The organism is Spirosoma arboris (assembly GCF_009754945.1).
Lineage (GTDB): Bacteria > Bacteroidota > Bacteroidia > Cytophagales > Spirosomataceae > Spirosoma > Spirosoma arboris.
This window is the reverse complement of record NZ_WPIN01000010.1, coordinates 173,015-230,685: the sequence shown is the minus strand read 5'-3', so window position 1 is coordinate 230,685 and position 57,671 is coordinate 173,015. Positions and strand designations below refer to the sequence as shown.

At 44.5% G+C, this 57,671-nt stretch carries 54 protein-coding genes (2 of these 54 running past the window's edge); 20 read left to right on the top strand and 34 right to left on the bottom strand.

The window, feature by feature from the left end:
• From GO755_RS25080 to GO755_RS25070, 3 genes are all read left to right on the top strand, one after another.
• Positions 1-162, top strand: the 3' portion of a protein-coding gene (locus GO755_RS25080; protein WP_157588050.1) for a fructosamine kinase family protein. 735 nt of this gene lie to the left of the window's left edge; the window shows 162 of its 897 coding nt (coding positions 736-897); the start codon falls outside the window, past its left edge; it ends in the stop codon at positions 160-162.
• Between the two features lie 52 nt (positions 163-214).
• A complete protein-coding gene (locus GO755_RS25075; RefSeq protein WP_157588049.1) occupies positions 215-1,618 on the top strand; it encodes a DEAD/DEAH box helicase in 1,404 nt (467 codons plus the stop codon).
• 74 nt (positions 1,619-1,692) lie between these two features.
• On the top strand, positions 1,693-2,496 hold the full coding sequence (locus tag GO755_RS25070) for a tetratricopeptide repeat protein (RefSeq protein WP_157588048.1): 804 nt from the start codon (positions 1,693-1,695) through the stop codon (positions 2,494-2,496).
• Between the two features lie 63 nt (positions 2,497-2,559).
• Here GO755_RS25070 and GO755_RS25065 read toward each other — a convergent pair whose 3' ends face one another.
• Positions 2,560-3,582 carry a toxin-antitoxin system YwqK family antitoxin gene (locus tag GO755_RS25065; protein WP_227687076.1) on the bottom strand — a complete coding sequence of 341 codons (1,023 nt, stop codon included), beginning with the start codon at positions 3,580-3,582 and terminating at the stop codon, positions 2,560-2,562.
• Between the two features lie 117 nt (positions 3,583-3,699).
• On the opposite strand from GO755_RS25065, the gene fcl reads away from it, so the two are divergent.
• Entirely contained in the window at positions 3,700-4,641 is a 942-nt protein-coding gene (fcl, locus tag GO755_RS25060; RefSeq protein WP_317165959.1) for a GDP-L-fucose synthase, read from the top strand.
• 99 nt (positions 4,642-4,740) lie between these two features.
• Here fcl and GO755_RS25055 read toward each other — a convergent pair whose 3' ends face one another.
• Positions 4,741-5,373 (bottom strand): acetyltransferase, encoded by a 633-nt coding sequence (locus tag GO755_RS25055; RefSeq protein ID WP_157588047.1) that lies wholly within the window; start codon positions 5,371-5,373, stop codon positions 4,741-4,743.
• A gap of 112 nt (positions 5,374-5,485) precedes the next feature.
• Here GO755_RS25055 and GO755_RS25050 point away from each other — a divergent pair, with 112 nt between their 5' ends.
• Both GO755_RS25050 and GO755_RS25045 read left to right on the top strand, forming a co-directional pair.
• On the top strand, positions 5,486-6,322 hold the full coding sequence (locus tag GO755_RS25050; protein WP_157588046.1) for a UDP-2,3-diacylglucosamine diphosphatase: 837 nt from the start codon (positions 5,486-5,488) through the stop codon (positions 6,320-6,322).
• A gap of 14 nt (positions 6,323-6,336) precedes the next feature.
• Complete coding sequence (locus tag GO755_RS25045; protein ID WP_157588045.1) at positions 6,337-7,485, top strand: glycosyltransferase family protein; 1,149 nt, start codon at positions 6,337-6,339, stop codon at positions 7,483-7,485.
• On the opposite strand, the gene GO755_RS25040 is transcribed toward GO755_RS25045, so the two are convergent.
• The 21 genes from GO755_RS25040 to GO755_RS24940 all read right to left on the bottom strand — a co-directional run bounded on the left by GO755_RS25040 (position 7,480) and on the right by GO755_RS24940 (position 28,130).
• Entirely contained in the window at positions 7,480-8,304 is an 825-nt protein-coding gene (locus GO755_RS25040) for a Rossmann-fold NAD(P)-binding domain-containing protein (RefSeq protein ID WP_157588044.1), read from the bottom strand. The genes GO755_RS25045 and GO755_RS25040 overlap by 6 nt on opposite strands.
• Positions 8,305-8,307: 3 nt before the next feature.
• Positions 8,308-9,288, bottom strand: a complete 981-nt coding sequence (locus tag GO755_RS25035; protein ID WP_227687075.1) for an outer membrane beta-barrel protein — start codon at positions 9,286-9,288, stop codon at positions 8,308-8,310.
• Positions 9,289-9,329: 41 nt separating this feature from the next.
• Positions 9,330-10,286, bottom strand: a complete 957-nt coding sequence (locus GO755_RS40995; RefSeq protein ID WP_198174921.1) for a hypothetical protein — start codon at positions 10,284-10,286, stop codon at positions 9,330-9,332.
• A complete protein-coding gene (locus GO755_RS25020) occupies positions 10,255-10,875 on the bottom strand; it encodes an RNA polymerase sigma factor (RefSeq protein WP_157588040.1) in 621 nt (206 codons plus the stop codon). The genes GO755_RS40995 and GO755_RS25020 overlap by 32 nt, the downstream gene beginning before the upstream one ends.
• An 89-nt stretch (positions 10,876-10,964) precedes the next feature.
• Positions 10,965-11,342: a DUF983 domain-containing protein gene (locus GO755_RS25015; protein ID WP_157588039.1), complete on the bottom strand. Its 378-nt coding sequence runs from the start codon at positions 11,340-11,342 to the stop codon at positions 10,965-10,967.
• Complete coding sequence (locus GO755_RS41535; protein WP_227687074.1) at positions 11,287-11,568, bottom strand: hypothetical protein; 282 nt, start codon at positions 11,566-11,568, stop codon at positions 11,287-11,289. The genes GO755_RS25015 and GO755_RS41535 overlap by 56 nt, the downstream gene beginning before the upstream one ends.
• A 13-nt stretch (positions 11,569-11,581) precedes the next feature.
• Positions 11,582-12,124, bottom strand: a complete 543-nt coding sequence (locus tag GO755_RS25010; RefSeq protein WP_157588038.1) for a DUF420 domain-containing protein — start codon at positions 12,122-12,124, stop codon at positions 11,582-11,584.
• 11 nt (positions 12,125-12,135) lie between these two features.
• Complete coding sequence (locus GO755_RS25005; protein WP_157588037.1) at positions 12,136-12,846, bottom strand: SCO family protein; 711 nt, start codon at positions 12,844-12,846, stop codon at positions 12,136-12,138.
• Between the two features lie 3 nt (positions 12,847-12,849).
• Positions 12,850-13,185 (bottom strand): cytochrome C oxidase subunit IV family protein, encoded by a 336-nt coding sequence (locus tag GO755_RS25000; RefSeq protein WP_157588036.1) that lies wholly within the window; start codon positions 13,183-13,185, stop codon positions 12,850-12,852.
• Between the two features lie 12 nt (positions 13,186-13,197).
• Entirely contained in the window at positions 13,198-13,995 is a 798-nt protein-coding gene (locus tag GO755_RS24995) for a cytochrome c oxidase subunit 3 (RefSeq protein ID WP_157588035.1), read from the bottom strand.
• Between the two features lie 15 nt (positions 13,996-14,010).
• Entirely contained in the window at positions 14,011-14,601 is a 591-nt protein-coding gene (locus tag GO755_RS24990; RefSeq protein WP_157588034.1) for a cytochrome c oxidase subunit 3, read from the bottom strand.
• Between the two features lie 9 nt (positions 14,602-14,610).
• Positions 14,611-15,489 carry a heme o synthase gene (gene cyoE, locus GO755_RS24985; RefSeq protein ID WP_157588033.1) on the bottom strand — a complete coding sequence of 293 codons (879 nt, stop codon included), beginning with the start codon at positions 15,487-15,489 and terminating at the stop codon, positions 14,611-14,613.
• A 1-nt stretch (position 15,490) separates the two neighbouring features.
• Positions 15,491-16,504, bottom strand: a complete 1,014-nt coding sequence (locus tag GO755_RS24980) for a COX15/CtaA family protein (protein ID WP_157588032.1) — start codon at positions 16,502-16,504, stop codon at positions 15,491-15,493.
• Positions 16,479-18,362, bottom strand: coding sequence for a cytochrome c oxidase subunit I (locus tag GO755_RS24975; RefSeq protein ID WP_157588031.1), 1,884 nt, complete (start codon positions 18,360-18,362; stop codon positions 16,479-16,481). The genes GO755_RS24980 and GO755_RS24975 overlap by 26 nt, the downstream gene beginning before the upstream one ends.
• Positions 18,363-18,390: 28 nt before the next feature.
• Complete coding sequence (locus tag GO755_RS24970) at positions 18,391-19,506, bottom strand: cytochrome c oxidase subunit II (RefSeq protein WP_157588030.1); 1,116 nt, start codon at positions 19,504-19,506, stop codon at positions 18,391-18,393.
• Positions 19,507-19,525: 19 nt separating this feature from the next.
• Positions 19,526-20,836: a quinol:cytochrome C oxidoreductase gene (locus GO755_RS24965; RefSeq protein ID WP_157588029.1), complete on the bottom strand. Its 1,311-nt coding sequence runs from the start codon at positions 20,834-20,836 to the stop codon at positions 19,526-19,528.
• Positions 20,837-20,929: 93 nt separating this feature from the next.
• A complete protein-coding gene (locus GO755_RS24960; RefSeq protein WP_198174920.1) occupies positions 20,930-21,535 on the bottom strand; it encodes a c-type cytochrome in 606 nt (201 codons plus the stop codon).
• A gap of 14 nt (positions 21,536-21,549) precedes the next feature.
• Positions 21,550-22,083, bottom strand: a complete 534-nt coding sequence (locus tag GO755_RS24955; RefSeq protein ID WP_157588027.1) for a DUF3341 domain-containing protein — start codon at positions 22,081-22,083, stop codon at positions 21,550-21,552.
• A gap of 67 nt (positions 22,084-22,150) precedes the next feature.
• Entirely contained in the window at positions 22,151-23,581 is a 1,431-nt protein-coding gene (gene nrfD, locus GO755_RS24950; RefSeq protein ID WP_157588026.1) for an NrfD/PsrC family molybdoenzyme membrane anchor subunit, read from the bottom strand.
• A 97-nt stretch (positions 23,582-23,678) separates the two neighbouring features.
• Positions 23,679-26,786 (bottom strand): TAT-variant-translocated molybdopterin oxidoreductase, encoded by a 3,108-nt coding sequence (locus GO755_RS24945; RefSeq protein WP_157588025.1) that lies wholly within the window; start codon positions 26,784-26,786, stop codon positions 23,679-23,681.
• A 57-nt stretch (positions 26,787-26,843) separates the two neighbouring features.
• Positions 26,844-28,130 (bottom strand): c-type cytochrome, encoded by a 1,287-nt coding sequence (locus GO755_RS24940; RefSeq protein ID WP_157588024.1) that lies wholly within the window; start codon positions 28,128-28,130, stop codon positions 26,844-26,846.
• Positions 28,131-29,462: 1,332 nt separating this feature from the next.
• Here GO755_RS24940 and GO755_RS24935 point away from each other — a divergent pair.
• Positions 29,463-30,065 carry a dihydrofolate reductase family protein gene (locus GO755_RS24935; protein ID WP_157588023.1) on the top strand — a complete coding sequence of 201 codons (603 nt, stop codon included), beginning with the start codon at positions 29,463-29,465 and terminating at the stop codon, positions 30,063-30,065.
• Between the two features lie 216 nt (positions 30,066-30,281).
• Here the strand turns inward: GO755_RS24935 and GO755_RS24930 are convergent, their stop codons facing one another.
• The 4 genes from GO755_RS24930 to GO755_RS24915 all read right to left on the bottom strand — a co-directional run bounded on the left by GO755_RS24930 (position 30,282) and on the right by GO755_RS24915 (position 34,321).
• Complete coding sequence (locus GO755_RS24930) at positions 30,282-31,199, bottom strand: helix-turn-helix domain-containing protein (RefSeq protein WP_157588022.1); 918 nt, start codon at positions 31,197-31,199, stop codon at positions 30,282-30,284.
• Positions 31,200-31,204: 5 nt separating this feature from the next.
• Positions 31,205-32,173 carry an NADP-dependent oxidoreductase gene (locus tag GO755_RS24925; RefSeq protein ID WP_157588021.1) on the bottom strand — a complete coding sequence of 323 codons (969 nt, stop codon included), beginning with the start codon at positions 32,171-32,173 and terminating at the stop codon, positions 31,205-31,207.
• A gap of 380 nt (positions 32,174-32,553) precedes the next feature.
• On the bottom strand, positions 32,554-33,291 hold the full coding sequence (locus tag GO755_RS24920) for a LytR/AlgR family response regulator transcription factor (RefSeq protein ID WP_157588020.1): 738 nt from the start codon (positions 33,289-33,291) through the stop codon (positions 32,554-32,556).
• Positions 33,269-34,321: a sensor histidine kinase gene (locus GO755_RS24915; protein WP_157588019.1), complete on the bottom strand. Its 1,053-nt coding sequence runs from the start codon at positions 34,319-34,321 to the stop codon at positions 33,269-33,271. Before GO755_RS24915 ends, GO755_RS24920 begins: the two co-directional genes overlap by 23 nt.
• A gap of 192 nt (positions 34,322-34,513) precedes the next feature.
• Between GO755_RS24915 and GO755_RS24910 the strand changes: the two genes are divergently transcribed.
• The 4 genes from GO755_RS24910 to GO755_RS24895 all read left to right on the top strand — a co-directional run bounded on the left by GO755_RS24910 (position 34,514) and on the right by GO755_RS24895 (position 37,386).
• The gene (locus GO755_RS24910) at positions 34,514-35,320 is read left to right on the top strand and encodes a DoxX family protein (protein ID WP_157588018.1); all 807 of its coding nucleotides are present in this window, start codon (positions 34,514-34,516) and stop codon (positions 35,318-35,320) included.
• 34 nt (positions 35,321-35,354) lie between these two features.
• On the top strand, positions 35,355-36,512 hold the full coding sequence (locus GO755_RS24905) for a DUF1624 domain-containing protein (RefSeq protein WP_157588017.1): 1,158 nt from the start codon (positions 35,355-35,357) through the stop codon (positions 36,510-36,512).
• A gap of 68 nt (positions 36,513-36,580) precedes the next feature.
• On the top strand, positions 36,581-37,009 hold the full coding sequence (locus tag GO755_RS24900; protein WP_157588016.1) for a VOC family protein: 429 nt from the start codon (positions 36,581-36,583) through the stop codon (positions 37,007-37,009).
• Positions 37,006-37,386 (top strand): nuclear transport factor 2 family protein, encoded by a 381-nt coding sequence (locus GO755_RS24895; RefSeq protein WP_157588015.1) that lies wholly within the window; start codon positions 37,006-37,008, stop codon positions 37,384-37,386. Before GO755_RS24900 ends, GO755_RS24895 begins: the two co-directional genes overlap by 4 nt.
• 266 nt (positions 37,387-37,652) lie before the next feature.
• Here the strand turns inward: GO755_RS24895 and GO755_RS24890 are convergent, their stop codons facing one another.
• Both GO755_RS24890 and GO755_RS24885 read right to left on the bottom strand, forming a co-directional pair.
• On the bottom strand, positions 37,653-38,198 hold the full coding sequence (locus GO755_RS24890) for an alpha/beta hydrolase (protein WP_157588014.1): 546 nt from the start codon (positions 38,196-38,198) through the stop codon (positions 37,653-37,655).
• Positions 38,199-38,263: 65 nt separating this feature from the next.
• Positions 38,264-38,728 (bottom strand): DUF1579 domain-containing protein, encoded by a 465-nt coding sequence (locus tag GO755_RS24885; RefSeq protein WP_157588013.1) that lies wholly within the window; start codon positions 38,726-38,728, stop codon positions 38,264-38,266.
• A 91-nt stretch (positions 38,729-38,819) separates the two neighbouring features.
• Between GO755_RS24885 and GO755_RS24880 the strand changes: the two genes are divergently transcribed.
• The gene (locus GO755_RS24880; protein WP_227687073.1) at positions 38,820-39,707 is read left to right on the top strand and encodes an alpha/beta fold hydrolase; all 888 of its coding nucleotides are present in this window, start codon (positions 38,820-38,822) and stop codon (positions 39,705-39,707) included.
• 263 nt (positions 39,708-39,970) lie between these two features.
• Here the strand turns inward: GO755_RS24880 and GO755_RS24875 are convergent, their stop codons facing one another.
• Together GO755_RS24875 and GO755_RS24870 are read right to left on the bottom strand one after the other, a co-directional pair.
• Positions 39,971-40,609, bottom strand: coding sequence for a sterol desaturase family protein (locus GO755_RS24875; protein ID WP_157588012.1), 639 nt, complete (start codon positions 40,607-40,609; stop codon positions 39,971-39,973).
• Between the two features lie 380 nt (positions 40,610-40,989).
• The gene (locus GO755_RS24870; protein WP_157588011.1) at positions 40,990-41,865 is read right to left on the bottom strand and encodes a pirin family protein; all 876 of its coding nucleotides are present in this window, start codon (positions 41,863-41,865) and stop codon (positions 40,990-40,992) included.
• 167 nt (positions 41,866-42,032) lie between these two features.
• On the opposite strand from GO755_RS24870, the gene GO755_RS24865 reads away from it, so the two are divergent.
• Positions 42,033-42,389, top strand: coding sequence for a winged helix-turn-helix transcriptional regulator (locus GO755_RS24865; RefSeq protein WP_157588010.1), 357 nt, complete (start codon positions 42,033-42,035; stop codon positions 42,387-42,389).
• 187 nt (positions 42,390-42,576) lie between these two features.
• A complete protein-coding gene (locus GO755_RS24860) occupies positions 42,577-43,833 on the top strand; it encodes an alpha/beta hydrolase-fold protein (protein WP_157588009.1) in 1,257 nt (418 codons plus the stop codon).
• Between the two features lie 173 nt (positions 43,834-44,006).
• Here GO755_RS24860 and GO755_RS24855 read toward each other — a convergent pair whose 3' ends face one another.
• From GO755_RS24855 to GO755_RS24845, 3 genes are all read right to left on the bottom strand, one after another.
• Positions 44,007-44,525 (bottom strand): DoxX family protein, encoded by a 519-nt coding sequence (locus GO755_RS24855; RefSeq protein ID WP_157588008.1) that lies wholly within the window; start codon positions 44,523-44,525, stop codon positions 44,007-44,009.
• 13 nt (positions 44,526-44,538) lie between these two features.
• Entirely contained in the window at positions 44,539-44,901 is a 363-nt protein-coding gene (locus GO755_RS24850; RefSeq protein ID WP_157588007.1) for a nuclear transport factor 2 family protein, read from the bottom strand.
• 255 nt (positions 44,902-45,156) lie between these two features.
• Positions 45,157-45,588 (bottom strand): Crp/Fnr family transcriptional regulator, encoded by a 432-nt coding sequence (locus tag GO755_RS24845; protein ID WP_227687072.1) that lies wholly within the window; start codon positions 45,586-45,588, stop codon positions 45,157-45,159.
• A gap of 1,435 nt (positions 45,589-47,023) precedes the next feature.
• On the opposite strand from GO755_RS24845, the gene GO755_RS24840 reads away from it, so the two are divergent.
• The 6 genes from GO755_RS24840 to GO755_RS24815 all read left to right on the top strand — a co-directional run.
• Positions 47,024-47,989, top strand: a complete 966-nt coding sequence (locus GO755_RS24840) for a restriction endonuclease (RefSeq protein ID WP_157588006.1) — start codon at positions 47,024-47,026, stop codon at positions 47,987-47,989.
• 411 nt (positions 47,990-48,400) lie between these two features.
• Positions 48,401-49,963 (top strand): type I restriction-modification system subunit M, encoded by a 1,563-nt coding sequence (locus GO755_RS24835; RefSeq protein WP_157588005.1) that lies wholly within the window; start codon positions 48,401-48,403, stop codon positions 49,961-49,963.
• Between the two features lie 8 nt (positions 49,964-49,971).
• A complete protein-coding gene (locus GO755_RS24830; protein ID WP_198174919.1) occupies positions 49,972-51,195 on the top strand; it encodes a restriction endonuclease subunit S in 1,224 nt (407 codons plus the stop codon).
• A complete protein-coding gene (locus GO755_RS24825; protein ID WP_157588003.1) occupies positions 51,192-54,377 on the top strand; it encodes a type I restriction endonuclease subunit R in 3,186 nt (1,061 codons plus the stop codon). Before GO755_RS24830 ends, GO755_RS24825 begins: the two co-directional genes overlap by 4 nt.
• Positions 54,370-55,062 (top strand): M48 family metallopeptidase, encoded by a 693-nt coding sequence (locus tag GO755_RS24820; protein ID WP_157588002.1) that lies wholly within the window; start codon positions 54,370-54,372, stop codon positions 55,060-55,062. The genes GO755_RS24825 and GO755_RS24820 overlap by 8 nt, the downstream gene beginning before the upstream one ends.
• A 162-nt stretch (positions 55,063-55,224) precedes the next feature.
• A protein-coding gene (locus GO755_RS24815) for a KAP family P-loop NTPase fold protein (protein WP_157588001.1) crosses the window boundary here: on the top strand, positions 55,225-57,671 show its 5' portion. It continues 124 nt past the right edge of the window; 2,447 of the gene's 2,571 nt are visible here — the first part of the coding sequence; the start codon lies at positions 55,225-55,227; the stop codon falls past the right edge of the window.

Below are 57,671 nucleotides of genomic sequence, written 5' to 3'. Positions count from 1 at the left end.
TTTGATGAGCGGTTCTATGATGCTTATGATGAAGCATTTCCTCTCCAGAGTGGCTTCAACGAGCGTGTATCCATCTATAATCTATACCCGCTCCTCGTTCATGTGAATCTCTTTGGTTCAGGTTATGTTAGTGCCGTGGAACGAATACTGAAACAGTTTTAATAAGTTGGTAGAGGAATAAGTTCGCAACTTACTCCCCTACCAACTCCTTTCTATGGAAATCACCTCTTTCGAGCAGTTCGAGTTGAACCGCCAACTACTTAATGCCGTGGCGGAACTCGGCTATACAGAACCAACGCCTATCCAACAGCAAACGATTCCGCTGAGTTTAGGTAATCATGACGTACTGGGTATTGCTCAAACGGGTACGGGCAAAACTGCGGCTTACTTATTGCCGCTCCTCATGAAAATTAAGTACGCACAGGGGTTAGCTCCCCGTGCCTTAATTCTGGCCCCAACCCGTGAATTAGTCATGCAGATAAATGAGGCTGTAAGCGAATTAGGCAAATACACTGGCTTACGCCATCTGGCACTTTATGGTGGTCTTGGCCCTAAAACGCAGATTGAAACACTTCGGAAAGGAGTTGATTTATTAGTTGCCACTCCAGGGCGGTTTATGGATCTTTACCGACTAGGAGAGATTGTAACAAAAGATATTCGCACACTGGTACTCGACGAAGCTGACAAGATGATGGATATGGGCTTTATGCCTCAAATCCGTTCAATCCTGGAAATTATCCCTACAAAGCGGCAGAATCTTCTGTTTTCGGCAACATTCGGTGGGCGAGTAGAACGGCTATCAGCTGAGTTTCTGGAAGCCCCAGTAAAAGTAGAGGTGACCCCTCAGGCATCAACCGCCGAGATGGTTAGCCAGGTCATTTACGAAGTGCCGAATTTTCGCACCAAAATCAATTTACTGGATTATCTCATTAGTAAAGATGCCTTCCAACGGGTCATCATTTTTGCACGAACAAAAACCACAGCCGAGAATATTTATAAATTTCTGGCGCGCAAAGTAGTGGAGACCGATAAAATCAGGGTAATCCATGCGAACAAGGGCCAGAATACACGCATCAATGCCATGGATGCGTTTAAAGAAGGCAATGTGCAGGTGCTGGTAGCTACAGATGTGGCCGCCAGAGGCATTGATGTGGCCGAGGTGAGTCATGTGATCAACTTCGACTTACCGTTGATCTACGAAGATTATGTGCATCGTATTGGTCGAACGGGCCGTGCCAATCATGCAGGCGCAGCTATTACCTTTCTGACAATGGCCGAGGACTATCATGTGCAGAAAATTGAAAGAATTATTCGCATGACTATTCCTCGTGAACCGTTACCAACTAATGTTGAGGTTACAGAAACACCTTTTGACGAACAACAAGCCATGTTGCGCGAAATTGATGAGCAACGTCGAAAAGATAACCCAGAGTTCTTAGGTGCATTTCACGAGAAAAAAGCGAAGAATTTACCCCCTGGCAAAGCCAGGTCGATTGCTAAAGCAAAAGAAGCAGGTGCCAAGAAACCCCTTTCGCGCACTTCGGGAGCGCATTCGGGTGGAGCTAGTCATAAAATTGGCGGTGCCAAGCGGTCTGGATCTCGCGGAGGACGTCGGTAATTTGCAGATAATGCACTAATTTAGATACTCCTTTCGTTTTACCAAAGCATGTACCCCAGGTATATTGATTTCCTATGAGCGTTCGGATCAGTCTGATACAGTGTACTTTAGTTGCGTTACCGTTTTTTGCGGCTGCCCAAACTAAGCAGTTCATTACATCGGCACGGTCGGGTGACGCAGTGCGTCAATCCAAATCGACTCACGAAAATCTGGAAGAAGCCATTCAGTCGGTAGAATCCACAAACGCAGGAGGGTCAATTGATACGGGAGAATCAGTTAATACGCTACCTCTTTTTGGTGAGCGCCCCAAGACAGCCGCTCAGATTGATGAAGAAATTCATTTTCTGAATGACTGCGACCGCAATTTCGCCACCCGATCTGATGCCAGTAGCTTCTTTGCGGCTCGTGGCTGGGATTATATTGGTAGCGGCCAATTAGACACAGCTGCCCATCGCTTCAATTTATCATGGTTGCTTAACGACCGAAATGCTGATGCCTATTGGGGACTAGGTGTGGTCTGTTATCAGAAGAATCGCTTACCGGATGCCATCCGAATGATGAAAAAAGGGATCGCCGTAGACGACAGCAATACCGTTCTGATGACTGATCTGGCAACTGTTGAACTTAAACAGTATCAGGAAAAACCAGATGAAGATATGCTGACAGAAGCCGAGGGTCATCTTCAGAAAGCGGTTTCACTCAATCCGAACGCTTTGTCTTATCAGAAGATTTCGATGGTCTATTATTTGAAAGCAAATTATGAGAAAGCGTGGGACTATTTTCACCAGGCCCGCAACATTGACTTTTCTTCGCTTGATTTAGGCTACCTCAACGAGCTATTAGCCAAAGCACCCGACCCTAAGGGAGTATTTAAGTAAACTAGTGAAGTAAGTGGAATCGTGAAGGCTCCTACTATACTATTTCACTTACTTCACTACTTCCTAGTTCTCTGTCTCGTCGTCTTGTACAACCTTTTTCTTTGATTGCTCAAATGTGACTTTGCCTTTCTCATCCCACTCTGTAATGGTATAAGGCTCAAACTCCGTATCCCATCGATCACTGGCATATTGAATAAGTTTCCGGCGCATTCGCCGGCCGCCTGGATTAATTGGATAATACTCCGTCCAGCGACCAATTTTCACCCCATTATCATATTTCCCCTCTTCGGCCAGCAAACCGTTTTCATGAAACGCCATGTAGGTGCCTTTTACTTTACCGTACTCTTTCGGAATAATTTCCTTGATCTTATGATGTGTAGAGTCATAATACACTAACTGCGACTCCGTTGGGAATCCCCAATGCCATCGGGTTTTATCGACAAGCATGAAATTACCATCATATTTCTCCCAACGTCCATCTTTCATACCCGCATAATAATAACCTTCCTCCACTAAATCGCCGTTCTGGTAACGTTTGTATGGACCGTGCAATAACAATCCAGCTCCTTCATCTTTAACAATTGAACTTGTTACACGAGCAGATTTTTGATAATATCGGGTTATTTCACGGACATAAGGCAGTGGTTTAGCAGCATCGTTATCGCGTAGAACATGAAACTCTTCGACTATAGTCCGGTCGCCACTACCAAATTTCGTATACGCTTTGACCATCGACAAACCCTCATATTCCGTTTTTGACAGTTTATTTTTGGACTTCCGATCAGCCTTTAGTTTCTTTAACTGTTTAACTTTTAGCCCTAAATCAGGCATAATACCGGCAACATAGGCGTCTTTTTGCTCTTTTAAGGACGACATAGTTGGTAAACCCAGCGTAGTAAGTGATGACGGCACAGATGAAAACGGAGCAAATGGAGATGGAGCCGCACCCGATGGTGCTAACACCGGCTTCGATGCCGTGGTAAGCGACGACGGAGCCGTACCTGAAGACTGTGCCAGTGTATCATATACGGTTATACCGATTGATACTATAAATAAAATGGGTAACTTTAAGTTTAAAGCAAACATAGTACGGGGAAAATGATTGATCCCTAAAGTTTGTTAGTTTTGCAACGCTTTATAAAGTCGTATTATTTTATCAACTCGTCCGCCAATTAATTGGCGGTTTGCTTATAATCAATTCTCGTGGAAAAACAGGCTCGTATTTATGTTGCCGGACATCGAGGTATGGTCGGTTCGGCTATTATTCGTAAACTTCAAGCAGAAGGCTACACCACTATTATCACTCGAACATCGTCTGAACTAGATTTACGTAATCAGACGGCAGTTGCAGACTTCTTTGATCAGGAACGCCCTGAGTATGTGTTTCTGGCTGCCGCTAAAGTTGGTGGTATTATGGCGAATAACACCTATCGTGCCGAATTTCTGTACGATAACCTTATGATTGAATCGAACATTATCCATCAGGCTTATAAAACAGAGGTAAAGAAGTTGTTGTTCCTTGGATCGTCGTGCATTTACCCAAAATTAGCACCGCAGCCGCTCAAAGAAGAATATCTGCTTAGTGGTTTCCTTGAATCGACAAACGAACCCTATGCTATCGCAAAAATTACAGGAATCAAACTCTGCGAATCTTACCGAAGCCAGTATGGCTGCGATTTCATTTCGGCCATGCCTACAAACCTGTACGGCCCCAATGACAATTATGATTTGCAGGGCTCGCATGTTTTGCCCGCACTGATCCGTAAATTTCACGAAGCCAAAATCAACAATCAGCCAACAGTAGAGGTTTGGGGAACGGGGTCGCCCATGCGTGAGTTTCTACACGCTGACGACCTGGCCGATGCCTGTTTCTTTTTGATGGAACATTATAATGGTGAACTGTTCGTCAATATAGGTACAGGTGAAGACGTAACAATCCGTGAAGTAGCGGAACTCATCAAAGAAATTGTTGGCTTCGAAGGCGAACTGCGTTGGAATACAGACAAACCCGATGGCACTCCTCGCAAGCTTATGGACGTTTCCCGCCTTCATAGTATGGGCTGGAAACATACAACAGAGCTAAAACAGGGTCTTGAGCGTACCTATCAGGATTTCCTGGCGAACGAGGTATTGTATGTTGAATAGTTGTATTTAGTTAGTGGAGTGAGTGCAGTAAGTGTAGTGTGTGACTTCTACCACTACACTTACTGCACTCACTCCATCTACTCCACTAAAATACGCTTCTTAAATTTTCTTTGCTGGATTCCCAAATACAGTCGCACCAGCGTCAACGTTCTCTACAACAACCGATCCTGCGCCTACTCGAGCTCCTTTGCCGATGACAATTCCGGCAATTATAGTCGCGCCGGTTCCGATAAAGGCACCTTCTTCAATTGTTACGCCACTGTTGATTATGCTTCCTGTTCCAATCTGAACATAATCGCCAAGTTTGGCCTGGCTCTCGACCACAGTACCAGCCTGAATAATACAATGCTGCCCTATCTCGGCGTATGGATTGATAACTACCCGAGCAGCCAGTAGATTCCCATGACCAATTGTGGCCATGCTAGAGACTATTGCTGTATCATGGATAGCATTTACAGGCTGTACTTTCCGTCGTTCGTTCAGCATCTTGACCAAGCGTTTTCGTACACGCGCATCACTAATGGCAATAAAAGCTTCGCACTTGTGACCGATCAGCTTCAGAAAGCCATCATCGTCTGTTTCGCCCAGTACCGACACATCACCGAACTCCTTACCATGCAATTCTTTATTATCATCCAGTAGTCCATAAACCACTACACTATTACGCTGAAACAGGTCTAAAGCCGTCAGGCCCAGGCTCCCTGCTCCGAAAATAAGCACTGGATTCTCCATTATTTGTCGTTTGTTAAGTCAATATGAACCATTGCCCCCATAGAGCTATAATCTTGTCAATTTAGTAACAGTTCAATAAATCTTACTTCATACATGATGTCTAGTTTCGTTCATGCAAGTAAGCACACAGTTCCGCACAATTGTGCTCTCCGATATTCACCTCGGCACTGCCGGATCGAAAGCAAAGGAGGCCACCGAGTTTTTGCGAAATTACTCCTGTCAAAAGCTTATCCTCAATGGCGATATCATTGATGGCTGGCAATTGAAACAATACGGTACCTGGAAGAAAAAACACACTGCTTTTTTTAAAACGGTTTTACGACAAATCGTTCACTACAATACCAAAGTTGTTTACCTACGAGGTAATCACGATGACTTTCTGGATCAGATAATGCCCCTTAAAGTGGGTAAGAATTTTTCGATTCGTAAAGATTACACGTTTCATTCCGGGAATAAAAAATTCTACGTCACGCATGGCGATGTCTTCGATTCGATAACCTCCCAGATGAAGTGGCTAGCCTATCTGGGCGATATAGGTTACACGTTTCTGCTCTGGATTAATAAGTTTTACAACAACTACCGCAACTGGCGCGGCCTACCTTACTACTCTCTTTCCCAGCAGGTTAAGTCGCGCATTAAACAGGCGGTGAGTTACATCTCCGATTACGAGCAAAAACTGACTGAGCTAGCTCGCGCCCGAAACTGCGACGGGGTAATCTGCGGCCATATTCATCAACCTGCCATTCGCGAATTCGATGGCATCATTTACATGAACTCTGGCGATTGGGTTGAGTCATTAAGTGCGCTTGTCGAGGATCACGAAGGCAATTGGAGCTTGCTTTATTATACAATGGATTTAGCACAGGAAGATGAAGTTAAACCACAGGCAGAAACTACTAAGTCGCTCAGCTCGCGCCTAAATAATGCCTTACCTGTCCCCACAATCTAATTCCTCATTGCATTATGCGTGTTTTATTCTTAGTACAAGGCGAAGGACGAGGCCATTTGACGCAAGCTTTATCACTGGCTCAAATTTTACAAATAGCGGGTCACGAAGTGGTTGGTGCCATAGTTGGTATTACCGCAGATCGGGATGTCCCCACATTTTTTAGTGAGAAATTTTCAGCGCCTATCACCCCAGTTTTTAGCCCGGGATTAGTGTATAATGCGGGTACTAACGCACTGGAGCCTGTTAAAACGACCATACAAGCCTTGCGCTATGCAAAGCCGTTCTGGCGTAGCCTGTTGCAAGTGCGGAATATAATTGAGAAAGAACAACCCGATGTTGTTGTCAATTTTTTTGAAATGCTCGGCGGACTGACCTATGCGTTACTGCGTCCATCTGTGCCTATGGTATGTATTGCTCATCAATACATGGCCTTTCACCCTAATTTTCAACGACCCAAAGGGCAATGGTTTTATCGACAAGCATTTAAGCTGAACACTCGTCTAACCTGCTTTGGCGCCCGGGAGTTGCTAGCTTTATCCTTCGATAAGCAAGCCGATGAGCCACGCCAACGGTTGCGTATTGTACCGCCTTTACTCCGGCAGGAGGTAACCGAATTGAAATCTTCTGCCGGTGATTCCCTATTGGCTTACGTAACACAACCCGGATTGAAAGTTGAACTACTCAAAGCGCATGAACAACATCCTGAAATTCGCCTGGATGGCTTTCATTCAGGTGTAACTGTTGCAGATCAGGTTATTGATGATACCCTAACGTTCCACGCTATTGATGGTAAACGTTTTCTGGAATTCATGGCCCGTTGTAAAGCTATTGTTACTACCGCTGGCTTCGAATCAGTTTGTGAAGCAGCCTACCTGGGAAAACCGGCGCTAATGATTCCACAATCGAATCACTACGAGCAGGCTTGCAACGCCATCGATGGGCAGCGCGCGGGCGTTGGCGTGGCTTCTGAGCGATTTGATCTGGACAAACTAACCGAATATCTACCGAAGTATGATAAACAGCTCAGCGAACGTTTTAGAGCTTGGCATGCGCAGGGGTATTTTTTGTTTCTTGCCGCACTGAATCGAGCAAGTACACCAACTAGCAAACCGTCATCGGGCGGTTTCTTCCTGACACGCATGCGTCATCTTCTCCGATCATAGCTTGTAGTAAAACGCCAGTGGATCTGGATACAGAAATTGGTAATTTGTTGCTAACATCAATTTTTCGATGCCAATAACTTTGTACGGAATTGGCTCGGATGGCGTAACGAAAGTGGGCAGTTCGTATCCAAAATCAGCACAGTTTTTTCGGTAGATTGCTTCACGAATAGGATGTTGTGGCGAAACAGCATTAAACTTACCACTTATCTGTCGCTGAATCAGATGTATCAGAATACCTACGGCATCATCACGGTGAAGGTAGTTTACAGGTACTGATCCGGTATTAACTGTTCGCCCGGCAACATATTTTCCTGGCATACGATCGTAACCCAGTAAGCCTCCGCAACGCAGTATAGTTACAAGTCGGTCAGGAGCCAGATTTAGTATGAGTTGTTCCGCTTTAACCAATCCAGGTGCAGCAGATTGATGAGGTTCAACAACATCATCTTCTACAACAACTCGGTTGAGTTCGGGATAAATAGACGTAGAACTGACGTAGATAATATGTCTTATAGACGACTGACGAATTGCTTCTGCTAAGTGGCTTATCTGTTCCGGGTGAAAGTCATCACCTTGCTTACCAGCTTTAGGTGGAATATTGATAATGAGCGTATCTACTTGAAGCAAGGCTGTCAGATTCCCAATCGGCTCCGGAATTAGCTGAAGGCGATAAGCATCAATACCATCCTGTTGTAGAGAAATCGTTTTCTCGGTTGATGTTGTGCTCCCTTTTACTCGAAAGCCCTCGATCTGTATTTTTTTTGCCAATGGTAAACCCAACCAGCCTAGACCGATAATGGAAATAGATTTATTCTGCATCGATTAGAACCCAACACCAAATGTAAGTGTCCGAACGTCTGGACCTTTGCCTACTTCGAACAAGGGGCTTAGATCATATTTTACGAAAAAATCAAAGCTTCGAATGCCCAGATGTGCCATCAAACCGTATCGAATGTTATTCAGGTAATAATCCGAATGTCGGCGATCTTTACTCCCATCTGCTTCCTTAATTTTCCGATAGCTATCGAGCCGGTAATTCACATAACCGCCTAAACCAATATGGCATATTTTCCGACCATCGCTATTGTAAAAGGTAACTCGCGGCACAACCGGTACGCCGATAGTACAAACAGTCAGCTTACTTTTTTGCAGATCTCTTCCCGCATCAGGGAAAGCAACTCCTGTAGGTGTCTTCTCAGCCACGTTATTTCCTTCGAACATAAAATTATTCCAGGCTACTTCAACCCCATAATATAACTTCAGCGATGCGTATTTACCCCGAATAATCGTTGGCATTGCTCCTGCAGATAACGCAAAGTAGCGCGATCCCAAGGGGCGTAAGTCATAGCTATCTTCAGGATACGCCACTGATGTACTTTGCTGGATGAAGTTGTTCAGGCCAATACTTACTCCGTAATCAAAATTATTACCTTCTCTCCTACGTTTCGCTCGTTCAGATGCCTGCTTGTATTGCTGATCATCCTTGTCTTTTTGTGAATCAGGGGTTTTAGCGGAGTCGTTAGTTCCACTAATAACGACCGTCACACCATCTTGCTTTTTGGTAACGACAAGCACTGTATCTTTCAGGAAGCGTCCGCCATCCTGCGAAATAGCTGTTGGACCGCCTGGCACCGAATCGAGTTTCATGCCCATTTCGCGCACAATTTTATTCAGGTCATAATTTGATAAGGCCTGAATACTGGCTTTATCAGGTCCATAAATAACTAGACGCGTGCGATTAGCAAACCGAATTACCAATGAATCGGTTGGACTTAACGGCTTAGCCTGAGTGGCTAAGGTCATAAGCCATGCCGTTGCTATAGCGACCAAAAACAATCCCCTCTTCATTGCTTGGTTGATTTATCTTTATCTAAACTGTGTTTTAGGCCATTATATGCTCGGCCTAGCAAACCCCGTTCGTCGTCATTAGGACTATCTTGACGGGCAAATACTTCCCCTTGTTTGATTCGCTTGACCTGCTGCCACAATCCACCCATTTTAGTTTCTTTCTCTGGTTTATCGGTTGATGCGACTACAGATTGCTCTTCGACTGCGTTTTTAGCTGCTTGGCGAGCTGCAACCAAGGCTTCTGGTTCGGCAATCGTTACAACCAGTACACGCTCCGCACTCGGGGCCGATTTTGTTATTGGTTTGGTTTCGGCCACCTGTTCAGTTGATGATTGAACTATAGGTTGTACAACATCCTGCTTGACAGTTTCTGGCTTCGCTTTAGCATTGACAGGGTTTGGATTTGTTTGCGCCAAAACGGGTTCATTGGTTGAAAGTGGTAAAGCCTTCCGGGTTGGTTTATGAATTTCAACTGATGGGTTGGCGAGATCACGATTCTGTTTGCTGATTACCGATCCTTTATTTATATCAGCTAATTGTTCTTCAGCCACGTCCTTATCTGGCATTACAGGATTTATTTCGTTGTCTATCGATTGATTATCAATAGGCTGAATAGGCTGTTTTAAGCTTGCCTTCTTTTGAGCTGACCTTTTTTCAGTCGAAGCAGATTTGCCTTTCTGGTTCGTCGCTATTTGTACGCCATCTATAGTCGATTTGTCGCCTGATGGCCAGTAAAGCCACCCAAACAAACATACCAGCAACAGGCAAGCCGCAGCAGCCATATAGCGCTGCATTTCAGGATTGCGCCAGAATACTATTTTCGTTTCTTGCTTACCTTGGCCCATACGCGCCTGTAGCCGCGCAAAGCCATCGGCACTGGGCGGCAGAGACATGTTGCCCAGTTTTCGGGCAAACAGATCATCAATGGGCTGCTTTTCTGGCTGTTTTTTCATAATATCCATTTTGGCCAACCTGTTGGTGCATTTTTGGCTCCTGTTCTAATTTCTTCAAATTTGCCTGCAATAGCATTCTCGCTCGACTCAACTGGGATTTTGAAGTACCTTCAGAAATACCCAGCATTTCGGCAATTTCGGCGTGAGAATACCCTTCAATAGCATAGAGGTTAAATACCGTACGATAGCCATCGGGTAATTGATTCACTATTCGGAGTAAATCATTTTCATTAACCGCCGTATCAGCCCAAGCATAGTCTGGCTCTACAGTTACGTCTTCGATCGGTATCTCTTGCCGCCACTGTTTATTCTTCCGCAAAAACATGAGTGACTCTGTCACCATCACACGCCGTATCCAGCCCTCAAAACTCCCATCTTCCCTAAACTGCTCAATCTTTTCAAACACCCGCATAAAGCCATCCAGCATTACCTCTTCAGCGTCGTCACGATTGGCGCAATAGCGTGTGCAAACGGCTAGCATTTTGCCCGCAAACCGCTCATAAACGACCTTGTGAGCGCGGCCTTCGCCCCGCTTCAAAGCAGCAATTAACTGCGCTTCAGTCGTAAAAAACGGTATTAGTCGAAGCATATTTGTTTAGGTTCAACAGCAAGATGCAAGATAATAGAGCATAGGTTGCATGACCATCAATATTTTTTTTGAGCATAAAAAAAGGGCCCTTAAAGCCCTTTTACATAATTGATACCAGCTACATAGTATAGCCAAATAACGCGTGATATTCGAAAATTAATGGGAGCGATAAAGAGCATGGCTGGAACAACAACGGCCGCATAGACCCAGCCAGCAGGATCATGGCCTAAATAGAATAACAAAAAGCCGATTATCAGGGCAACTCCACCCGAAATGGCATAACTGACATACATAGCTCCAATAAAGTAACCAGGCTCAACTTCGTATCGCAATCCACAATGCGGACAATGCTCATACATTTCATCAAACCCTTTCGGCGAGTAGAATGGCTTTTTGAAAATTTTACCTTTTCTACATCTGGGACATAGCCCGCTTAACGCGCCCTGCAATTTCGATGCGTCTTCCATGATCCCGTTTACTGTTCCGATACCATAGATAGCCAATTGACGCAACAATAAGGTAAGGAGCCAACAACAAATATAAAATACCCAAATTTAGGTCTGAGGCCACTACACTACGGCCATTACTGACTGTACTCTCGACCGTGCCACGGCACATAGCACATTGCGCCATCAGATCTGGTGTAACAGCCAACAAGATTACGATTAGTAGAACTACTTTCCAGCTTCTCATATTTTTCTCCAGATTAATGAAGGTAATACGGCTTGATCATCAAATAAACAATCACCCCCGTGATGCTAACGTACAACCAGATTGGAAATGCATATTTCACTGTTTGTTTGTGCCGGGTAATCTGTCCACTTAGCGCATAGTAAACAGCCCGTAGAACAAACCAAACAACTACTACAGAAAGAACAATGTGCGATACCAGCAGAAAATAATAAACTGGTCTAACCCAACCCTGTCCGCCAAATGGAGTTGATTCATTAGTCAGGTGATACAGTACATAACTCACTAGAAATAGCGATCCTAAGGTAAAGGCTGCTAACATAGTGCGTTTATGCGCTTCTACATTTTCCTGTTTGATGAAGTAAAATCCCATTAATAGCAGGATCGTTGTCAGGGAATTAATAATGCCGTTAATATGCGGCAAATAGGTTGTCCAGTCACCTAAGTCCACTTTCTGCCGGACGCCAAGTAATACAGCCACTGCAATTGGAATTGCCAGTGCCAATGTATTAATCACCCGATTAGCTTTCTGCTCCTGAACCGGTTGTACCGTTTGCATGCTTTATTGATTTATTCTTTACTATAAATATCTAACAACACCCGTGTTTCAAGTACTAGTCGATCTACGTCTTCTTTATCAGTACCATCATAAAACCCTCTGACAATCCCCTCTTTATCTACTAATACCAACTTTTCGCTATGAATAAAAGTTTCGTCAGGTTTACCCTCCTTAAGGCCTGCATCAACCGTTGGCAAATAATAGCCATGCATCGCCAGATTATAGATGTCGGCTTTGCTTCCAGTCAGGAAATACCACCTACCAGGAATGGCATTATACTTCTGTGCATATGCTTTTAATTGTGCCGGACGATCATGTTCAGGGTCGACGGTGTGTGAAAGGAAAAGGATGTCAGGATTATTTATGAAAATATCCTGCACTCGTGTCAACTGCGAAGAAATTCGAGGGCAAATTGTGCCACAGCGTGTAAAGAAAAAGCTAGCAACGTAAATCTTATTTTTTACGATGGATTGATCAATTACTTTCCCATCCTGGTCAATCAGTTTGAACGGAGGAATATGATTGTAAATGGTATCGACTATTTCACTTCCATCCGCTAGCTTGACTTTTCCCATTAAGGGTTCTCCTTTGGTCGAGTCGATTTTAGGCAAATATCGCCCTAGTACATAATGATTCTGCGTACCGAACCTGAGGAAAAGATACAGCAAAGCCGGGACCAGCAGCGTAGCGAGCAGGATCCCGGCTTTTCGAGTGGTTGTCATACCTTAATGAAATCCAAAAACTGCGTCGCCTATTGCGCCACCCTCAGTTAGTAAAGCAACCAGTAACCAAATGATAAATACTACTGGAATGACAATTGCCCAAATCAGGCTTTTTACTTCATGCTTAAGGTGCATGAACTCACCAACAATGTAAAAAGCTTTAACCAATGTCATCAATACGAAAATTGACGTTCTCAATGTACCAGCTTTCATTAAATAAGCCAGCGTAAATTCAATCGCTGTAATGACAGAAAGTATTATAAACGTACGCCAGATAAGGCCTGTATTAGCGGGTGGTATTTCGCCAACCTCGTGAGTGCCGTGTGTATGATCAGACATGATAGAAAATTATTAGACCAGATAGAAGAACGTAAAAACAAATACCCAAACCAGATCAACAAAGTGCCAGTAGAGACCTACTTTCTCAACCATTTCATAATGACCTCGACGATCGTATAATCCTGTCGCAGTCCGATAGAAAATCAAAATATTTAGTATAACACCGCTAAATACGTGCGTTCCATGGAAACCGGTTATAAAGAAGAATAAATCGGCAAAGGCTGGTGGTCCATACTGATTTTCGACAAGGTTAGCTCCAAAAATGGTTCGTTGAATCGTTTGGCCATTTATAATTTCGCTAATCGTTGTTCCTGTTTCTGTGCCATGAATAAAGTGCGACCATTCCCATGCCTGACTTCCCAAGAAAGTGAATCCGCCTAGAATCGTCCAGAGCATATATTTTTCCACATCAGCACGATCCATTCGGTGACCTGCTTCTACAGCAAGTACCATCGTAACGCTACTAAAGATGAGGATAAACGTCATGATGCCTACAAAAATCAATGGAAGGTGAATACCATGCAGGAATGGTACTGCAGCATAAACCATTTCCGGCGTTGGCCAGTATAGGTTTGAAAACTTGAATACTTCACCGTAAATAGCCGGGTCCCAAGCTGGATAACTATACCGAATCAGGCCATAAGTAACCAGCAAAGCGGAGAACGTGAAGGTATCGGAGATCAGGAAGAACCACATCATCAGCTTGCCGTAGCTCACTTTCATTGGTTCAACCCCACCCATCCAGGTTTTCTTGTCGAATATTTGATCCGAGTCGGTCGTCAGGGTATCGTGTGTTACAGTAGCCGCCATGCGTCTAAGAGATTATCAATGGAAATAGACTAAAAAGAAAAACAAATACAACCACAAAATGTCTAAAAAATGCCAGTAAGCGGCAGCAATTTCGATTTGATTCATGCTTGTGGCATGAATGCGAAGTCGGAAAGAGGCAATTAGCGCTACAATAAGTACGATTAAGCCAGAAATCAGGTGAAAACCATGTAATCCGGTGAAAATGTACATAAAAGATCCGGCTGGATTGCCAACAAAAAAGACGTTTTCGTTAACCAATTCGACCCAACCCTGGAACTGCATGTACAGGAAAATCGCTCCAAGCACAAAAGTAACAGTTATCGCAATTTTCAGACTCCCAAAATTGTCTTTTTTTGCCGACAGATAAGCCCAGTGCATTGTCAGGCTACTTATGATTAGCACAACTGAACTGTACGAAAATATCGATGGAATATCATATTCCAGCCAGTTACCTTCGGCTCTCCGAACCAGATAAGCACTGGTCATAGCCGCGAAGAGCATGATGATACTAACAATGAACAACCATAGAATAAACTTGCGGGGGTTCATCGAGAGCGTTTCCTGCGGCTCTTCAACGATTGAAATGTCATTTACTAATTCACTCATGATTTGTTGTTATACTTTATCTAACAGGTAAACAATCTGTACGATAGGCAAATATAGCAACGACCCGAACATCATTTGCAGCGCTGCCCTATCTGTACAAGTTCTCATTAAGTGAAACGTTTGTGCCAGAAACAAGATTCCGCCCAGCATGGCTACTAAAGCCGAGTAAATACCCGTTACACCAAGCAGGAATGGAAGCCAGCCGATTGGAATCAGAAATAGTGTATAAATCATAATTCTGAAAGCCGTTTCGGTCGTCTTTCCATTACCTGGCATCATCTGAATACCTGCCTTTTTATATTCATCAAAAGCCAGCCAGCCTATTGACCAGAAATGAGGAAACTGCCAGAAAAACTGCACCGCAAATAAAATACCAGGTACCCAGCCAAACTGGTTCGTGGCTGCAACCCAGCCGATCATCGGAGGAAAAGCGCCAGGTAAAGCGCCAACAAAGACTGCTATTTGTCCTTTCCGTTTAAGAGGAGTGTAAACAAATCCGTAAAGCAATAGTGATAATACAGCTAAAGCAGCAGCTCGGATATTGAAGAACTGGACATACAGATAGCAGGCCATCCCAAACAAAATAAAGGCGAATGTTGCTGCCTCGCGAACGGTAAGTCGTCCTGTTGGTAATGGCCGGACAGCTGTCCGCTTCATTACTTTATCCGAATCTTTTTCAATAATCTGGTTAATAATATTTGCTGCCCCAGTCATGCCAATAGAAGCAACAACCAATATGGCTATCTTCCACCAGCTTATTTGATCTACAGCCAAACAATAACCAAATACACCAGAGAATACAACCGCTAGTGTAAGTTTCAATTTCAATAACTCAATGTAAGCTTTAGCTTTTACATTAATAACCGCTATTGCCAATGTCTTTTCCATATTATACTTCTACTAATCGCGACCTCAGAGACTTTTGATTAGCTGCTAATAACGTTGGTGTTACCAGCAACCATATTGAAAACTGTAATCCAACCATGACTATAGCCAACACCAAGTGGATAGGTTGTGCTATTGCAGGCACACCCAAATAGGCCATTGTAATACCAGTTCCAATTTCAATAACAATAGCAGCTATCAAGGTATTCGTTAACCATGAGAGCCAGCCGTTTTTGGTAAACTTACGCAGTTGGTAAATGACAACCAGATGAAATGCTAGCAAACCTAACGAGAATGAGCGATGAATGTAGAAACGCCAATCCAACTCATTAATCCAGTTATCACGTTGCGAATAGCCCAATCGTTTTACTACTTCATCAAGGGCATCTCTCACCTGTGTTCCTAATACAACTTGACTTAGTGTTACTAGTAGTGCTATTAATAATAGCCAACTCAATAATGGCGATTTTGGGTAGTCAGCCATCAATCGAGGGGCATTGGCACGAACTAGAACAAATAGCAAGGCAAAAACCACCACTATGGCTAAAAGCATATGTATGGTGATCATGTAATGCGCTAATTCTGTAGCTACTACACGCGAGCCTAACCACCCATTAACTCCAATCAAAAGAAACGCTGCCAGACTTCCCCAAAAGATTGCCTTGTCTTTTCGGAGATACACTAAAGATGATAGCAACGTAGCAAAAACAAAAAAACCGGATAAAACACCTACTAATCGATTGGCGTATTCTATCCAGGTTTTTACAGCGTTGAACTCTACCTCCCCTTTCAGTTTAGCACCATAAATCTCCTGATAATTTGCGGGTAATTGCGAGATTTCAGTAGGTGGCACCCAACGCCCAAAACACTTTGGCCAATCAGGGCAGCCCATTCCGGAGCCTGTACTTCTGACAATCCCACCGGCTAAGATAACCAGGTAGATAACAATTACTGTCAGAAACGCCAGGCTCCGGAAACGCTGCTCTTTTTTATTAGTGAGGCTGATTGAACTGGTCATTCAGGTTCTGTGCCTCAATCTCTTTTTCCAGGCCAATCAACTCATTTTCATGTGGCAGATTAGACTCAGGAGTTTGTGAGTATGGCACGTTTTGAGGAATAAAATCATCTTTGGCACCTGGCTTACTGTAGTCATACGGCCAACGATATACAGCAGGAATTTCACCTGGCCAGTTACCATGTCCAGGACTAATCGGTGCAGTCCATTCCAGCGTATTTGATTTCCAGGGGTTTTGCGGAGATTTCTTTCCTTTAATTAAGCTGTGAACAAAATTGTAGATGAATATCCACTGGGCGGTAAAGGTGAAAATAGCCGCCAAGCTGATAAAGGCATTCATATCAGCAAAAATGTTCTTCGTGAAATCATAGCTAGTGAAAGCATAATATCGACGTGGAAAACCTGCAATACCAATATAGTGCATTGGGAAGAACACGAGGTATATACCGATAAACGTCATCCAGAAGTGGATATAGCCAAGCTTTTCGTTCATCAAGCGACCAAACATTTTGGGGAACCAGTGATAAACACCCGCTAATAAACCAAAAGCTGAAGCAGCACCCATCACCAAGTGGAAGTGAGCTACTACAAAATAGGTATCGTGCAATTGGATATCAAGTGCCGAGTTGCCCAGGATAATACCTGTCAGACCACCAGAGATAAAGAACGACACCAGCCCAATCGAGAACAACATAGCTGGAGTAAATCGGATGTTACCCCGCCATAAGGTCGTAATGTAGTTGAACGCTTTAACGGCCGATGGAACAGCAATAATGAGCGTCAGGAACATGAATATTGAGCCCAGGAATGGGTTCATACCTGTCACGAACATATGGTGAGCCCATACGATAAAGGCCAGGAATGCGATACCCATCATTGATGCAATCATGGCACGGTATCCAAAGATTGGTTTCCGAGAGTTGGTTGCAATGATCTCAGAAGTCATACCGAGAGCAGGCAGCAATACGATATATACTTCAGGGTGCCCCAAGAACCAGAACAAATGCTGGAACAAGATAGGGCTACCACCTACGTTTGGAAGCGCTTCACCTTTGATGTAAATTTCAGAGAGGTAAAAGCTAGTACCAAAGCTCCGGTCGAAGATAAGAAGTAGAGCAGCCGAAAGTAATACAGGGAAAGAGATCAAACCTAGTATAGCAGTCAGTAAGAAAGCCCAGATTGTTAGTGGCAATTTACTGAATGACATCCCGCGAGTTCGCAGGTTAATTACGGTGGTAATGTAGTTGATTCCACCAAGTAATTGCGATACAATAAACAGGGCCATACTAACCAACCACAAGGTCATACCTAGTTCTGATCCTTTGTGGGCTTGTGGCAGGGCACTTAGTGGTGGGTAAATTACCCAACCACCAGAAGCTGGTCCTGTTTCGATGAACAACGAACCGAACATCAGAACACTGGCCATGAAGAAGAACCAGTATGACAACATGTTCAGGAAGCCTGATGCCATATCACGTGCACCCACTTGTAATGGAATCAGGAAGTTTGAGAACGTGCCACTCAAGCCAGCCGTTAATACGAAGAATACCATGATTGTACCGTGCATAGTTACTAATGCCAGGTAGAAATCAGGGTCAAGCTTACCAGTATCGTTAATCCATGTACCAAGAATAGGGCGTAAGAAATCTAGCTTCATATTAGGAAACCCTAACTGAAGTCGGAACATAACCGACAAACTAATCCCAATAATTGACCAAAAGATACCTGAAATCAGGTATTGCTTAGCAATGGTTTTGTGGTCTTCCGAGAAAATATACGTGCGCCAAAAACTTTGCGGCTCGTGATGGTCATGCTCTGCTGCATGCGCCACGGTTGCCGAGTTAGCTGATACAGTCGCCATAGTATTTGGTTGAATGTAAGTTTAGAAATTAATGGGTGGCGCTAGCTACGATTACCCCTTTTGGTAGTATTGATGCGGTTACACTGTCTGCTGGTGCAGCCGTTGCATCAGCAGGCAAATACTTTGCCGCCTTTGCTTTTAGATTAGCCGGTATACGGTTTGCTAACTCTGGCGTCGATGTTAACAGAGGCTTTTGTTCTTTGCACCAAGCTAACCAAGACGCTTCGTCTTCAACGACTAAACGTATCCGCATCGAGAAGTGACCTTGACCACATACTTCTGTACAGGCAATTTCGTACGTGAAATTAGGATTGCCTGTGATGTTTTTCATTTCATCCGTTGTTTTATCAGCGGTGAACTGAAAACGAGTTGGCATACCAGGAACAGCATCCATCTTTACCCGAAGGTGAGGAATAAATACACTGTGCAGTACATCACGAGCGCGAATTTTCAATAAAATTGGCTTGTTGACTGGGATGTGTAATTCGGAAGTAGATACGAAATCATCGAATGATGCTTCGTCTGTATAATCAATCCCCGTTTCGTTGCTATTGTCAATCAGCTTATAATTGAACGAACCTAGTTTGTTATTATCAACACCTGGGTAACGGGCAATCCAGTTGAATTGCTTACCAACGATTTCAAATACCTGTGCGTCTGCCGGTGCTTCGGCCATAATATCCCGCCATGCTTTCCAACCTGTAAATACCAAAAGCGCCATTACTACTGCCGGAATAACCGTCCAGATTAATTCTAGCTTATGGTTTTCTGGATAGTAAGCAGCTTTATAACCATCCCGATGCTGATAACGCCAGGCGAAGAAGAACAACAAGGCGTTTGTTACAACAAAAGCAACCGTAATAATGCTCATTCCCAGCCAAAACAGAAAATCTGTATGCCGACCGTGTGGAGATGATGCTTCAGGTAAAAAGAACTGCTTTGCATATAGGAAGGACCAAGCAGCACCAATCAAGCCTAAGACAAAGAAAACGATCATTAGCATACCGTTAATACGGTTACTCAATCCAATGTGCCCTTCTTCGACCGGGCCACTTGCGTTCTTTACAACGGCCGCCATTCGGGAAACGACTACGGCCGCCAGCCCCAAAAAGATTACCGCTAACAAAGCGACTATATAAACCATGCTTTCTAAAGGTTAATGTTTAAATATCGTGATGCAGGGTTTCTTCTAACATCGGGTGATTTTTAGGGATCAAATTGGCTTTCGTCAGTTGTGAAAACAGACTGTAGGCAAATCCAGAAGCAAAAATCAAAATCATACCGAATTCAATTGGACCAAAACCACCATGCTCACCTACCGTTCCCGGCATAATGTTCGTATAGAAGTCAAAGTAATGACCAATGATAATGCCCCAGGCAGCTACTTTCAGGATAATGTACGTACGCTTTGCATCCCGAGTCATCAAAACGAGGAAAGGAAATACAAAGTTTAAGAATATGTTTATGAAGAATGGCGCTTTGTAAATACCACCATAACCACTGAAACGCTCACGATAATAAATAGTCTCCTCAGGTAAGTTAGCGTAGTAAATCAGCATGAACTGAGCGAACCACACGTAAGTCCAGAAAATACTGAATGCAAACATGAACTTACCAAGATCGTGTAAGTGGCTTTCATTAACCCACTGCATATAACCTTTTTCTTTCAGCGTAACAACGGTCAACGTAATGATAGCTAAACCTGTTACATGCCAGCTTGCCAGTGTATACCAGCCAAACATTGTGCTGAACCAGTGGGTATCGATCGACATAACGAAATCCCAGGCCGATGTAGAAGAGGTTACACCGAAAACCAATAGGAAGGCTACACCGTATTTGATACTCTTTTCGTAATATGTAGTACCGCCATATAGGTCTTCTTGAAGTGAGAAGCTACGCAGGCGCTGCCATAGGAAATACCAAAGCCCAAAATAGGCGATGATACGACCTAGGTAGAAAGGTGTATTTAAAAATCCTTTCTTACCGTTAATAATGGGATCGAACTCGGGACTAGCTTTATCATATAACCCTGGGTGTGTCCAGTGAAACATGTCATGCCCTGCAATGAAAAATGTACCTAATATAGCAAGCGCCATGAAAGGTAAATAAGCTGGCATTGCTTCAGGAATACGTTTGAAAGCAACAGACCATCCAGCTTGGGCCAGGTAGTTGTACGACATGAAAAACATCCCTACAACAGACGCGCCTGTGAAATAAACAGCGTTTACCCAGACGTTTGCCCATAGGCGGGTTGTCCATTTATACTCATGGTGACCTCCACCATGGGCTTCATGTGCTCCTGCAGCGTGAGCAGCTCCATGAGCTTCATGCGAACCAGCACCTGATGCCAGTAAGTACGCGCCAATTGCTACCAACGCGACTCCGGCTCCGATGCCGATCAGTAATCGACGTTTGGATTCCGCAGTAAATTCAAATTCTTCGTCTAAGGACGGTATTGCGTGAGCCGATGCCATTCTTATTTGGTTGTCAATTAATAAAAAAACGGTAGACGTCTGTTATAGAAACTGCCGATTGTCAGTGTCTGTCACTGCGCGTCTGGCGTTGAACTAACCTTGTTGGAGTTTATGTACGTACTGTACAATTTTCCATCTGTCCTCTGGTGTAATCTGTGAACCATGAGGCCACATACGGCCTTTTCCGTGCGTAATTACATGGAAAATATGACCGTCGTTCAATGTCTTGTAGGCATCAGTTGCATAGTTCGGCACACCCTTGTATTGAGCTGCTACCGGGCCATCACCTTTACCGGTTTGTCCATGACAGTGGCTGCAGTAACGTGTGTATAGAACTTGGCCTTCTGCCATTGACTTTTCAGTCTCAGGAATTGGGTTTATCAATACACGCTCTGCTATTCCGATGCTATCCGCAGGAATATTATACATCATCAGGTCAGTTTTAGCTTCGCTACCTTCACCGAATGTCGTATGATAGTTAGGGCGGGCAACTGTACCACGTGCCGGAAGCCGCATATTCAACCCCTGAGGGTTAATAGTATTTGGCTTAATCTGCCGATAGGGTTCATAACCGACAGCATCATACATCTGGGGGGCATATTCAACACCAGTGTTATCATGTCCTCTTTTGCAGGATGTTCCTGCAACGAGTAGTCCAATGACAGCTAGTGCCGTTATGCTCGTATGTTTAGTAATCATTCCCATCCTGAACATTAGAACTGCTTAACATTAACTTCAGCAGCACCTGACTTTTTCAGGATCTGCTCAATATCACTTTCGCCAATATTATTTTTGCCCAGGTCAATAGCCATAGCAAATTTATTATCGGTTGTTCTGAGGTCGTACATCAACGGTTTAACCGTAGGGCCCATGCCGTTTGATACAATGAATGTACCAACCATACCCAAGGCGCAAAACAGTACTGTCAACTCGAAAATAACAGGCACGTAGATAACCGGGGAGTAAGAATCTTTACCACCAACAATCATCGGCCAATCGAAACCTTCCGTATAGAATGTTAAAGAAAGCGCCGTAATCGTTCCTGATAGCGCAAACAAAAAGGCTGCGATACCCAGACGAGAACGTGGATGCCCTAGTGCAATATCTAATCCGTGAATTGGGAAGGGCGAATAAACTTCATGAATCCGCACTCCAGAATTCCTAACTTCTTTAACGGCCTTCAGCACCACATCGTCATCGTCAAAAATGCCGACCAGGAATTTGCTGCTACCATGTACGTCTGACATACCTTTATTTTGTTTCAGATTTCAAATCTCATGTTCCAGCTTGCGTAACCTGAAACATGAAACAATTTTATTCTACGTCTTTATTGAATGTTGGGTTAGCAACGCGTTCGCCTTTAGCAACACCTGATACCGAAATTGGCAATTTCTCAGACGATGATTTAATGATCGTTTTAACTTCGGCCATGTTCACAACTGGCAGGAATTTCGAGAACAGCAGGAATAAGGTAAAGAAGAATCCGAATGAGAAGATATAGTCACTAATATCGAACAGTGTTGGGTGGAACATTGCCCAGCTCGATGGTAGGTAGTCACGGTGCAGCGAAGTCACGATAATTACGAACCGCTCAAACCACATCCCAATGTTCACGATAACCGACAATACGAAGGTCCAGACGATGCTCCGGCGAATTGCCCTTGACCAGAATAGCTGTGGCGTAATTACGTTACACGTCATCATGGCCCAGTAAGCCCACCAGTATGGTCCAGTTGCCCGGTTGATGAAGGCGTAGCTTTCAAATTCAACGCCAGAGTACCATGCAATGAAAAACTCGGTCAAGTAAGCAACCCCTACAATCGAACCGGTCAGGGTAATAACCTTGTTCATCGATTCGATGTGCTCAAGCGTGATGTAATCTTCCAGCTTAAATACGACACGGATGATCAACACCAGGTTTTGTACCATCGCGAAGCCAGAGAAGATAGCACCGGCAACGAAGTAAGGAGGGAAGATGGTTGTGTGCCAGCCTGGAATAACCGAGGTAGCAAAGTCCATACTTACAATGGTGTGTACCGAAAGTACAAGTGGGGTAGAAAGACCGGCCAGAATCAAGCTCATGTATTCATAACGAGCCCATGTCTTTGCCGAACCGTTCCAGCCTAACGAGAAAGCACCGTAGATATAGCGAGATACTTTGCTTTTCGCGCGGTCACGGATCGTAGCCAGGTCAGGGATAAGGCCCATGTACCAGAATACTAATGATACGGTAAAGTAAGTGCTGATGGCAAATACGTCCCAAACAAGTGGCGATTTGAAGTTTACCCAAAGTGAGCCAAGTGTGTTAGGTAGTGGTAAACACCAGTAAGCTACCCATGGACGACCTGCGTGCATCATAATGAAGCTAGCTGCACACAATACGGCGAAGATGGTCATAGCCTCTGCCGCCCGGTTTACAGCCGTCCGCCATTTCTGACGGAATAGCAACAAAATAGCGGAGATCAGTGTACCGGCGTGACCGATACCAACCCACCATACGAAGTTGGTGATGTCCCACGCCCAGCCAACGGTTTTATTAAGTCCCCAAACACCTAAACCTTCCCACCAGGTCCAGAATACGCAGGCGGCTCCGTAAATGAGCACAACTACCGCAATGGTAAAGGCGATTGTCCACTCACGAGTAGGGTTACCTTCAACCTGTTTGCTGATATCCTCCGTCACGTCGGCGTAGGTTTTGCCACCGGTGACGAGGGGAGTTCTTACGGCTGCTGTAACATGCGACATATACTTATTGTATTTACGATTGACGATAGACGATTTATACTTTGTGAAATTACAAGGTTTTACTCATTGCAACTCACTTATCTAAATCGCAATTGGTTTATGCGTGTGATTCTTTAGTAGCTTCTTTCGTTGGCTCTTCGTCTTTGTTCCGGATTTTCGTCAGGTATGAGATTTGTGGTCTCACGTTGATTTCCTCCAGTACGTGGAATGCCCGTCCTTCCAGCTCAACTTCAAGTACTTTCGAAATTGTGCTCTCTGGGTTGTTCATATCACCAAAGATAATCGCTCCGGTCGAACAAGCTTGCGAACAAGCTGTCTGAACTTCATCAGCTCCCAGTTTACGACGTTCTTTCTTAGCTGTCAGTTTGCTTTCCTGAATCCGTTGAACACAGAATGAGCATTTTTCAATAACACCACGTGAACGAACTGTTACATCTGGGTTAATGACCATTTTACCCAGGTCATTATTGAAATGATAATCGTAGTTATCATTGTCAAAATACTTGAACCAGTTGAACCGACGCACTTTGTATGGGCAGTTGTTAGCACAATAACGAGTACCGATACAACGGTTGTAGGTCATTTGGTTCAGACCTTCTGTGCTGTGCGTAGTAGCCAATACAGGACAAACCGTTTCACAAGGCGCATTGCTGCAATGCTGGCAAAGCATTGGCTGGAACGTTACTTCTGGATTTGCAGAAGCGATTTCCAATGCCGAATAATCTTCAGGCTCGGCATCGCTGCTATAGTAGCGGTCAATTCGAAGCCAGTGCATTTCACGACGATTAATGACTTCCTTACGGCCAACAACCTGAATATTGTTTTCGGCGTTACAGGCAACGATACAAGTACCACAACCTAAGCATGAGTTCAGGTCAATGACCATACCCCATGAGTGCACTGGCTTACCGTAACCGTTCCAAAGAGTAATATCGTTTGGATCTGTTGGTCCTACTGATGTCTGTACTTTAGGCTCGTAACGACCAGCCTTAGGGTTCTTCACATATTCAGATAAGACAGATTCCTGCAAAACTGCCCGACGACCCATTACGGTATCGTGCGTCTGTGTCTGAGCAATTACATGCGATCCACTTGCTTTTTCTACTTTAGCAGAGAAGGAAGAATACGTAGCATAACCACCTGTAAGGCTAACAAATGGGAAGACATTTTTACCAACACCATTTGCCGATTTGCCTGCCTTCTCACGACCATAACCGATAGCAATGGATACAGTATCGTCAGCTTGGCCCGGTTGAATCAGTACGGGCAATTCAACTGATTTGCCATTTACCGAAACAGTTACCAGATCATTTTGGGCAAGACCCATAGCCTTCGCTGTTTTCTGCGAAATGGCAGCGTAGTTATCCCAACAAGCTTTTGAAACAGCATCAGGTAACTCTTGTAACCAAGGGTTGTTAGCCATGGCTCCTGTACCAATACCCACTTTTTCGTACAAGTCCAACTCCATGCCGGTTGTTGGCTTGTAACGTTGGGCGATTCCAGCAGCGGCCTGTGCAACATTTCCAGTGAACGAAGCACCACCGGCAGTTACAGCTCCTTTGTTTGGTTCAAAAACACCATCGTTCAGGCATTTTACCCAGAAAGCGTCAAATGAGCTAAAGCCCGATGCTTTTGGATACTGATTAGCACGCCAGTAGTTTTTCAGATAGGATTGGAAATCACTAGGCTTACCAATCCAGGTCAGTAAGCTCGACTGGAATTGACGGGTTTTGAAAATAAGGGTGATGGCTGGCTGCGTGAGGCTATAGAAACCTTGTTTTGGCTCAGCATCATTCCAGCATTCCAGGAAGTGAGGAGCTGGGGTAATGTATTTTGCTAATGAAGCGGTTTCATCTGCCCGGTCAGCAAAGGAAACAGATAAAGCAATTTTAGGAAGTGCCTCAGCTAGTTCAGCACCATTCGGATGATCGTATACTGGATTTGCTCCGAAGAACAACACAGCACCAACCTGACCAGCTTTAGCTTCGCTAATGAAGGCACTCATTTGCTGATCGTTACCCTGCCGGTAGTTAACTGGTGAGTTAAGATCGATCGTTGTGCCGTAGCTACCCAAGAGGTTATTCAGCGCGTTAACAACAATCTGTATGTTTGGATCATTCGAACCCGATACAACCAGTGCCTTACCTTTTGAATTGGCGAGGTCCGTAGCTGCTTTGTCCAAATGAGCAACGTCAACCGCGGCTATGCTGATAGCTGCTCCACCTAACTTGGCTGCTACCTTGTTATACAAAGCTGCAACAACCAGTCCTTCCTGTGAAGGTTTGATCGCTGTACGGTAATCAGCATTAGCGCCGGTCATTGAAAGACCAGTCTCGAATTGATAATGGCGCGACATGGTTTTCTTACCACCACCTATTGCACCAATTTGCCGTCCTTTAGCATATGGACCCATATACTCGATAGGGCCAACCCAAGTACCCAGGAAGTCGGCGCCAACGCTGACAATCGTCTGCGCTTTACCAAAATCATAGGATGGGATAACTGCTTTACCAAATGAAGCCTGGTTAGCCTGAACAATACCAAATACCGAGTGCGCATCATACGTGATGTGGCGCGTCGTTGGGTATTTTGCTACGAAATCGGCGATAACTGCTTTGGTAGCTGGGCTAAGAATTGTCGAAGTAACAATGCGAATGGCTCCGCCTTTTGCCGCAACTGAATTTAACTGGCTGAGAATTTCCTTATCAGCAGTAGCCCAGTCGATGTCGGCGTCACCACGCTTTGGACCTTTCAGTTTATCGATGTCGTAAAGCGACAGAACTGATGCCTGCGAACGTGGTGTTGTTCCACCTTTCGATACGCTTGACGACGTATTGCCTTCTATTTTAATGGGCCGACCTTCGCGAGTTTCGACAAGAATAGCTGCGTAGTCTCCGCCCTCACTAAATGTAGATGCGTAATAGTCAGATATTGATGGGAATGTAAATTCCGGCTTATTAATATACGGAATAGCTTTGTGGACTGGTGTTTCACAGGCGGCTAGAGAAACAGCTGCCATACCAAAGCCCATTACTTTGAGGAAGTCACGGCGTTGGGTGTTTGAACCACCGAGCAAACCATCCAGGTCGTTCGACGATTCGCTCAGGTCAGGGTTCGCAAATTCGCTGTTGGCGTTCTTAACAAACGTCTCATCGTTGCGTAACTCCTCAACCCCTTTCCAATACCGTTTAGATGTATTTTCCATGCGTGTTGTATGCGGTAAGTACCCTATTGGTGAGCTGGCCTGATCAGGCCCCGTGGATTAATAGTGACATTTAGAACATTCCAGACCGCCGATGTTAGCAACCTTAAGTGGTTCTTTACTTTCTTTCCGGTGAAGAGCAACGAGCTTGTCGTAGTAAGCGTTGTCTTTGGTGTTCACCTCAGTACGGCGGTGGCAGTCGATACACCAGCCCATCGTCAATGATGAACGAGCTTCTACTACTTCCATCTTCTCAATTTCGCCGTGGCAGGTCTGACAAGCTACATTACCTACGTTTACGTGCTGAGAGTGGTTGAAGTAAGCCAGATCAGGCAGGTTGTGAACCCGAACCCATTCGATAGGGCGATTCTCTTCAATAGCCGTGTAAATCTTTTGAATCTCTGGTGACTCTTTTTTGATGACACCATGGCAGTTCATACAGATGTTAGCAGCAGGAATGGTAGCATTCTTACCTTTCTGAGCACCAGTATGGCAATAGTTACAGTCAATTTTGTATTGACCTGCGTGCAGTTTATGTGAGTAAGCAATAGGCTGCTTAGGGGCATAACCTTGCTGAATGCCGATGCTATAAGCACCATCGAACGTTTCTTTAGCAGCTACTAATAGAAACAGCCAGATTACAATCGAACGAAGTGTCGGGTTATTGAAAGCATCCGACAGACCCGTTTTAAGGCGTTGGCCAAATGTAGATGTTACTACGGTTACATCTTCAGCAGTAATTGGAGAAACAGCCTTCGACAGAATCGATACGATCGCCAGCAGAACGCCTAAAACCAAGAGCATTACCAGCAACAGAGCAATCAGTACAAATGTGAAGAGTTCTGATGGACCAGAAGAGGCCGCTGCTGCGGGAGCAGAACTAGTACCATCAGTAGTAGCGGTTGGTCCAGGAGCCGGTGCTTTGTTCGCTCCGTCGATGTATGCCAGGATACCATCAATGTCAGCATCGCTCAAGCTTGGGAAGCTTGACATTTGAATTTTACCGTTGGCATTGAATACCTGATTGGCATATGCATCACCGGTAGCAATCAGAGCCGACGAGTTTTTAATCCATTTATGCAACCAGTCTTTACTTGGGGCACGGGTTTCAATTCCTTTGAGACCAGGTCCTACGACTTTTTCACCGGTCACCGAGTGACATTGGGCGCAGTTATTCGTGAACAGGGTCTTTCCTTTTTCAGCATCACCACCGCCTGCTGGAGCAGCTGCATCCTGTGCCTTCACTTGACCACTGGAAACCAGTAGCATAAGTGATAGAACTACGACTCCGCAAAGCTTGTATAAACAACTCATTTTATGAACTATATTAATTGAGTGAATCAACATAATCACCACTGCTTTTTTATTAGCGCCCAAAAGTACGACACGATTGCTGTATAGGCAAAAATTGATGTTTAGTTATTTGTGCCGTCGTTTTTATTTATATTGGTTCTAATTAATCAGAACTTTTAAGCGCCATTTTCCACGAATAATTACTTATCATTACTGTTTTTGCTAAAAAAAGTACTATTCCAGGGCTCTTCAGTTAGTATGTCTATAAAACGGCATACACATTAAAAATTTAGCTTGTTGTTTGAAAAGACCAATGTGTGCCTAACTCCCAGTAATCAGATATTTAAAAAGTCGTCTAAAATTCTCATGACGAGCTAACTAGATTTGCTCTTACCATATGGCTATAGACCAGCGTCAACCACCCCTCAATTAATGTAATTACTTACCTAGAAGTAACCGAAACAACAAACTATTTCGCAAATCTGTAACAATTCTAGTTACACTAGGATTGCACATTTACGTATAAACCATTGAATATCAAACAATTTCAATGGGAATCAAAATTTAGGTAACGAATAAGCCTAGTGGGCACTTCCTAAGTTGAGTGTATAAAGTTTTTGTTGTCGGTTGGTGGAGCAAAACCTGAATTGCGAATAATAATAAAGAAGGCCTTCTTTTCGTCAAAAAACACCTACACGAACTCTTTTGGGATAAAAGCGGAATTTGGGCAATAGCTGACTCTTTCCGACCTAGACTTCGGATCTGGGCAAACTGAGCCGCTTTTGTTAGGAACTGATCAATGTACATTAATGGCCTTCAGCAACGCCTATTTAGTTGATCATGTCCCTCCGAACGTCTGATTGTTGTGATTGATCCGATAAATTTCTTTTGGAAAACATTGAACTGTCTTGTTCACTTCAACAAACGTCCGTTTATGAAGTAGATACATGAAGATTCCATCGTCACTTGAAAAGAGGATTATTCCAGCCGTCAACCACCCCGAGATAAATACTGACTTTTTTAGTCTGCCCTCTATTGGTTATGCACCAACTACATTGAGTAGGAACTAGTCTTTACTTAATTCTCCTGGTAGACTGTTTGAAAGACCACGATATCCTAATCAAACTTCGGTTTTTGGAAAAGCGGCTATTTTTTCAGCAGCGTTTAAACACAACCTCAATTTCAGTCTAAGACAGGGTAAACTTAATGTCGATATTCCTTAAGAAATCTGGTCTATAGCCCTAGGAAAGGTCTAGACACAAAGGTTGATTTCAATGAAATGGAACCGAAAGGCAAATAATAGTTATCGGTATAACAGGGAAATAGCTAGTGTCAAGCTATTTCCCTGTTATACACTTTATAAGGGCTAACTAATTTTAAAAAACTATGTCTAAAGTAATCGCAATAATGTCCATGTCGCTTGACGGCTATGTCGCCGATAATCAGGATGGCGTAGCCGAGGTGTTTGATTGGTATTTTTCGGGCGAGGTGGAAATCAAGGCTGGCGGAGCAGATGCCATGACCTTCCACCTATCCCCTCCCAGTGCCCAACATTACAAAAGTCTTGTCCATGAACTTGGCGCTGTCCTAACTGGTAGACGTACTTTCGAGGTTGCCCATGGATGGGGAGGTAATCATGGGTGGGGACCAGCCTTCGTACTGACTCACGCTATCCCTGATGGCTGGCCAAAGCCTAACTCGACTGTACACTTCGTCACCGATGGCTTGGAGTCGGCCGTTAGGCAGGCTAAAGCTGCGGCCTCAGGAAAGGCCGTTGGCGTTCATGGTGCGGATACCATCCAGCAATGTCTAAACGCGGGTCTACTCGATGAACTACAGATTGACATTGCTGCCGTTCTTCTGGGTTCTGGCATTCGGCTCTTCGACCATCTGGCCAACACCCCGTATGTGCTTGGCAACCCAACCATCATCGCGGGGATGGGCGTTACTCATCTGCGTTATCCTGTATTAATTAGAAATCCTGTATAGAAAAGTACACTTTAGATAGTGTTACATGATACACCTCGTTCATCGTACCGGAAAGGGAGCGATTAGTGAGATTTTGTAAAGTAGGGGTTACAAACCAAAGTTGAGCGACTTAATCATGTTTTAGGTCGCAGACTACTTTTATCAGTAGGATCAGTCCGAAAAGATTACTTCATCATCTGTCGAAACTATAACCTTCCGATGCGGAAATTCTGATGGCTAATGGTTGAACGACTGCCTGAACGCCAGTGGGGAAAGCCGGGTTTTCGCTTTAAACAATCGGCTAAACGATTGCACATGTTCAAATCCCAATTCGTAAGCGATCTCGCTCATGGTAAGATCACTGGTGGATATTCGTTCTTTGGCCCTTTCAATCAGCTTTTCGTGGATATAGTGCTGGGTGTTTTGCCCCGTATGCATCCGTAACAGACTACTTAAGTATTTTGGGGTGATATGCAGCAGGGCGGCCATATCGTTGACGGTCGGCAAACCTTTAGTGGCCGGTTGCCCGCTGCTTAGGTAATCAGTCAACGCTTTTTCCAGGCGATCAAGTAGTTGGTGATTAGCCTTTTCGCGTGTAATGAACTGACGGTTATAGAAGCGCTCAGCATAGTTGAGCAAGCTTTCCAACTGTGATATAATGATCTGCTTGCTGAATTTGTCAATATTCGCATGTGTTTCGCGATGTATATTTTGAAGGATGCCGATAATAATCTCTTCTTCTTTTTCAGAAAGAAATAAAGCTTCGTTTACAGCATAATCCCAAAACTCATATCGCCTTATAGTAGCGGCTAATGGAGTGTTCCATAGGAAATCGGGATGGACGATTAGATACCATCCCGATTGCTTTACTTCAACGTCTTTTTCGACAGCAAGGCTGGTTACCTGGCCGGGCGATACGAAAGACATGATCCCCTCATTAAAATCATAAGGTTGCTGCCCGTATTTCAATTTAAGCTCTTCGGCACCTGTAACCCGCTTGATAGCGATGCAATAAAAGTCACAAAAACTCGCCACTGTCTCACCGCTGCGTATCACTCTGGCAACATCTACCTGAAGTACACTGATTAGCGGATGTCCAGGCTTTGGCAGTTGCCAGGCCTGGAACCATTCGCTAATCGTTTTATAGTGCCGCATAGGTTTTAATCTTCCTGACGAATTTGGAGCACAATTTTTCCGCGAACATGTTTCGTTTCACTATCGCGATGTGCCTCGGCTGCCCGCTCCCATGGATAAACCTTACTGACAATCGCTTTCACTTTGCCCGCGTCAATCAATTTGGCCACTTCAGTAAAGCAATGCTGGTGATTTATATCGACACCAGCCATCAAAACTGTCGCCTTTTTTCTGGCCAGTAGGCCCTTAAACTCCTCGCTGGGCCACACGCCATGCGTACAAACAAAGATACCGCCTTCTTTCAAAACCGGAACAGATCTCAGGCGCAACGCTTCATCAACAGTAGTGGTAGGCGTAGCATTGAATACCACGTCCATATCGCTCACAACCTCCTCAAATTTTTGGGTGTTATAGTCGATCACCTCGTCAGCTCCTAACTCTCTTAAAAAATCAGCATTATGTGCCGATGCCGTACCAATGACATAGGCACCATAAGCCTTGGCAAACTGTAACGCCAGGTTTCCGATCCCCCCTGCCGCACCATGGATCAACACACGCTGGCCTGGTTGGACCTTCGCCTTCTCCACCATACCGCTCCAGGCCATCCGTGCACAGGCAGGTAACGAAGCGGCTTGGTTAAAGTTGATTGTATGCGGCATAAGGGCAAATTGGGTGGATTTTGCTGCAAGATATTCTGTGTAGCTGCCATCTAAATAATTGGGAACACCATACACCCGGTCACCTTTTTTGAATTCAGTTACTTCGCTGCCAAGTTCTTCTACAATTCCCGCCCCATCAATGCCTAATCCCATGGGTAATTTCAAAAGTGGCTTTAACCCTTCATTTCCCCCTCGGCGTATGATATAATCGGCTGGATTTACACTGGCCGCGTAAACTTTTACCAAGATCTCATCGGCTGCGGGAGCAGGGCGCTCCACCTCCACAATTTTCATCACCTCTGGTTCGCCGAACTCGTAAATTCTGATTGCTTTCATCGTTGCTCTGTTTTGTTACACAAAGGTCTGCAACCAATTGGTGGTAGATTTAACCAAAATGCCCTTTGTTTTAACCAAAGCGTCGACTATACATATAGAAATTCGTTTCTGAACGGTGGATGGATAAGCAGTGGCTTATCCATCCAATCAATTTTATAATGAAGCCGATTGCTTGTCCCCCTGACTAACTAGTCAGGTCGCGTCATTTCGCCAATTGACCGATACATTTACCCCACCTGTCTATTCGCTTCATTGGCCTGATTTACTTCCGATATCTTCGTCTTGAGTTAACCCTGGGGCCTGGTTTCCATGACTAGGTCTCACTGTCAAGCACAGGTGTGATACGTCGCTCCCCACCCTTTTTTAGCGAACAAACGCTACTATGAGTTGGTCTTAAAGGCGGGCAAGCTTACGCTTCCGGCCTGGATTTTTCGCAAAAAGGCACTTTTATATAACCGGCCCAGCGGAATGGTTCCAGCAACGAGATTAACCTGCTCAGTGTTGTAACTGAGTAGTTTATCCCAGGCAATAATAAACGATTTGTGCACCCGAATGAACTTAGCGTCAGGAAGTTTCTCCTCCATGTACCCTAATTTTTCTGACGCTACGTATGACTTATCGTTCGTGTGTATCTTTATATAGTCGGCCAACCCCTCAATAAAAATAATGTCCTTCAGGAAAATTTTCAGTTGATCCCGGCCAACCTTAAAAAACATATACATCTCCTCATAGCGACTGGGAATCTGGGAAGCTAACTCCGGGCTGTTTTGAGACTGCATGTACTTTGAGATGGCTCGCATGAATCGTTCCTGGGTGATCGGTTTAACCAGGTAATCTAACACATCCAGATCAAAGGCAGTGGCCCCGTACTCCCGGTATGCAGTCGTTAGAATGATCTTTGGGCGGGTTTTTAATGATCGTATCAATTCAAGACCCGATAGTTTGGGCATCTGAATATCAAGGAATACCAGGTCAACCGGGTTTGTCTGCAAAAACGTGAACGCATCGACCGCATTGTCTAAGGAGGCTAAAACGGTAAAACCGTTCAGATCTGAAAGATGCTGATTGAGTAACGTCCTGGCCGGCGCTTCATCATCAACGACTAAGCAGTTCGTCATTTTTCAAGGGTTTAATTGTCAAACTAATCAGGTACGAATGAGGCTCGTCAATAATCGTTAGATCATGAGCATCCGGATAGAGTAATACCAATCTTTTTTTTACGTTCGACAAGCCAATCCCTCCGGTAGCGGATACATGGATAGGTCCCTGTTCGTCCTTACTGTTAGCGATCTTAACCGAAAATTGGCCGGGCATCCTGGAAATATCGATCCGAATCCAGCTGAATCCTGACGAGTTAGCCACGCCATGTTTAAAGCTGTTCTCCACCAAGGGCAATAAGAGCAAAGGGGCGATCTGGAGACCATTGATGGGGGTATATATATTAATCGATACGTCCAGTTTGGGACCATATCTGTTTTTTTGTAGTTCGATATAATGTTCGATATAGGCAATCTCCGTCGTTAAGGCCACCATCGCCTGAGTTGATTCATACAAATTGTACTCCAGAAAACCCGACAGATGCGCAATCAGCGATGCCGTCTCGGGACTACTTTTTAAGGCCGTAGCGTACATATTATTTAACATATTAAAAACAAAATGGGGCTGAACCTGGGCTTTCAACAGGTCTAGTTCTGCCGCCGTTTTCTGCTGCACCAATTGCTGTACTCGTAAGCGTTGCTCATACCAGGATCGTATAAAATAATACAAAACGTATAAGCCGGTTATTGTGTAGAGGTTAACAAAATCGACCAGCATTTTTCCAGTCGAAAGAAACGGTGTATGCTGGGCTTGCGGAAAGTACTTCGGATAAATAAGATAATAATTGATATACCGCCTAGCGAGGAGCAACAAAATCGAGTAGAGAACCAGATACACCCAATAGATTGCCTTGTTGGTTTCCGCTAAATGCTTCTTAATCAGAAAATGAACGGCCAGCCAGGAAAAGAAGAAGGCGACCGGAAGGGCCATGCAGGCGTTGATAAAGTAGCCGGGATAATCGCCATATAGAGACGCCAAACCAAGCCACTGATAGAGGAAATACAGCAGCCAGAAAACGGCATTGAACGCAACTTCTCTGGTTAATTTCATGATCTGGCTATTCCAGGCTAAAGTAAGCGTTTTGGCCCTCAGCGAACTACTGCGGTACCCGATTTTCGATCAACGACCTAATTCATCGGTAAACGGTGTATATCGATGAATTAGGTTGTGTACAGATAATAAGCTTGGGCGAAAAGACTTGTCTCTACTTTTGAGCTTCCATCCAGTAACACCCAGATCACCATGAAACAACTAGTACGGATTGGCAGGGCCTTCTACGCTATCGCTCTTTTTGTGTATGGTTGTCAACAAATTTATTTTGGGACTTTCAGAGATGTATTTTTTTCGGTCTATCAGAATCACCTCCCTTTCCTGAATGTATTCGCCTGGCTTTTCGGACTCTATCTGATCGTCACCAGTACTTTACTGGTTGTATCCGGTGCCGGGAAAAAAGCGGCTCTATTGCTGGGTGCTGTCTGGCTATCACTGCTCCTGGGAACTCATATGACCTACGAGCTCATCTCAGAACCCAATAAACTGTATCACTTAGGCTTATGGACGGCTCCCTTGAAGGAACTGGCTCTGGCTGGTGGGGCCTTTGTAGTAGCCTACTCGTTTGAGATACCACTAACCGGTAAGCTGATGGCGTTAGAAAAAATCATGCCCTATGGCAATCTGTTTTTCCTCTACACTATAACCAGCTTTGGGATCTCACACATTATTTATGCAGAGTTTCTGGCAAATACCGTTCCCGATTGGATGGCAAACCACCTGTTTTGGGTCAATGTGACGGGCATCGCCTTAACCGCTTCGGGCATAGCTATTATCCTGGGGATAAGGGTCCGGATCATCGCCCTGTTACTTTCTCTGATGATCTTTTTGTGGTTCTGGCTGGTCCATGTCCCCGGTGCTCTGTCGAATCCCGTAGCAAACCGGGGCAATCTCCTGGCCAGTGCGTTTGACGCGCTTGCTTACAGCGGGGTGGCGTTACTGATCGGGCTCACCATGAAGCAGCAGAAATGGGTAGAGGATATCGAACGTTGGCGATGAGGCTCACGAATTGATAAGCGAAATACCAAGAATCATGAAACGAAACAACAGTATTGATGTTATGCGCGGTCTGGTTATGATCATTATGGCCCTGGACCACGTTCGTGACCTGTTGCATACCACTTCATTAACGCAGTCACCTACGGATCTGACCACCACCACACCGGCGTTATTTTTTACCCGGTGGGTCACGTATTTATGTGCCCCGACGTTCGTGTTTCTTTCCGGTGTTTCCGCTTTTCTGTCAATGAACGCTAAACAGGATCTGGCCGCGACAAGGCGCTTCCTGTTATCAAGGGGCATCTGGCTGGTGGGGTTAGAGTTCAGTGTAGTCAATTTCGGCATGTGGTTCGACCCGAACTTCGATGTACTGATCTTTGAGGTAATTGCCGCCATTGGGATTGGTTTCCTTATCCTCAGCGCGTTGTTACCATTGCCCTCCCGGACGATCGGGTTAATCGGAGGTATAATCGTCGCTCTTCATGGATTAATCACCTTGATTCCGGTCCCAGAAAACTTGCTTTTAAACGTGCTGAGATCACTTTTTTCACCAATGGCTTTTCCGTATAATACCGGAAAACTATTTTTTGTCGCCTACCCGCCGGTTCCCTGGCTCGGCATTATGCTGATCGGCTACGATGTCGGCCATTTTTTCGAGTCACCCGAAAAGGTCCAACGAAAGATCTTTCTGAAGACAGGTTTACTATCGCTGGGTTTATTTATTCTTTTAAGAGCGGCTAACCTATATGGTGATCCGGTCAACTGGTCTCAACAAAAGAATCTGCTCTACACGTTTCTCTCGTTCGTCAACATGAACAAATATCCCCCATCGCTGCAGTTCTGTTTACTTTTTCTGGGGATCATGTTTCTCATTCTTTCTCTGGTACAAGGCATGAATAACCGTTGGACGGGTATTGTGCGTGTGTATGGGAAAACACCTCTGTTCTATTTTCTGGTCCACTGGTATTTGATTCACCCGCTCGTTTTTGTCATGGTCTTTCTGCAAGGATTCAAAAGCGCTGATCTGGTATTCGGTTTTAATTTCGGTCGACCAAAAACGGGCAGCGGCATTGACTTATGGGCTGTTTATTTGATTTGGGCCTTCATTGTCTTGCTGATGTACCCGCTTTGTAAATGGTATGGAACCTATAAGGAGCGGCATAAAGAGCAAACGTGGCTACGGTACATCTGAGCAGCAATCAGTTAGTTAAACGCAGTCGTTTATCAATGAGTAACTCATCAATAACCCTGAAATAGACCATGATCCATTGCACCCCGTTTCTCTTATTTGATGGCAATTGTGCCGAGGCTATGACCTTTTATCAGCAGTGTCTGGGTGGCGAGTTAACCCTGACCAAATTGGCTGATACGCCTATGAAGGATCAGTTGCCCGTCGAAAAACACAACCGCATTATTAACGCGCAACTAAAAAGCGGTGCTATTGATATTTCGGCCACCGACTGGATGGCTTCCCCCAGTCTGGAGCCTAAACCAGGCAATACGGTTAGTCTGTTCCTGATTGGGAGCTCCTACCAGGAACTCAAATCAGTTTTTGATAAACTCGCCGAAGGGGCTGATCCGGACAAGCGAACGTTTCAAGAACTCCATTCGGTGCCCTTTGGCAGTTATGGTCAATTCACCGATAAGTATGGCGTTGGCTGGGTTTTTAAAGCAGACAAGGCCATATGAATCAGGAACAAGCCTACCAATTTGCCGATGAATGGATCAGTGCGTTTAATGCCCATGATCTGACCGCTATTTTAGACCATTATGCTGACGAGTTGAAATTTTATTCGCCATTCATTCCGCAGCTAAAGTTCAATGAGTCAGGTTGTATTACAAGCAAGCGCGACCTGGAACGTTATTTTCAGCTTAGCCTGGCTACCTATCTCAACCTACACTTCACGTTGCACAACGTTTTTGTGGGTATCGACACGCTGGCTATTTACTACACGTCAGTGAATGACCGACTGGCTTGTGAAGTCTTTCAACTGAATGAGCAGGGTAAAGCCGCGATCATATATTGTCATTATGCTATGACTAAATCCATTCCAGAAAAAGCTTAACCAGTTGAAAACATCCGATGGTGAAGGAAAAAAATGGCTTGACCACGGCCCAAACCGGCCAATTTTTGAAGCACATATCATGAGCGATCCTTCGTCTCACACGGGAGCGTTATTTGAGAATATGTACCTAATGGTGACAGAATTCTTTTATACAAATATTATCAGGTGAAGTCTTGTTTATCTCAGATAGCGTCAAGTCAGCCAAATAAAGCCCTCTATCTTCCTGGTAACCACCCAACGTTGCTGATTGCGAGCATAATCTGACACTAGGAGGCTTTAATATCCTTGGCTACTCCAGTAAGGTTGTTGCCCAGTTGGTGACCGCCACTTTCCATTTCGCGAAACGTTGCCCCTGGAAGCTTTTGTCGGTAAATGGCAAGGTTATCAAATGGGACCTCTTTATCGTCCTGACAATGGTAAAAAAAGAGTCGACTATTTTTGGGAAGGCGTTTGGCGAAATCGTCAGGAAGTTTTAACCCCTGTACCCAAGACTCCTGGCCCTTCCAAAAGGGGGTAGCGAGCAGGAAAATCCGGCCTACTGTTTTCGAAATCCTATGCTCAGACAAGTATTTAAGCAGTAGGGAAGCACCCAGGGAGTGAGCGACTAAAATGACATCATTGGTGAATTTACCAATTTCGTTTTCAATTTGCTCCACCCAACCAAAATCTGGAGCCGCCTGATCTGTTTGCAGCTGAGGGTAACGTATTTCATAATTCTCTCCTAATGCGTTTTGCAGAGAGTCCACCAACTGTGCGTCGGCCTTATACCCATCGTCCCCCCCGCCCTGTATAAAAAGCACTTGTTTTCTCATGACCTGCCAGCTATAGGCTCGTGGTTTAGTATTAGTAGACCAATAGGGTTGTAACGCCAGTTCGATTACATGACGCGCGTAAATACCTGTTCTAAATCGGCTTCCCAGCTCGTGCCGTTTTTGCTCAATTCACCTTTACTGATCATCGTATTATCATCGTCCGTAAAGGTCCAGATATATCGTTGAGAGAAATCAGGCGCGTCGCGCCACCAACTCAATACATTATTCTGCAATGAAACCTCATACATTCTCGACACTTTCCGCTCATCAAAGTAGAGCATGAACCATTTATTAGTGGCGTCGTCGCTGCCAAAAATGGCAATACCATTAGGAAATCCTTCCTCATCCATCTCGGAATGCCAGATCAAAAAAGCGCCCCCTTCCATCCAATTGAAGGAAGAGTATCCAGTTAGTTGTTTGCCCGGAAGAGCCGGATGCGTGCCTACCGTTTTCCATTCGCCAACCAATTTGCGGAAAGGGTTTAGGGCCGGATTGGGAATCTGTGCTGCATGGGTGGGTTGCTTTTTCATGCTGTTCTTCGCCGATAGTTGGCTATAAGGCTAATAAGTGATACCTAAGTAACTCCTAAACAGTCGCTTGCTTGCCTTTGTTATAACGCTAATGGTAGCTCACCACCAGGAGCCAACTTATGGTCAACTAACGTTACCTGCCTCAAGCGATATGGATGTCAACCAGAATTTAGAGCCTATTGAGAGTGGTTATGCAGCCGTTAACGGGTTAAACATGTATTATGAGGTTTATGGTAAGGGCAAACCCATCGTCCTACTGCATGGCTCGTTTATGACCATCCCGCTGAATTGGTCACACATTATACCTCTGCTGATGAAAGACCGAAAAGTGATTGTAGCGGAAATGCAAGGGCACGGTCGTACCCGAGATATATCTCGCGAAATTAGGTACGAAACAATGGCCGATGATGTGTCGGGTCTGCTGAAACACCTCAACCTAGACCAGGCAGACATCGTGGGCTACAGTATGGGGGGCGGGGTAGCTTTTCAGTTAGCCGTCCGCCACCCAGAGCAGGTACGCAGACTGGTCGTCTTGTCCGGTACGTATGCCCATGACGGCTGGTGGCCCGATGCAGAAGCTAGTTTCGCGACAGCCACTGCCGAGCAATTTAACGGCACGCCAATTCAAGAGCAATACGAAAGCCTCGGAAACGATACGGCCCATTTTCCTGAATTTTTCAACAAGGTGATCGGTATCGACCTAAGGCCTTATGATTGGTCGAAAGAAGTAAAAAGCATCCCGGCTCCGATCTTCCTGGCCATGGGTGATGCTGACGGCGTCCGTTATGAACATGCTCTGGCGTTATTTCGAGCCAAGGGTGGTGGAAACATGGGGGATCTACACGGGTTGCCCCAATCCCGACTGGCCATTCTACCGGGTACTACCCATATTGGCATGATCCAGCGAACGGATTGGCTGATCCCGATGATCACGGATTTCTTGGATTCCGATCTTAGTGCAGCACCTCCTACGTTTTAAACTAGTCCAATCGATACCTATTGATTGAACGGGCATACTTATTAATCCTGCTAAATTGGCGAGTGGAGATGAGTTTGTCCCGTCTTAACCTAATGCTTTTCCCTCTAAATTCTAGCCAATTCATCGTCTATTTAAACACCCATTTTTTGAAGCAGATATGCGTAGGCTCTTTCGTCTCAACTAGGAGGATATGTTGAGAATATAAAAGCAGGGATGCGCATCTACGTTGTCTTCAACTCAAACGAGTCTCTTACCACTTCATCTTAATTTGTAACCTTTTCTTTACTTTTCGCCACGAAAAGCGTTCGAAAAACGATGTCCCAAAGTTTACTACTTACGCCAAAGCCTGATTCGGAATCGTTAAAATGATGGACCATATGATGAGTTTTCATTTCTTGTAGAAACGAATTTGAAGATTTGGCGTGGTGAATCGCATAGTGCATCATGTCATAGATAAGATACCCCGTTATAAAGCCGGCAAAAAATGGATACACGTAGCGCTCACCTAGTACGTAATAAAATGCCAGGTAGAAGATAGCGGCCAAGGGTGCCCCTAACAAAGGAGGCATAACTAAACGCTTAGAATCATTTGGGTAATCATGATGTACCCCATGCGTTAAAAAACTGATTCGTTTGCCTAAAGCTGTAGTTGGATGAAAATGGAAGATATATCGATGCAGTATGTATTCTGCCAATGTCCAAAAGCCGAGTGCGCCTATAAAGAGTAGAATCGTATATAATAAGGATACTCCGCTAGTGAACCCTTTGTATAGCGATACAATCACTACTGGAACCCAAAAGATTAGAGGTGTACTCCAGTGCACTCTCGAAAATAGGTCAAGAATTGGATTTTTGAAGATCCGGACAGATTCATCCTTCAACGATACATAGTTCTTTGCCATGCCTCATTTTTATGTTTACCAAGTGTAAAGATAACCGGTGTCAGGTACAGGAAGCGCTATTATATCTAAAATTGGGAGAGTTATGGAGAAAGTCACCTAGGGCGTTCTGATAATTCACAGTTAGTCTCAGAGTCGCGTTCGACTTACAGTCCTCTACCTGAAGCAGCGCAACCAGCAGTTATACGCAAAGAGTTTTTATGAGAAAACTTTATTTAAAGGAGTCAAGCAGGGAATGTGTAGATTGGCTAACTAAGGGACGTTCTTTTGTCTCAACTAGGAGCGTTTCGTGAGAATTTACAAAACAGGGGTTATAAATCAGAAACGGTCATTTCTGATTTATAACCCCTGTGAATTAGGACTTTCAATCAGCACATAGCCGATTAGTATAGAATCCGTTGTCCTTTCGGAAGGGTTGAAATATGGTTCAGCTTACCCTGTCTAAAATCCTGGTAAAGCCGACGAATGTCTTCCTGCTTATCGCCAATGAAGGGCCCATGTGATACAATTTCGTCCCCCTGACGTTCCCCGGCATAAAGAATGACGCGACCGCCCGTTTCTCCAGCCGTTAATCTAAGTTCGCTCAGGACGTCATCATCCGGGACTCGGTCAAGCCAGCCCACCTGATCCTTCGTTAACCGTTTCTTCGTGTCGCCAACTTCTACACTACCTTCAATCGCATACAAAAAGGCGGTGTAAGGAGCTGGAATGTATTGTACGGTTGATGCATGGGGCGCCAACCGGATATCGGCCAGAATCAGGGGCGTATAATTCTGAACGGGCGACGTTACACCCGCCAAAGAGCCGCTGTAGACCTTGATGTCTACCGACCCATCGGTGAATCTGGGCACATGGCTTACCGGAATATCCTGCACCCGTGGTGTAGCCCAGCGGTCTTTCTTGGGCAGCGTCAACCATAATTGCAAGAGTCGCATAGTCGCTTCACGCTCGATGGTTTCGGTATGAATTATGCCACTCCCGGCGGTCATTAGCTGTAAATCGCCCCCACTCATGCGGTAAGCCTCGTCGCCCATTTCGCCTTCCAGCAATAGGGAAACCGTTTCAAAACCGGCGTGAGGGTGTGGTCCACCGGCTGGCTGGTCATCCCGTTTTTCGAGCCGATCATCCATCAACACAATAAACGGATCGCTCTCTGAAAAGTCAACCTGAATGACAGGACTGGCAATATGGCCCGCTCCTAAAAATCCCTGCTGAGCCCGGGGTGTATATATTTTGGCAAGATTTCGTTGAATGCTCATACCACTATCTGGTTTATAAAGGGTTACTGATTGTGTTCCCTTTTCTTCTGCAAATTTACTACATTTGCTATACTTTAGTAAGTAGTATACTTGAGTATAGTACTATACTCAAGTATAGCGACAGTCCCAATAAGACGAGCTACCAGCTACTTATAAACCGATAGTCTATGGAGTCAACAAACTTAATACCTGAGGAATGTGGCCGTACGTTGCGCCCTGTACGAGATGCCCTCGATGTATTAAATGGGAAGTGGAAGTTGCCTATTATCGTGGCCCTTACCTTCGGGGAGAAGCGGTTTGGGGAAATCGCCAAAGAGGTTCACGGGATTACGGATCGAATGCTCTCCAAAGAATTACGGGATCTGGAGTTGAACGGGTTGGTCAAGCGAAATCTATATGATACCTATCCCGCTAAGGTGACTTACACGTTAACAGCTCATAGCCAAACACTATATGAAGTAATTGAATCCTTACGCAAATGGGGAGAGTTACACCGGAAAAAGATGGTCTCGGACGATAAATAAATGATAGGAGCTGATTTACTCTTGTTTAGCTTGACCGTCTTAAAAAGCGCCCGATTTGATCAGCAGATACAGGAATGTTTTTTCGTATCAGGCTTTATCCGTTCGGGCACTTTTAAAGAATACAAAATCAGGTCGTCACGTTGCAACAGTTTGACACTATGCTCGTCTTTGTACCAAAAATTGAAGCATGCAACGATTGTTGTTATCTATCGTTTTATCCCTTTTCATAAGTTGGGTTGAAGCCCAACCCGGCAATTCTGTAGCAATTGGCAAGATCGATAGTATCGATTCCAAAAAGCTACATGAGAAAAGGGCGATCTGGATTCATGTGCCTGAATCAGCTAAGAGTGATCCGAAAAAAAAATATCCCGTTGTTTATTTACTCGATGCGGAATGGAATTTTGCCAGCACGGCATCGACAATCAGTTTTTTAAGTTCGGTCAATGGCAACAATTTTTGGCCAGAAGCCATACTGGTTGGCATCGTTAACACCAACCGGAAAAGGGATCTTACCCCAACGCATGTGGTGGGTGGTCTATGGATCGATAATGCCACATCCAGCGTTTCGGGTGGCGGTGAAACCTTTATGGCCTTTATCGAACAAGAATTAATCCCACATATCGATTCCACTTATCCCACAACCCCATATCGAATTTTGGTCGGCCATTCATTAGGTGGCTTGATGGTGATCAATGCCTTGCTGCATCATAAAACCCTTTTTAAGGGATATATCGCCATCGATCCAAGCATGTGGTGGGACAATCAACGGTTATTGCAGGAGGTGGAAGGGGCTTTAAAAGCCACCTCTTACTCTGGGATATCTCTGTTCTTAGCGATGGCGCATACACAACCGGGCGAGATGGACACATTAAGGCTTCAGAACGATACGACGAGTGGCACGCTACATCCCCGTTCAATCCTTAAGCTGGCTAACTACCTTATGGCCAAGCGCCAGAATGGTTTACAAGCAAGCTTTAAGTATTACGACCAGGATACCCACAGTTCGGTTCCCCTGATTGCTACTTATGACGCGCTGCATTTCCTGTTCAAGGATTACCCATTGACACTAAAAGACAGTTATTATTCAGATCCTACGTTCGACTTTACCTCCTTTCTAAAGGCACATTTTGAAAACCTCACTTCGGAGTATGGTATGACGGATGCCAACGGGAAAACCCTGTTGCCACCAGAAGCCCTGGTTAATAATCTAGCGTATTATCTGTTTAATGAAAAAAAACAATTTGACAGAGCCGAAGCGCTGTTTGCGATGAACCTAAAAAATTACCCCGAAAGTTTTTTGGCGTATAACTTTCTAGGTGACTTGTATAAGGCCAAAGGGGATAAGTCACGCGCCGTAGCGAGCTACAAAAAGTCACTTTCTATAAAGGAAACTTCGGAGGTAAGAATCAAGCTGGAGAAAGCCGAGCAAATGGTCATTCATTAGACTCGATTGGTGTTTACGCTGACCGAGAGCGAAATCAGCAAATTTTGCCTTGAATTTGAATCAAGCGGATTTAGATTCCGGGCTATTGAGCTGGTTGAACGGCCCCAATCCTTTGTTTGAAATTGGGGCCATTTACGATGAAACCACAGATGACCGTACCTATACAGGACTCTCTACATTATGAGCCCGTTTTGATGTACTGATTCATTTTCGGGATACGAATCCGACGCAGTTGCGAGGGCTGGTTTAATGGATCGGGTGAATAGTCGATCAATAGAGTAGCGGCCACTGCCGAGTACCACCAGGGCGAAACTCATTCCTAAGCTTAATAGGTGCATTTCGATGCCTTCGCCGTGTTGATTGCCAAACCAATTCATCGAAAAACCAAAAGGTAAATGCGTCGTTAGTAGCGCTCCTAGCATAACCGCGAATGTTCCCAGCGCATTGATTCGACCCAGAAAGCCGACCAGTAACCCAACAGCTCCTACCGTTTCAATAACAATTGTCAGGAAACCAATAATCCAGGGGATATGAACCGTATCGGTGAAAAATTGCATGGTGCCGGCAAACCCGTAGCCGCCGAACCAACCAGCCGCTTTTTGCAAACCGTGATAAAGCATAACAGTGCCAAGTGGCAATCGAAGAAAAAGACCAGCCAAGTCGTTGCGAGTGGAAATGAATTGTTGAAACATGAGTATTTGTTGTTTACGAATTAGCAGAATCATAGAAAAATTGCTCCCGAACGATCTTGTCGTCGCGCCAGTGCTGCACCGATACCTGTGTATAGTTTTTCTTGCCCCACTCCCGGTGGGTGTAGTCGTAATGCCAAACCACCATTGTCACGTTATCACCCACCGTCACGTCGAGCGCCTGAATCGTGCGTAGTTCAGTTATGTTGCTGTAAAAATCCAGTTCGCGTTGGCGATTGGCGGCTTTACCAACTGTAGGTGGCAGGGCATTTTCCTGCATCACGATCTGTTCGTCGTAATACTGTTCGAAGGCTTCCAGAGACTGGCCCTGAAGCACGAGTTGATTGAGTTGTTGGATGTTGTTGAGGAGCTTGTCCATTGCTTTGTTTGTTTTGGTTGTCGTTTTATTTTGACAATGCAAAGCTATAGCACCCCTCTGGCAGGCATCCTTGACCTAGTTTAGGAAATACGCTTGATGTAGGTTAAGATTTCCGCGTCGCCATCTGCTTTCGCATCCGGCTCAGAAATTCTGGCGTAAAGCCTAAATAGGAAGCAATCAAGTGCTGGGGTACGCGCTGATCTAAGCCGGGATAGCGATTAATGAAGTGGCGATACCGTTCTTCGGCGGTTTGGCTTATAGTGGCAATGGCCCGCTGTTCGGCAGCGATAAAGGCGCGTTGACTGAGAATACGAAAAAACGTTCGAATTTGGGTACGCGCTGATATAATTCATCTAACGCTGCCTGATCAATCTGGAGCAATTCCGAATCTTCGAGTGCATCCGTATTGTAAGCCGCTGGCGACTGAGTCAGAAAACTATACAAATCGCCCGTCCACCAATTCTCGACAGCAAACTGAACGACGTGTTCACCCCCGCGTTCATCGACAAAATAGGTGCGCAGACAGCCTTTCAGTACGAATGAATCGAACTTGCAGACATCGCCTGACTGCACCAGGTATTGCCGTTTACGAAGCATCCGGTAGCGAAGCAGCGTAGTAAAATAATCAGCTTCTGCTGGCTCAAGCGAAATGAACTGACCCACATGGGCGAGAATAGCGTCATACATACGAGCAAAGAAAACGAAATTTGTGAATCTCTTTCGCATCAAGCTTATTCACCGAGCCAACGCTGAAACGCCATTGCTTTCTCTCAACTGCTATTGATCTCTATGCCGGCAGCCGGATTAAGGTCTACTTTCAATTTACTAGTGCCGTAAAGATGTACTTTTTCGCAGCCCTATGGTTGACAATATACTGACGATCAGACCGTTAATTCGTGCTACTGATTGAGCCGCGGTGGCGTACCACTGGACAGCTATTAAAACCAGCCTTTGAGAGAATCAATAATTCATGACTACATACCAGGAAAACCATCATCTGTCAGATGAACTGGGACGCTACGGCGGACCGTTGGCATTTCAGTCGTGCCCCACACACGTATTCTGTTCATTAATGATCTTTACTAAGGCTATTTTGGGAGTAGCTAACGTTCGTACATAATCTTAGCTACTCCTCTTTTTTAGGCATTCCATGAAGAGCCATTCAAAGAAACGTTGAGCAGACGTTTAATTAACCTTTTTTCGGCGTTCCGACAGTTCTCGCCAAGTGGTTAGTATAACCCTATGCGTCCACAATGACCAGTTTTCGCAGATGGAGACTATCCGTCGCTGCGAACAATATTTCACCCTTCTGGGCGGTTGTTAACGTCCAAGCAAGACCTATTGTACTAGCTTAATTTTTTCGTTCACTTTATCAATAAAGCTATGGTAAAAGCTACAATAAAACCAAGTCGACGACGGATTGGATGTGCTGGGATGCATCAAATTCAGCACAATTGCGTGCAACAAAAGGAGTTAACCAGTTTATTTACAGCACATTGCTCTAAAACCAGTTAACTCCGATAAAGTAGGGTGAGGTTCCGAGCGAACCCGAACCTTTAAAATTAATTAATTCACTATCAGACATTTAACCAACCAAGCAAAACTCAGGTGACGGAATAGGTGCTGGAATGACGAACCTCTACCAATTTTAATCCAAGTGTTACACTCGATCGGGTCGATTTATAGACTAAAGGCAATTCAACAAATAGTTATCCATTAAAAAAATGCCTTAATCCAATTTATTCGGCTTTAATCCTCACCCGGCATCAAAGTAACCCGGTTTATTTATACTTCTCTTCATAAAAGTCAACATTAATATTTGGAGCTGATTTTTAATTCCCTCTTCTCTGCCTTACTCTGATACTCGATTCAGATCTATGCCAGTATGTTTTCGAGACAGTTTTATACTGGCCTTAATACACTTATATATATAGTAGGCTATCGAGCGTCGGCAAGGCCTCAAAGTCTGCTCAAGCCCTTGTTTAGTAAGCCCTTTCGACCTATGGCTTTGAAGACGTAGTATTTGTTCGACTTTATCAGCTTTAAGCTGTCAGTATCACTCTACCTATCGGAATGGTAATGGTTTCGATAGGTTTACTCTCCTCTTTAGCCGCATCACTATATGCCAGCTGTTTACTGTGTTCGTGCCATGTATGGCCAGTACACCAACCAATTTTTAGAGGGTCAGTACGCGGCCATTGGCTGGCTTAATGGACAGGATCTTTCCCAGGTTCATGATCGGGAAGAAATCAAGTTGCGTTTCCGCCAGGCCAATCCGGCCATAATCAGCAATCTGGTCATTGGCCAGCAAGTCGGCCAGATTGCCCGTTTTCTTTTCGACATCAAACCTGGGGATTACATCATTACACCGGCCGCTGATACCAATATTCTTCATTATGGTCAGGTTCAAACTAACCCTTACTTCCTAGGCCCTGATGACAGCTGTCCCTTCACTCAGCGTAAGCGGGTTAGCTGGTCCCCAAATACTTTGCGTCGGGGAGTGCTCTCGATTCCTATGCAGAATACGATGGGATCCAGTTTGACCGTGTTTCAGATCAGTAACGATTCAGAGTTCTTCGAGGCTATTCAGCGACCTGATCTGGCTTCACCCGCGGTTATTCAACAGCATCATGATCATACCGAACAGGTACTTAAGCGCCTGCTTGAGCTTGACGCCACCGAGTTTGAGTTGCTGATCATGCATTTACTAACGGCTATCGGCTTCGAGGCTCAGCATACGGGCAAACCCCATGATGGAGGTGTCGACGTGCGTGGTCAGCTCAATGTGGCCAATCTGGCCCGTATTGAGTTGATTGTACAGGTCAAACGCTACCAGCTCAACGCGCACATTAGTGCCAGGGATATAAAGGCCCTGCGCTCCAGTATCCCCAGCGGTACCCAGGGCGCCTTTATTACAACAGCAAAATTTCAGCCGAAAGCCCTAGATATGGCAATCGAACCCGGTTTTCCGCGGATCGGTACGGTCGATGGTCACCAACTGGTCGATCTGCTTACTGAGCATTGGGCAACCCTACCTCAGGACTTCAAAGAGCGCCTTCAGTTGAAAGTAGGGTTGATTCTGGCGTAAGGTCGATTCATGCGCTGTAAAGCGTTTAGCAGATTGTAATCTGTTGGTTTAGCCATTGTCTTTACTTGGAACTGGAATCGGGTTAAATTGGGCTAGATCTGCCGTAAAAGAATTTTGACCTTATTAAGCTCCTTAGGAGCTAATTGCATCTTTTATAATTTCCCTCCCAAGTATTCTGTATCAATTTCGCTTCACCTCACTCATTCGAATAAAAGTCAAGTAAGTATGAATGAGTAAAATACCGTAAAGTATAATAAAACTTCCGTTTCTAGGGCATTCAGTAGTTGGCTATAGTTTACCTGCTTTAACCTATATTCACGATCTATACTTAAAACTGGAAGTATTTAACGCTATTGAATGGCCAATTAGAACGGCTCAAACAACAACGTCTTCTATACGTATATACGTAATATGCCCAAACTAGATCTGAAAACTCTTGAATCCTGGTTATGGGATTCGGCTAATATCCTGCGGGGTAGTATTGACAGCTCCGACTTTAAGAATTACATTTTCGGGTTGCTCTTCCTCAAACGGGCTAACGACGTATTCGAAGAGGAAGTCGAAACACTAATGGCTAATGATGGTGTCTCTCGGGAAGAAGCCGAAGAAGCTACCTATTTCAAAATGCCGCCACAGGCACGCTGGTCTGAAATAAAAAAGGCAACCGAGAATATAGGAGTTATGCTTGATAAGGCGTTTGATGCTATTGAAGAAGCAAACAGAGAACTGAATCTGGAAGGTGTTATGACCAGTACCAAATTTGGGGATAAGGAGCGACTTTCTGACGATACGCTGCAACGGCTACTACGTCACTTCAACCAGCACTCGCTACGAAACGCTGACCTCTACACGCCGGATCTGCTGGGTGATGCTTATGAGTACCTCATCAAGCAATTTGCCGATGATGCGGGCAAAAAAGGGGGTGAGTTCTATACCCCGCGCGGGGTGGTGAAATTGATTGTTGGTTTGATCAAACCTCAACCTGGTCAAACAGTCTATGACCCAACCTGCGGATCAGGCGGAATGCTCATTGAATCAGCGCGTTATGTAGCTGGGCAGTCAAGCGGCAAAGTAGGTAATATCGTTAATGTATCACTATTTGGACAGGAGAAGAACATCGGTACCTGGGCTATTGCCAAGCTGAATATGCTGTTGCATAATTTCGACAGTGCCGATCTGCGTAAGGGTGATACACTGGTGAACCCGCAACACAAAAACTCCGATACCGAACTGCAACTCTTCGACCGAGTAATTGCTAACCCACCTTTCTCACAGGATCGCTGGTGGACACCCGCCGAGGTGAATTTACCCAAAAAGCTGGATAAAGATGGTAAAGAGAAGGAGGTCGCACCTAACTACGCCACAGCAGTAACCGATAAATTTGGCAGACTGCATTACGGAACACCCCCTAGAGGCTACGCCGATATGGCATTTTTACAGCATATGCTAGCGGTACTTAAGCAAAATGGCCGCATGGGTGTGGTACTACCCCATGGTACGCTCTTTAGAGGTGGGGCCGAAGGCAGCATCCGCGAGAAACTGCTGGAAGCTGACCTCGTGGAGGGCATTGTGGGCCTGCCCTCGGCGCTGTTCTATAATACGGGTATTCCGGCGGCTATCTGGGTGCTGACCAAAACCAAACCCGAGACCCTTCGCAAGCGTGTGCGCATCATCGACGCAAGCCAGGAGTTTAAGGAAGGTAAGAACCAGAACGAACTGGAAGACCAGCACGTGGCCCGCATTCTGACCGCTTACGACGCGGGGCAGGATATGGACAAGTTTATGAATGTGGTTGATCTAGCCGACATCAAAGCCAATGACTACAACCTGAACATCTCACGTTACATTGACCGGAGCGAAGCCGCCGAAGTAATTGAGTTAGCTGCCGTTCATGCCGCCCTGCGCGAGTTGGAAGCTAAAGAAGCCGATATTGACGCCAAACTGGAAAGTCTGCTGGAGGAGATTGGATTATGAGCAACGGAATGAAGCAGACGGAACTTGGGGAGATTCCGGTGGAGTGGGATGTAGTTGAGCTTATTGACGTTTTAGAATTACAAAGAGGATTTGACCTTCCTGTTCAACACAGAATAAAAGGCAGTTATCCTTTAATTGCGTCAAATGGTAAAATTGATAACCATAACGAATGGAAGGTTAAAGGGCCAACAATAGTTACAGGACGATCTGGTACAATTGGAAAGGTTTATTTTGAAGAAAATGACTGTTGGCCATTGAACACCACTCTCTATGTAAAACAGATGAATGGTAATTTTCCACGATTTCTTTATTTTCTGCTACTTGACCTCGATCTAAAGCAATACAGCACTGGCACTGGTGTACCAACACTTAACAGAAACATTGTCCATAAGCATAAAGTAGCCCTTCCACCTCTCCCCGAACAGCAAAAAATAGCTAAAATCCTGTCCACGGTGGATGAGAAAATAGCCGTAATTGACGAGCAGTTAGCCAAAACCACTGAACTGAAAACCGGCCTCATGCAACGTTTGTTGACAAAAGGTATTGGCCATACGGAGTTTAAAGATTCATCGTTGGGAGAGATTCCGAAGGGGTGGGAGGTACATACCTTCGGTGATTTATTTACACTTAAGCATGGTTATGCTTTTGAGGGTGAATCATTTACACAGGTTAAGAATGAATACTTATTACTTACTCCTGGTAATTTTCATCCTGATGGAGGTATAAAGTTCGTTTGGAGGAAACAAAAATATTATACAGGTTTTGTTCCAGAAGCTTATGTTCTTGCAACTGGGTCATTAATTGTTGCAATGACTGATTTGACACAGGATTGTAATATTTTAGGGTCTCCTGCTATAATCCCAGATGCAGACTTTAAGTTTTTACATAATCAGCGGTTAGGCTTAGTTGAATTGAAAAATGCACAGCAGTTAGATATTAAGTTTCTGTATCATACTCTCAATTTTAAACCTTATAGAAAACATATGAGAGCTACAAAAACAGGAACTACTGTGTCTCATACATCTCCTAAAACTATTTACTCATTTGTTACAAGCCTGCCACCCCTTGTCGAACAACATCAGATAGCCAACATCCTCACCACTGTAGACGAAAAAATTCAAGTTCTCCACGATAAAAAAGCCCATTACCAAACCCTCAAGCGTGGGCTAATGCAGCAACTCCTTACGGGTAAGCTACGGGTAAGCGTTGCTGAAGACGTTATACTGGCATGAGTCAAGGATCCGAATTTCTCCAGTCAGAGCAGCCCGCCTTGCACCTGTTGCAACAACTCGGTTATCAGTATGTAACCGGTGTAGCATTGTCAGTCGAGCGGCCCGATGCAGGGGAAGTTATTCTAACTGGCCGGTTGCGTTCTGCTATTAAGAATCTTAATCCAGACTTGGATGAGGTCAATCAACAACGGGCCTTAGAACGCATTAGCCAAGTATCAGCTTCCTCGCTTATGGCAGCAAACCAGTATATCTGGTCCTTACTTTTGGGTACTGGGTTTACCCTTAAACAGCAAATAGACGGCAAGGAAACCTTTATACCTGTCCGCTTCATTGACTATTCGCCAGCCCGAAAGAACGACTTATTAGTAGTGAATCAAATGCGGTTTCGGGGCCGTACTTTTACGGCCATTCCCGACATTGTTGTATTTATCAATGGTCTACCATTAGGAATCATTGAGTGCAAGGCCGGTAACGCACCCAGTGCCTGGGACAGCGCCTGGAATGACCTGGATGCCTACCAGCGTAACAATGAGAAGCTGTTTTACTATAACCAGATTTGTGCAGGCATCTGGGAAGTCGGCGGTAAATACGGGGCGATCTGCGCACCACAAGCGTTTTATTCTCACTTTAGGTCTGACAACAACCCTGAATTAACGACGTTGCTTGCCGATCGGAAACCTACCGAGCAGGATATACTACTATACAACCTATTTCGCCCCGATCGGCTGTTGGACATCATTCGCCATTTCGTTTTGTTTGAACTGGACGAAGGCCGAATTATTAAGAAACTACCGCGCTATCAGCAACTACGAGCCGTAAACAGTACCATTGACAAACTACAACAGCACCAGCAAGGGGGCGTCGTTTGGCATACGCAGGGCAGCGGCAAGTTACTTACGATGGCCTACCTCATCCGTAAGTTACGTGCTGAGCAATATGGCTTCGATAATCCAACGGTAATTGTCCTAACGGACCGAAACGATCTGGATACACAGATTACGACAACCTTTCAGAATATCGGCTTTAAAGATGTGCAACAGGCAAGCTCAGTGGCCCATCTGGACAAAATCCTGCGTAATGATTATGGTGGTGTCATTACAACTACGCTCCAGAAGTTCCAGCAAGCCGATAAGAATGCAACGGCCGATGAAGTACCAGACGATGAGGGATTAACTCGCACGGAACGCCATATTCAGGAGAACTTATTAATACAAGTCAAAAAGGCGCTACAAGATGGTAAGTGGGCAGAAGTAAGTCGTCAGGAAATCCCACTGGAAGTCTTATCGACGAAAGAAAACTTATATGTACTGGTCGATGAGGCCCACCGCAGTCATTACGGTTTCCTGGCCGCTTTCATGCGATCAGTCCTGCCTAATGCCAAGTTCATCGCCTTTACGGGTACACCCATATCCAAAGAGGATAAATCTACGCTGGCCGAGTTCTACGGCGAGGAATACCTTGATGTCTATACCATTAAGGAATCAGTAACCGACGGGGCCACGGTTGAACTGCTCTATGATGCAGGCATTGCCCGGCTAGACGTTAAAAAAGCTGAATTAGATGAGGCCTTTGAGGCTCAGTTTTCTACCGAATCAGAGGAAAAAAAAAGCAAGCTCAAAGACGCAGCTCTACGGAAATACCAGTTTTCGGCAGGACGTATTCGCGATATCAGCATGCATCTGCTGGAGCATTACCGTGATAAGATTTATCCCGATGGATATAAAGCCATATTAGTCTGTTCCGGCCGTCAGGCAGCTTTAGATTATCAGTTGACCATCTTAAATCTGCGGCTTCAGGGTTTACATAATTTTACTACCAAAGTGGTGATTAGTCTGGGTTCGCCTAAATCCGACCCGATTGCTGCTGAGCATTATGAACGTCTGGCCTGGAATCGGGAGAATCCTGACGAGCCTTTAGATATACTCTTAACGCCACCTGAGGAGGTTAAGGCGGTCATTGATAGTTTCAAATTGCCATTCGGGAATGAGGATGAACTGGATAAGGCAGGCAAGAAGAAAAAGTACGATAACACCGCTATTTTGATCGTATCGGACATGCTGCTGACTGGCTACGATGCACCCATTGCCGGATGCCTATACTTCGACAAGCCCCTAAAAGAGCATAATCTGCTTCAGGCTATCGCCCGTGTTAACCGGACCTACCGAAGTAAAGCCGCTGGGTTTATTATCGATTACTGCGGAATTACAGCTCATCTACTACAAGCGCTGGACATTTTTTCGGGAGACCTCCGCCCCGATGATATTCTGCGCAATCTAAACGACGAAATTCCGAAGCTGGAATTGAATCACGCCAAACTCATTAGTTTCGCTAAACCCGTCAGATTTGATCGCCAGAATCAACGTACGGCATTCATCGACGGCTTTGTCCGATACATCGAGCCCATTCACCTCCGGGATCAGTTCAAGGAGTTACTAAAGGCGTTTAATAAGTCGGTTAACATTGTATTGCCCAACCAGGTAGCGATGAGATACCAGGTTGACTTTAACTTATTCAATGAAATCAAGCTGAAAGCCCGTAATGCCTTTCCTGATGATGACGAGTTAAAAATTAGCGCTAACGAAAGCCGGATGCTTCAGCAATTAATTAACGACCACCTGATCGCTGAGGGTGTCGATAATTTACTGGATGAGCCGGTGTCGATTCTTGATCGCGATAAATTCAGGGCCGACCTGCTGAATGCCTCACCAGCAACGAAGGAGCTAAAGATGCGTAACCAACTTAAATACACCATAAAAGTTGGGATGGATCGTAATCCAGGGTTCTTTGAACCATTGGCGCAACGTTTAGATAATCTGCTAAAGGAGCACAAAGCAGGCCGTATTGACCAGGTACAACTCCTGATCGGGTATATGCAGCTACAGGATGATCTGATCAATGAGCAACGTTCCGCGCAAGCCCATGGCTTTACGACCAGGCAACAGATTGATGTATACAATGTGTTGACTGTACTCTTTGAGGAGGAATCAGCCAGGGTCACCAAAAAACTCTTCGACGATATCCGGGGCGAGTTAGGTATTGTGGGCTGGAAAGACAAAGGGGAGGTACGTAAGGCCATTGAAAACAAAATCACTAGTTTACTAAAAGCCAAACTACCACCCGCTGAAGCCCGAAAAAAGGCGGCAGAACTGGTAGATTTACTCCGAAAAGATACCCATGCCTGACGTTTCCTACGGCGCCCGAACGATCCGTTATGTTGTGCAGCACTGCCCCGACAGCCAGGTGCACTATATTAGCGTGTCCCGTGATGAGGGAGTAGTTTTAAAGGGCCCCCATCTTTCCTCTCCCCAGGCCGATAGTCTGGTCCTTAAAAAAGCCCGCTGGATTCTGGAAAAGCTGGAATTAGTGAGGGAAGTAAATACAGGTGATATTGTAACAGGGTCACGTATCCCCTATCTGGGCAAACACTACTATACCGAGGTCGTTTTCATGCCTAACCTGGAAAAGGCCCAAGTTGACTTTAATCACTCCCGCTTTCAAATTCAGATCAACCCTTCTGGAGATAGACAATTAGCGATACAACAGGCTTTGGACACATTTTTTCGAACAAAGGCGCAGGAGAAATTAACGGTACGTGTTCGTCAACTGGCCCAAACAACCGGCCTAACCTATACTGATCTCAAGGTTCGTCGGATGGGGAAGCGATGGGGCAGTTGTACAAATTCAGATGTGATTATCCTCAACCCAGATGTAGTTAAACTCCCCTATTCGCTTATTGATTACGTGATCATACACGAGCTCTGCCATACTAAGGTCAAAAGCCATTCTAAAGAGTTCTGGGCGGAATTGGCTCGTCATATTAGTAACTGGAAGGAGCTTGATGAGCGGATGAGTAATTATAAATTCTGAGTAGCTTAAGTACATTCAGGTATCCATCTTCCTGAAGGTACCCAAATATTCATGCAGTTACGGCCTTAGAACTCCTTCTAAAAGCGTTTTTGTTTTGTTGGTCTATTTTTATAATGGCTTAACAACCGATAATTTATAAACTCGAAGCCCGTAACTTGAATTATGTTTATTAAAATAAAAAAGGTTTTAAGCGCCTATTTGTCTAAATATCCTTATTTATCTGAATCTCCCTTAAGCAGCTACATACCCCCTTTGGTTGCGTGGTTATTTATATATGCCTTTAACGGCTGGCTATTAAAGCTGTTAATAAATTTTTGCTCTCCAGCTTTACAATATTTTCAACCAGATTGGGTGATTAGTTGCGCTTGCTTAGTAGCTGCTAGCCTGTCATTTTTAGTAGCTATTTATAAAGTATATACAAGCCGCTACCCAACCCTATTATCAATTTGGTACAGCGGGTTAATCATCTGTTTGTATATTATGGCAATACGTCTAAACTCACATCTTTATTTTTATAAGTGTTTTGATTGGCAATCTATCTACCTCAGTGATCTGTTGCTGATTGCAGCGCTATTCTTTCTGATATCCTACGTTTATATTGGAAAACCTTTGCGTTCAAATTCTTCGTTGGCGCTCGTAGAAGATCTCCCACATATAATTGATTCAGAAAAAGACACACTTTCACGTTATAGTTATGCAGGATATATTGCCAATGTAATTAAAGCTACGGTGGTGGAAAAAGCATTTGCTATTGCAGTTCTTTCAGAATGGGGGTATGGTAAAACATCCTTTCTTAACTCAATAAAGGATCGTTTAACCAATGAGACTTTAGATGATGACTCAAATATCGTTGTTGATTTTAATCCATGGAAATTTGAAAAAAGTGGGCAATTATTAAATCATTTTTTTGACCAGCTTGAGACTAAGTTAAAGCCCTATGATGATCAGGTAGCAGCTAGTTTACGAGAATATGCGGATAAATTAACAGAAACAGAAGATCCTTCACTAATAAAGATTATTACACAATTTGCATCACGGATCTTTGGTAATTCAAAATCACTTTCCGACCGTTACGACGCCCTTAATAAATCCATCCTACGCTCTGGCAAGCGCCTTATTATTATAATTGACGATTTGGATCGTTTATTACCCGACGAATTGGTGACAATAATTCGACTAATTCGTAATACCGCCGACTTTAGCAACACCTTCTTTATTGCCGCCTTTGACCAACAATATGTGATAAATGCATTAGCAAGCAGCGGCAACATGGTTAAACAGGAAAACTATCTCCAAAAAATTTTTCAACTAGAAATATCGCTCCCTCCTATTGAGGAGAAAGCTATATCAATCAGTTTACGTGAATATTTGTTCAAAGATATGACTGAAGCAACAATTAACCGGTTTGAAGATGTTCTTTCACTGGTAGATGAACCTGAAGGAGATGGTCTTGATAAGGTTTACGATGGATTTAACGCCCCTGAAATATATACAGCTAGAATTAGAGTAAAAGGTTATTTAGAAAACATACGAGATGTTAAGCGGTTCGTTAACTCGTTTAAATTAACCTACTCAATTATTGGGAATGAAGTGGAATTATACGACCTGTTAACTCTTGAGTTAATTAAATACCGTTTCCCTGATTTATATAATCAACTAGCCAGCCAAAATATTTTGGGAGTTGTATTCTCAGGTCGAACAACTTGGAGCTTTGATGAAAACTCATTTAATCATTTTTTTGAATTGCCGCATATTTCTTCGCTCAGTGTGCTAAAAAGTAAAAAGAATTTTTTTAGAGAGTATTTAAAGAGTATGCTCGATACTAACCGTAAGCGTACCAGCAGATCATTTTTATTCCAGGATACATTTCATCTATATTTCTATTACCAACTTTTTGATTCAATTTCAATACATAAGTTTGAAGAAGCTAGAACTAAGGGTATAGCTAGTCTTGAGGCTTACTTTCATCAAACGGCCGAGCAAAAAAGGCTAGATGAACTGCTTACTTATCTTGAAAGGATTTCAACGTTTAGGAATAAAGAAGATTTTGAAGCTATAACCTCTTGTCTATTTATGGTAGCAAGTGCTTACCAAGTGAACCTAAATTATCTAAATGCTTTGTTGCTTAAGACTGAATTCAATGTCAAGGCATATTACCAAGAGAAGGTTATACTTTATGAAGAATTTATTATGAGCTTACTTACTGATAAGCGCTATTCTCCATCTATTCGTGCTGAGGAGGCTAATTTTTTCCTTAGAAATCATATTAGAAAAGAAATGAGCCCACTTCTTGAAGAAGTTGAGTTAAAAAATCTTTTATTAGAAATCTTGAATTATGCAATCTTAACAGAGCCAGAAAAAGGTGATGAGATATTTTTCATATATCGGCAAAATTGGGGCTTAATTGAAGATGAAACCAGAATAATAAAAATCACTCCCCAAGCCAATGACAGTATGCGTAATTATGTAATTCAGTATCCCGATAAATTTATGAAGTGGTTATTTCAACCACAAACTAATTTTGATGAGGAACGATGGGTTGAGATTAATCCCTATGTAGTACAGATCTTTGAGGATTATCAAAACTTTTATGATTTTCTCAAGAACCT

Bases quoted from the DNA above. Each gene is read 5' to 3' on its own strand.
- GO755_RS25075 (WP_157588049.1), top strand. From the start codon at position 215: ATGGAAATCACCTCTTTCGAGCAGTTCGAGTTGAACCGCCAACTACTT.
- GO755_RS25070 (WP_157588048.1), top strand. From the start codon at position 1,693: ATGAGCGTTCGGATCAGTCTGATACAGTGTACTTTAGTTGCGTTACCG.
- GO755_RS25065 (WP_227687076.1), bottom strand. From the start codon at position 3,582: ATGTTTGCTTTAAACTTAAAGTTACCCATTTTATTTATAGTATCAATC.
- GO755_RS25055 (WP_157588047.1), bottom strand. From the start codon at position 5,373: ATGGAGAATCCAGTGCTTATTTTCGGAGCAGGGAGCCTGGGCCTGACG.
- GO755_RS25050 (WP_157588046.1), top strand. From the start codon at position 5,486: ATGCAAGTAAGCACACAGTTCCGCACAATTGTGCTCTCCGATATTCAC.
- GO755_RS25045 (WP_157588045.1), top strand. From the start codon at position 6,337: ATGCGTGTTTTATTCTTAGTACAAGGCGAAGGACGAGGCCATTTGACG.
- GO755_RS25040 (WP_157588044.1), bottom strand. From the start codon at position 8,304: ATGCAGAATAAATCTATTTCCATTATCGGTCTAGGCTGGTTGGGTTTA.
- GO755_RS25035 (WP_227687075.1), bottom strand. From the start codon at position 9,288: ATGACCTTAGCCACTCAGGCTAAGCCGTTAAGTCCAACCGATTCATTG.
- GO755_RS40995 (WP_198174921.1), bottom strand. From the start codon at position 10,286: ATGAAAAAACAGCCAGAAAAGCAGCCCATTGATGATCTGTTTGCCCGA.
- GO755_RS25020 (WP_157588040.1), bottom strand. From the start codon at position 10,875: ATGCTTCGACTAATACCGTTTTTTACGACTGAAGCGCAGTTAATTGCT.
- GO755_RS25015 (WP_157588039.1), bottom strand. From the start codon at position 11,342: ATGGAAGACGCATCGAAATTGCAGGGCGCGTTAAGCGGGCTATGTCCC.
- GO755_RS41535 (WP_227687074.1), bottom strand. From the start codon at position 11,568: ATGAGAAGCTGGAAAGTAGTTCTACTAATCGTAATCTTGTTGGCTGTT.
- GO755_RS25010 (WP_157588038.1), bottom strand. From the start codon at position 12,124: ATGCAAACGGTACAACCGGTTCAGGAGCAGAAAGCTAATCGGGTGATT.
- GO755_RS25005 (WP_157588037.1), bottom strand. From the start codon at position 12,846: ATGACAACCACTCGAAAAGCCGGGATCCTGCTCGCTACGCTGCTGGTC.
- GO755_RS25000 (WP_157588036.1), bottom strand. From the start codon at position 13,185: ATGTCTGATCATACACACGGCACTCACGAGGTTGGCGAAATACCACCC.
- GO755_RS24995 (WP_157588035.1), bottom strand. From the start codon at position 13,995: ATGGCGGCTACTGTAACACACGATACCCTGACGACCGACTCGGATCAA.
- GO755_RS24990 (WP_157588034.1), bottom strand. From the start codon at position 14,601: ATGAGTGAATTAGTAAATGACATTTCAATCGTTGAAGAGCCGCAGGAA.
- cyoE (WP_157588033.1), bottom strand. From the start codon at position 15,489: ATGGAAAAGACATTGGCAATAGCGGTTATTAATGTAAAAGCTAAAGCT.
- GO755_RS24980 (WP_157588032.1), bottom strand. From the start codon at position 16,504: ATGACCAGTTCAATCAGCCTCACTAATAAAAAAGAGCAGCGTTTCCGG.
- GO755_RS24975 (WP_157588031.1), bottom strand. From the start codon at position 18,362: ATGGCGACTGTATCAGCTAACTCGGCAACCGTGGCGCATGCAGCAGAG.
- GO755_RS24970 (WP_157588030.1), bottom strand. From the start codon at position 19,506: ATGGTTTATATAGTCGCTTTGTTAGCGGTAATCTTTTTGGGGCTGGCG.
- GO755_RS24965 (WP_157588029.1), bottom strand. From the start codon at position 20,836: ATGGCATCGGCTCACGCAATACCGTCCTTAGACGAAGAATTTGAATTT.
- GO755_RS24960 (WP_198174920.1), bottom strand. From the start codon at position 21,535: ATGATTACTAAACATACGAGCATAACGGCACTAGCTGTCATTGGACTA.
- GO755_RS24955 (WP_157588027.1), bottom strand. From the start codon at position 22,083: ATGTCAGACGTACATGGTAGCAGCAAATTCCTGGTCGGCATTTTTGAC.
- nrfD (WP_157588026.1), bottom strand. From the start codon at position 23,581: ATGTCGCATGTTACAGCAGCCGTAAGAACTCCCCTCGTCACCGGTGGC.
- GO755_RS24945 (WP_157588025.1), bottom strand. From the start codon at position 26,786: ATGGAAAATACATCTAAACGGTATTGGAAAGGGGTTGAGGAGTTACGC.
- GO755_RS24940 (WP_157588024.1), bottom strand. From the start codon at position 28,130: ATGTTGATTCACTCAATTAATATAGTTCATAAAATGAGTTGTTTATAC.
- GO755_RS24935 (WP_157588023.1), top strand. From the start codon at position 29,463: ATGTCTAAAGTAATCGCAATAATGTCCATGTCGCTTGACGGCTATGTC.
- GO755_RS24930 (WP_157588022.1), bottom strand. From the start codon at position 31,199: ATGCGGCACTATAAAACGATTAGCGAATGGTTCCAGGCCTGGCAACTG.
- GO755_RS24925 (WP_157588021.1), bottom strand. From the start codon at position 32,173: ATGAAAGCAATCAGAATTTACGAGTTCGGCGAACCAGAGGTGATGAAA.
- GO755_RS24920 (WP_157588020.1), bottom strand. From the start codon at position 33,291: ATGACGAACTGCTTAGTCGTTGATGATGAAGCGCCGGCCAGGACGTTA.
- GO755_RS24915 (WP_157588019.1), bottom strand. From the start codon at position 34,321: ATGAAATTAACCAGAGAAGTTGCGTTCAATGCCGTTTTCTGGCTGCTG.
- GO755_RS24910 (WP_157588018.1), top strand. From the start codon at position 34,514: ATGAAACAACTAGTACGGATTGGCAGGGCCTTCTACGCTATCGCTCTT.
- GO755_RS24905 (WP_157588017.1), top strand. From the start codon at position 35,355: ATGAAACGAAACAACAGTATTGATGTTATGCGCGGTCTGGTTATGATC.
- GO755_RS24900 (WP_157588016.1), top strand. From the start codon at position 36,581: ATGATCCATTGCACCCCGTTTCTCTTATTTGATGGCAATTGTGCCGAG.
- GO755_RS24895 (WP_157588015.1), top strand. From the start codon at position 37,006: ATGAATCAGGAACAAGCCTACCAATTTGCCGATGAATGGATCAGTGCG.
- GO755_RS24890 (WP_157588014.1), bottom strand. From the start codon at position 38,198: ATGAGAAAACAAGTGCTTTTTATACAGGGCGGGGGGGACGATGGGTAT.
- GO755_RS24885 (WP_157588013.1), bottom strand. From the start codon at position 38,728: ATGAAAAAGCAACCCACCCATGCAGCACAGATTCCCAATCCGGCCCTA.
- GO755_RS24880 (WP_227687073.1), top strand. From the start codon at position 38,820: ATGGTAGCTCACCACCAGGAGCCAACTTATGGTCAACTAACGTTACCT.
- GO755_RS24875 (WP_157588012.1), bottom strand. From the start codon at position 40,609: ATGGCAAAGAACTATGTATCGTTGAAGGATGAATCTGTCCGGATCTTC.
- GO755_RS24870 (WP_157588011.1), bottom strand. From the start codon at position 41,865: ATGAGCATTCAACGAAATCTTGCCAAAATATATACACCCCGGGCTCAG.
- GO755_RS24865 (WP_157588010.1), top strand. From the start codon at position 42,033: ATGGAGTCAACAAACTTAATACCTGAGGAATGTGGCCGTACGTTGCGC.
- GO755_RS24860 (WP_157588009.1), top strand. From the start codon at position 42,577: ATGCAACGATTGTTGTTATCTATCGTTTTATCCCTTTTCATAAGTTGG.
- GO755_RS24855 (WP_157588008.1), bottom strand. From the start codon at position 44,525: ATGTTTCAACAATTCATTTCCACTCGCAACGACTTGGCTGGTCTTTTT.
- GO755_RS24850 (WP_157588007.1), bottom strand. From the start codon at position 44,901: ATGGACAAGCTCCTCAACAACATCCAACAACTCAATCAACTCGTGCTT.
- GO755_RS24845 (WP_227687072.1), bottom strand. From the start codon at position 45,588: ATGTATGACGCTATTCTCGCCCATGTGGGTCAGTTCATTTCGCTTGAG.
- GO755_RS24840 (WP_157588006.1), top strand. From the start codon at position 47,024: ATGCCAGCTGTTTACTGTGTTCGTGCCATGTATGGCCAGTACACCAAC.
- GO755_RS24835 (WP_157588005.1), top strand. From the start codon at position 48,401: ATGCCCAAACTAGATCTGAAAACTCTTGAATCCTGGTTATGGGATTCG.
- GO755_RS24830 (WP_198174919.1), top strand. From the start codon at position 49,972: ATGAAGCAGACGGAACTTGGGGAGATTCCGGTGGAGTGGGATGTAGTT.
- GO755_RS24825 (WP_157588003.1), top strand. From the start codon at position 51,192: ATGAGTCAAGGATCCGAATTTCTCCAGTCAGAGCAGCCCGCCTTGCAC.
- GO755_RS24820 (WP_157588002.1), top strand. From the start codon at position 54,370: ATGCCTGACGTTTCCTACGGCGCCCGAACGATCCGTTATGTTGTGCAG.